The organism is Flexivirga sp. YIM B11880, from assembly GCF_058148645.1.
The window spans coordinates 281,306-336,953 of record NZ_JBMAMH010000001.1; the positions used below are offsets into that span (position 1 = coordinate 281,306).

The 55,648-nt window shown below is 67.3% G+C and carries 54 protein-coding genes, 3 tRNA genes, 1 pseudogene and 1 riboswitch (1 of these 59 only partly in view); of the genes and pseudogenes, 22 read left to right on the plus strand and 36 right to left on the minus strand.

Going from position 1 to position 55,648, the window contains the following annotated elements:
• Positions 1 to 86: 86 nt before the first annotated feature.
• Entirely contained in the window at positions 87 to 758 is a 672-nt protein-coding gene (locus tag ACN8HC_RS01345) for a class I SAM-dependent DNA methyltransferase (protein WP_490073067.1), read from the plus strand.
• Positions 759 to 774: 16 nt separating this feature from the next.
• On the opposite strand, the gene ACN8HC_RS01350 is transcribed toward ACN8HC_RS01345, so the two are convergent.
• On the minus strand, positions 775 to 1,260 hold the full coding sequence (locus tag ACN8HC_RS01350) for a nucleoside deaminase (RefSeq protein WP_490073068.1): 486 nt from the start codon (positions 1,258 to 1,260) through the stop codon (positions 775 to 777).
• A 16-nt stretch (positions 1,261 to 1,276) separates the two neighbouring features.
• Between ACN8HC_RS01350 and upp the strand changes: the two genes are divergently transcribed.
• Positions 1,277 to 1,915 (plus strand): uracil phosphoribosyltransferase, encoded by a 639-nt coding sequence (gene upp, locus ACN8HC_RS01355; RefSeq protein ID WP_490073069.1) that lies wholly within the window; start codon positions 1,277 to 1,279, stop codon positions 1,913 to 1,915.
• Here the strand turns inward: upp and ACN8HC_RS01360 are convergent.
• The 3 genes from ACN8HC_RS01360 to ACN8HC_RS01370 form a co-directional block, all read right to left on the minus strand.
• Positions 1,900 to 3,150, minus strand: coding sequence for an MFS transporter (locus ACN8HC_RS01360; RefSeq protein ID WP_490073070.1), 1,251 nt, complete (start codon positions 3,148 to 3,150; stop codon positions 1,900 to 1,902). The genes upp and ACN8HC_RS01360 overlap by 16 nt on opposite strands.
• Complete coding sequence (locus tag ACN8HC_RS01365) at positions 3,147 to 3,704, minus strand: ArsR/SmtB family transcription factor (RefSeq protein ID WP_490073071.1); 558 nt, start codon at positions 3,702 to 3,704, stop codon at positions 3,147 to 3,149. Before ACN8HC_RS01365 ends, ACN8HC_RS01360 begins: the two co-directional genes overlap by 4 nt.
• 72 nt (positions 3,705 to 3,776) lie before the next feature.
• Complete coding sequence (locus tag ACN8HC_RS01370) at positions 3,777 to 4,754, minus strand: small ribosomal subunit Rsm22 family protein (protein ID WP_490073072.1); 978 nt, start codon at positions 4,752 to 4,754, stop codon at positions 3,777 to 3,779.
• 222 nt (positions 4,755 to 4,976) lie between these two features.
• Between ACN8HC_RS01370 and ACN8HC_RS01375 the strand changes: the two genes are divergently transcribed.
• From ACN8HC_RS01375 to ACN8HC_RS01400, 6 genes are all read left to right on the plus strand, one after another.
• Positions 4,977 to 5,150: a hypothetical protein gene (locus ACN8HC_RS01375; RefSeq protein WP_490073073.1), complete on the plus strand. Its 174-nt coding sequence runs from the start codon at positions 4,977 to 4,979 to the stop codon at positions 5,148 to 5,150.
• Positions 5,151 to 5,161: 11 nt separating this feature from the next.
• Entirely contained in the window at positions 5,162 to 5,971 is an 810-nt protein-coding gene (locus ACN8HC_RS01380) for a PH domain-containing protein (RefSeq protein ID WP_490073074.1), read from the plus strand.
• Positions 5,972 to 6,053: 82 nt separating this feature from the next.
• Entirely contained in the window at positions 6,054 to 6,629 is a 576-nt protein-coding gene (gene def / locus ACN8HC_RS01385; RefSeq protein ID WP_490073075.1) for a peptide deformylase, read from the plus strand.
• Positions 6,630 to 6,643: 14 nt separating this feature from the next.
• Positions 6,644 to 7,513: an SMP-30/gluconolactonase/LRE family protein gene (locus ACN8HC_RS01390; protein WP_490073076.1), complete on the plus strand. Its 870-nt coding sequence runs from the start codon at positions 6,644 to 6,646 to the stop codon at positions 7,511 to 7,513.
• A gap of 75 nt (positions 7,514 to 7,588) precedes the next feature.
• Positions 7,589 to 7,661 (plus strand) — tRNA-Arg (locus ACN8HC_RS01395).
• Positions 7,662 to 7,735: 74 nt separating this feature from the next.
• Complete coding sequence (locus tag ACN8HC_RS01400) at positions 7,736 to 8,131, plus strand: (deoxy)nucleoside triphosphate pyrophosphohydrolase (protein WP_490073077.1); 396 nt, start codon at positions 7,736 to 7,738, stop codon at positions 8,129 to 8,131.
• Here the strand turns inward: ACN8HC_RS01400 and ACN8HC_RS01405 are convergent.
• The 5 genes from ACN8HC_RS01405 to ACN8HC_RS01425 form a co-directional block, all read right to left on the minus strand.
• Positions 8,124 to 8,846: a GntR family transcriptional regulator gene (locus ACN8HC_RS01405; RefSeq protein WP_490073078.1), complete on the minus strand. Its 723-nt coding sequence runs from the start codon at positions 8,844 to 8,846 to the stop codon at positions 8,124 to 8,126. The genes ACN8HC_RS01400 and ACN8HC_RS01405 overlap by 8 nt on opposite strands.
• 75 nt (positions 8,847 to 8,921) lie before the next feature.
• Positions 8,922 to 10,061: an alpha-hydroxy acid oxidase gene (locus ACN8HC_RS01410; protein ID WP_490073079.1), complete on the minus strand. Its 1,140-nt coding sequence runs from the start codon at positions 10,059 to 10,061 to the stop codon at positions 8,922 to 8,924.
• A gap of 50 nt (positions 10,062 to 10,111) precedes the next feature.
• Entirely contained in the window at positions 10,112 to 10,885 is a 774-nt protein-coding gene (locus ACN8HC_RS01415) for an amino acid ABC transporter ATP-binding protein (protein ID WP_490073080.1), read from the minus strand.
• Entirely contained in the window at positions 10,882 to 11,793 is a 912-nt protein-coding gene (locus ACN8HC_RS01420) for an amino acid ABC transporter permease (protein ID WP_490073081.1), read from the minus strand. Before ACN8HC_RS01420 ends, ACN8HC_RS01415 begins: the two co-directional genes overlap by 4 nt.
• A gap of 4 nt (positions 11,794 to 11,797) precedes the next feature.
• The gene (locus ACN8HC_RS01425; RefSeq protein ID WP_490073082.1) at positions 11,798 to 12,499 is read right to left on the minus strand and encodes an ABC transporter substrate-binding protein; all 702 of its coding nucleotides are present in this window, start codon (positions 12,497 to 12,499) and stop codon (positions 11,798 to 11,800) included.
• Between the two features lie 375 nt (positions 12,500 to 12,874).
• Here ACN8HC_RS01425 and ACN8HC_RS01430 point away from each other — a divergent pair, with 375 nt between their 5' ends.
• Complete coding sequence (locus tag ACN8HC_RS01430) at positions 12,875 to 13,798, plus strand: glutaminase (protein WP_490073083.1); 924 nt, start codon at positions 12,875 to 12,877, stop codon at positions 13,796 to 13,798.
• Between the two features lie 94 nt (positions 13,799 to 13,892).
• Here ACN8HC_RS01430 and ACN8HC_RS01435 read toward each other — a convergent pair.
• Positions 13,893 to 13,979: transfer RNA gene (locus ACN8HC_RS01435), tRNA-Ser, on the minus strand.
• A gap of 210 nt (positions 13,980 to 14,189) precedes the next feature.
• Between ACN8HC_RS01435 and ACN8HC_RS01440 the strand changes: the two genes are divergently transcribed.
• Both ACN8HC_RS01440 and ACN8HC_RS01445 read left to right on the plus strand, forming a co-directional pair.
• The gene (locus tag ACN8HC_RS01440; protein WP_490073084.1) at positions 14,190 to 14,564 is read left to right on the plus strand and encodes a hypothetical protein; all 375 of its coding nucleotides are present in this window, start codon (positions 14,190 to 14,192) and stop codon (positions 14,562 to 14,564) included.
• Between the two features lie 201 nt (positions 14,565 to 14,765).
• Positions 14,766 to 15,044, plus strand: coding sequence for an HU family DNA-binding protein (locus ACN8HC_RS01445; RefSeq protein ID WP_123269553.1), 279 nt, complete (start codon positions 14,766 to 14,768; stop codon positions 15,042 to 15,044).
• A gap of 74 nt (positions 15,045 to 15,118) precedes the next feature.
• Here the strand turns inward: ACN8HC_RS01445 and ACN8HC_RS01450 are convergent, their stop codons facing one another.
• The 4 genes from ACN8HC_RS01450 to cysK all read right to left on the minus strand — a co-directional run bounded on the left by ACN8HC_RS01450 (position 15,119) and on the right by cysK (position 18,027).
• A complete protein-coding gene (locus ACN8HC_RS01450) occupies positions 15,119 to 15,562 on the minus strand; it encodes an SPW repeat protein (protein WP_490073085.1) in 444 nt (147 codons plus the stop codon).
• A gap of 111 nt (positions 15,563 to 15,673) precedes the next feature.
• Positions 15,674 to 16,432 (minus strand): SDR family oxidoreductase, encoded by a 759-nt coding sequence (locus ACN8HC_RS01455; protein WP_490073086.1) that lies wholly within the window; start codon positions 16,430 to 16,432, stop codon positions 15,674 to 15,676.
• A gap of 22 nt (positions 16,433 to 16,454) precedes the next feature.
• Complete coding sequence (gene epsC, locus ACN8HC_RS01460) at positions 16,455 to 17,090, minus strand: serine O-acetyltransferase EpsC (protein WP_490073087.1); 636 nt, start codon at positions 17,088 to 17,090, stop codon at positions 16,455 to 16,457.
• A gap of 4 nt (positions 17,091 to 17,094) precedes the next feature.
• Positions 17,095 to 18,027, minus strand: coding sequence for a cysteine synthase A (gene cysK / locus ACN8HC_RS01465; protein WP_490073088.1), 933 nt, complete (start codon positions 18,025 to 18,027; stop codon positions 17,095 to 17,097).
• A gap of 178 nt (positions 18,028 to 18,205) precedes the next feature.
• Between cysK and ACN8HC_RS01470 the strand changes: the two genes are divergently transcribed.
• A complete protein-coding gene (locus ACN8HC_RS01470) occupies positions 18,206 to 20,500 on the plus strand; it encodes a (Fe-S)-binding protein (RefSeq protein ID WP_490073089.1) in 2,295 nt (764 codons plus the stop codon).
• Positions 20,501 to 20,514: 14 nt separating this feature from the next.
• Here ACN8HC_RS01470 and ACN8HC_RS01475 read toward each other — a convergent pair whose 3' ends face one another.
• From ACN8HC_RS01475 to ACN8HC_RS01490, 4 genes are all read right to left on the minus strand, one after another.
• A complete protein-coding gene (locus ACN8HC_RS01475; protein WP_490073090.1) occupies positions 20,515 to 21,258 on the minus strand; it encodes an amino acid ABC transporter ATP-binding protein in 744 nt (247 codons plus the stop codon).
• Between the two features lie 3 nt (positions 21,259 to 21,261).
• A complete protein-coding gene (locus ACN8HC_RS01480) occupies positions 21,262 to 22,365 on the minus strand; it encodes an amino acid ABC transporter permease (protein ID WP_490073091.1) in 1,104 nt (367 codons plus the stop codon).
• Between the two features lie 28 nt (positions 22,366 to 22,393).
• A complete protein-coding gene (locus ACN8HC_RS01485; protein WP_490073092.1) occupies positions 22,394 to 23,278 on the minus strand; it encodes an ABC transporter substrate-binding protein in 885 nt (294 codons plus the stop codon).
• 170 nt (positions 23,279 to 23,448) lie between these two features.
• Entirely contained in the window at positions 23,449 to 24,486 is a 1,038-nt protein-coding gene (locus ACN8HC_RS01490; protein ID WP_490073093.1) for a tellurite resistance/C4-dicarboxylate transporter family protein, read from the minus strand.
• A gap of 126 nt (positions 24,487 to 24,612) precedes the next feature.
• Between ACN8HC_RS01490 and ACN8HC_RS01495 the strand changes: the two genes are divergently transcribed.
• From ACN8HC_RS01495 to ACN8HC_RS01505, 3 genes are read left to right on the plus strand one after another with little or no spacing between them, the layout of a single operon-like run.
• Complete coding sequence (locus ACN8HC_RS01495) at positions 24,613 to 24,921, plus strand: hypothetical protein (RefSeq protein ID WP_490073094.1); 309 nt, start codon at positions 24,613 to 24,615, stop codon at positions 24,919 to 24,921.
• Positions 24,918 to 25,568 (plus strand): hypothetical protein, encoded by a 651-nt coding sequence (locus tag ACN8HC_RS01500; protein ID WP_490073095.1) that lies wholly within the window; start codon positions 24,918 to 24,920, stop codon positions 25,566 to 25,568. Before ACN8HC_RS01495 ends, ACN8HC_RS01500 begins: the two co-directional genes overlap by 4 nt.
• Positions 25,561 to 26,994 carry a PGAP1-like alpha/beta domain-containing protein gene (locus ACN8HC_RS01505; protein ID WP_490073096.1) on the plus strand — a complete coding sequence of 478 codons (1,434 nt, stop codon included), beginning with the start codon at positions 25,561 to 25,563 and terminating at the stop codon, positions 26,992 to 26,994. The genes ACN8HC_RS01500 and ACN8HC_RS01505 overlap by 8 nt, the downstream gene beginning before the upstream one ends.
• 29 nt (positions 26,995 to 27,023) lie before the next feature.
• Here ACN8HC_RS01505 and ACN8HC_RS01510 read toward each other — a convergent pair whose 3' ends face one another.
• From ACN8HC_RS01510 to dcd, 9 genes are all read right to left on the minus strand, one after another.
• On the minus strand, positions 27,024 to 29,030 hold the full coding sequence (locus ACN8HC_RS01510; RefSeq protein WP_490073097.1) for an ABC transporter ATP-binding protein: 2,007 nt from the start codon (positions 29,028 to 29,030) through the stop codon (positions 27,024 to 27,026).
• The gene (locus ACN8HC_RS01515) at positions 29,030 to 30,766 is read right to left on the minus strand and encodes an ABC transporter ATP-binding protein (RefSeq protein WP_490073098.1); all 1,737 of its coding nucleotides are present in this window, start codon (positions 30,764 to 30,766) and stop codon (positions 29,030 to 29,032) included. The genes ACN8HC_RS01510 and ACN8HC_RS01515 overlap by 1 nt, the downstream gene beginning before the upstream one ends.
• 24 nt (positions 30,767 to 30,790) lie before the next feature.
• A complete protein-coding gene (locus ACN8HC_RS01520) occupies positions 30,791 to 31,402 on the minus strand; it encodes a TetR/AcrR family transcriptional regulator (RefSeq protein WP_490073099.1) in 612 nt (203 codons plus the stop codon).
• A 111-nt stretch (positions 31,403 to 31,513) separates the two neighbouring features.
• Positions 31,514 to 32,446 (minus strand): ABC transporter substrate-binding protein, encoded by a 933-nt coding sequence (locus tag ACN8HC_RS01525; RefSeq protein WP_490073100.1) that lies wholly within the window; start codon positions 32,444 to 32,446, stop codon positions 31,514 to 31,516.
• Positions 32,447 to 32,480: 34 nt separating this feature from the next.
• The gene (locus ACN8HC_RS01530) at positions 32,481 to 33,218 is read right to left on the minus strand and encodes an ABC transporter permease (protein WP_490073101.1); all 738 of its coding nucleotides are present in this window, start codon (positions 33,216 to 33,218) and stop codon (positions 32,481 to 32,483) included.
• Positions 33,215 to 33,856: an ABC transporter permease gene (locus ACN8HC_RS01535; RefSeq protein ID WP_490073102.1), complete on the minus strand. Its 642-nt coding sequence runs from the start codon at positions 33,854 to 33,856 to the stop codon at positions 33,215 to 33,217. Before ACN8HC_RS01535 ends, ACN8HC_RS01530 begins: the two co-directional genes overlap by 4 nt.
• Positions 33,857 to 33,863: 7 nt before the next feature.
• A complete protein-coding gene (locus ACN8HC_RS01540; protein ID WP_490073103.1) occupies positions 33,864 to 35,006 on the minus strand; it encodes an ABC transporter ATP-binding protein in 1,143 nt (380 codons plus the stop codon).
• A 61-nt stretch (positions 35,007 to 35,067) separates the two neighbouring features.
• Positions 35,068 to 35,718, minus strand: a complete 651-nt coding sequence (locus ACN8HC_RS01545) for an alpha/beta hydrolase family protein (RefSeq protein ID WP_490073104.1) — start codon at positions 35,716 to 35,718, stop codon at positions 35,068 to 35,070.
• Positions 35,718 to 36,293 carry a dCTP deaminase gene (dcd, locus tag ACN8HC_RS01550; RefSeq protein WP_490073105.1) on the minus strand — a complete coding sequence of 192 codons (576 nt, stop codon included), beginning with the start codon at positions 36,291 to 36,293 and terminating at the stop codon, positions 35,718 to 35,720. Before dcd ends, ACN8HC_RS01545 begins: the two co-directional genes overlap by 1 nt.
• Before the next feature lie 99 nt (positions 36,294 to 36,392).
• Between dcd and ACN8HC_RS01555 the strand changes: the two genes are divergently transcribed.
• From ACN8HC_RS01555 to ACN8HC_RS01570, 4 genes are all read left to right on the plus strand, one after another.
• Positions 36,393 to 36,463, plus strand: a tRNA-Gly gene (locus ACN8HC_RS01555).
• A 275-nt stretch (positions 36,464 to 36,738) separates the two neighbouring features.
• Positions 36,739 to 36,968: riboswitch (cobalamin riboswitch) on the plus strand.
• A 133-nt stretch (positions 36,969 to 37,101) separates the two neighbouring features.
• Positions 37,102 to 39,693, plus strand: coding sequence for a ribonucleoside-diphosphate reductase subunit alpha (locus ACN8HC_RS01560; protein WP_490073106.1), 2,592 nt, complete (start codon positions 37,102 to 37,104; stop codon positions 39,691 to 39,693).
• Entirely contained in the window at positions 39,690 to 40,700 is a 1,011-nt protein-coding gene (locus ACN8HC_RS01565; RefSeq protein WP_490073107.1) for a ribonucleotide-diphosphate reductase subunit beta, read from the plus strand. Before ACN8HC_RS01560 ends, ACN8HC_RS01565 begins: the two co-directional genes overlap by 4 nt.
• Positions 40,701 to 40,741: 41 nt before the next feature.
• Positions 40,742 to 41,356 (plus strand): TetR/AcrR family transcriptional regulator, encoded by a 615-nt coding sequence (locus ACN8HC_RS01570; RefSeq protein WP_490073108.1) that lies wholly within the window; start codon positions 40,742 to 40,744, stop codon positions 41,354 to 41,356.
• A 6-nt stretch (positions 41,357 to 41,362) separates the two neighbouring features.
• On the opposite strand, the gene ACN8HC_RS01575 is transcribed toward ACN8HC_RS01570, so the two are convergent.
• Positions 41,363 to 42,268: a LysR substrate-binding domain-containing protein gene (locus ACN8HC_RS01575; protein WP_490073109.1), complete on the minus strand. Its 906-nt coding sequence runs from the start codon at positions 42,266 to 42,268 to the stop codon at positions 41,363 to 41,365.
• A gap of 112 nt (positions 42,269 to 42,380) precedes the next feature.
• Here ACN8HC_RS01575 and ACN8HC_RS01580 point away from each other — a divergent pair, with 112 nt between their 5' ends.
• Positions 42,381 to 45,800: a bifunctional proline dehydrogenase/L-glutamate gamma-semialdehyde dehydrogenase gene (locus ACN8HC_RS01580; protein ID WP_490073110.1), complete on the plus strand. Its 3,420-nt coding sequence runs from the start codon at positions 42,381 to 42,383 to the stop codon at positions 45,798 to 45,800.
• Positions 45,801 to 45,812: 12 nt separating this feature from the next.
• On the opposite strand, the gene ACN8HC_RS01585 is transcribed toward ACN8HC_RS01580, so the two are convergent.
• The 6 genes and pseudogenes from ACN8HC_RS01585 to paaA all read right to left on the minus strand — a co-directional run.
• On the minus strand, positions 45,813 to 46,544 hold the full coding sequence (locus ACN8HC_RS01585) for an enoyl-CoA hydratase/isomerase family protein (protein WP_490073111.1): 732 nt from the start codon (positions 46,542 to 46,544) through the stop codon (positions 45,813 to 45,815).
• 84 nt (positions 46,545 to 46,628) lie between these two features.
• A complete protein-coding gene (gene paaE / locus ACN8HC_RS01590; RefSeq protein WP_490073112.1) occupies positions 46,629 to 47,720 on the minus strand; it encodes a 1,2-phenylacetyl-CoA epoxidase subunit PaaE in 1,092 nt (363 codons plus the stop codon).
• Positions 47,721 to 48,215, minus strand: a complete 495-nt coding sequence (paaD, locus tag ACN8HC_RS01595) for a 1,2-phenylacetyl-CoA epoxidase subunit PaaD (RefSeq protein ID WP_490073113.1) — start codon at positions 48,213 to 48,215, stop codon at positions 47,721 to 47,723.
• A gap of 88 nt (positions 48,216 to 48,303) precedes the next feature.
• Positions 48,304 to 49,230, minus strand: coding sequence for a 1,2-phenylacetyl-CoA epoxidase subunit PaaC (gene paaC / locus ACN8HC_RS01600; RefSeq protein ID WP_490073114.1), 927 nt, complete (start codon positions 49,228 to 49,230; stop codon positions 48,304 to 48,306).
• A gap of 8 nt (positions 49,231 to 49,238) precedes the next feature.
• Positions 49,239 to 49,532, minus strand: a complete 294-nt coding sequence (gene paaB / locus ACN8HC_RS01605) for a 1,2-phenylacetyl-CoA epoxidase subunit PaaB (RefSeq protein ID WP_490073115.1) — start codon at positions 49,530 to 49,532, stop codon at positions 49,239 to 49,241.
• Between the two features lie 178 nt (positions 49,533 to 49,710).
• Positions 49,711 to 50,682, minus strand: a pseudogene (gene paaA, locus ACN8HC_RS01610) (1,2-phenylacetyl-CoA epoxidase subunit PaaA); the annotation flags it as partial.
• A 43-nt stretch (positions 50,683 to 50,725) separates the two neighbouring features.
• Between paaA and paaZ the strand changes: the two are divergent.
• Positions 50,726 to 52,783 carry a phenylacetic acid degradation bifunctional protein PaaZ gene (paaZ, locus tag ACN8HC_RS01615; protein ID WP_490073116.1) on the plus strand — a complete coding sequence of 686 codons (2,058 nt, stop codon included), beginning with the start codon at positions 50,726 to 50,728 and terminating at the stop codon, positions 52,781 to 52,783.
• Between the two features lie 41 nt (positions 52,784 to 52,824).
• On the opposite strand, the gene ACN8HC_RS01620 is transcribed toward paaZ, so the two are convergent.
• Positions 52,825 to 53,292 (minus strand): Fur family transcriptional regulator, encoded by a 468-nt coding sequence (locus ACN8HC_RS01620; protein ID WP_490073117.1) that lies wholly within the window; start codon positions 53,290 to 53,292, stop codon positions 52,825 to 52,827.
• Between the two features lie 27 nt (positions 53,293 to 53,319).
• Entirely contained in the window at positions 53,320 to 53,943 is a 624-nt protein-coding gene (locus ACN8HC_RS01625) for a CYTH domain-containing protein (protein ID WP_490073118.1), read from the minus strand.
• A gap of 135 nt (positions 53,944 to 54,078) precedes the next feature.
• Between ACN8HC_RS01625 and ACN8HC_RS01630 the strand changes: the two genes are divergently transcribed.
• Positions 54,079 to 55,648, plus strand: the 5' portion of a protein-coding gene (locus ACN8HC_RS01630) for an acyl-CoA dehydrogenase (RefSeq protein WP_490073119.1). It continues 290 nt past the right edge of the window; 1,570 of the gene's 1,860 nt are visible here — the first part of the coding sequence; its start codon is at positions 54,079 to 54,081; its stop codon lies beyond the right edge, outside the window.

The following is a 55,648-nucleotide window of genomic DNA, read 5'->3' on the forward strand; positions in this document are numbered from 1 at the left end:
CGGCGCGCTCGGTGGGGGTTCGCGAGCGGTCGACTCACGCGCCGCGTCGCGTCGCCTCTGCGGGTTCCACCGCTTAGGTTGTGAGTATGACGAGCGAGCGCCCCTCCGACCATCAGGTCGCGGCGGCATACGACGCGGTGGCCACGGAGTATGCCGAAACCCTGCGCGACGAACTGAGCGGCAAGCCGCTGGACCGCGCGCTCCTCCGGGCGCTGGTGGAGATGTCGCACGACAGCCGCATCGCCGACGTCGGCTGCGGACCCGGGCACGTCACCCGCTATCTCGCAAGCCTCGGGGCGAAACCGATCGGCATCGACATCTCAGCGGCGATGATCGAGATCGCGCGGGCCGAGAACCCGGACCTGGAGTTCAAGGTCGAGACGATGACGGATCTGACCGAGCCGGACCAGAGCCTCTCGGCCGCGGTCCTGCTCTACTCGATCATCAACCTCAGCAAGACCGAGCGCGAGCGCACCTTCGCGCAGATCTTCCGGACCCTGCGCAGCGGCGGCATCGCGTTGGTGTCCTTCCACATTCGCAGCGAGGAGTTCTCCGCCGGCCAGGTCCAGCACCTCGACACGTGGTTCGGCCACAGCGTCGACATCAACGGTCACTTCCTGGAGCCGGACCAGGTGATCGACGAGATCGCGGAGGCCGGCTTCGACATCGTCTCGGTCACCACCCGGCTGCCGCACCCCGGCGTCGAGATCCCCACCGAGCGCGCCTACGTCCTGGCGCAGCGGCCCGTGCCCGACTGAGCGGCCGGACCTCCCGTCAGCCGGAAGCGCTGAGGTTCTTGCGGCGAGCTCGGAAGAACTCGCCGAGCAGCTGCGCGCACTCCTGCTGCCGGACCCCGCCGACGGCGTCCAGCCGGTGCGGGCTCGGGTTGTCCGCGACGACATTCCAGGCACTGCCGCACGCGCCCGCCTTGGGGTCCCAGGCGCCGAAGACGAGGTGCGAGATGCGCGACTGCATGATTGCGCCGGCACACATCAGACACGGCTCCAGGGTGACCACCATCGTGCACCCGTCCAGCCGATAGTGGCCGAACTGCGTTGCGGCAGAACGAATGGCGACGATCTCCGCGTGCGCCAGCGGGTCACCGTCCGCGACTCTCCGGTTGGGCCCGAAGCCGACCGGTGCACCTTCCGCGTCGAGCAGCACCGCACCGACCGGCACGTCGTCCGTCGTGCTGGCAAGCCGGGCCTGCTCGAGCGCCAGGCTCATCCACTCGTCGTAGGCGGGATCGGGCGCGGACACCACTAGAGTTTGCGGCATGCGTGTCGAGCTGGCCAAGCACCCCCTCATCGCCCACAAGCTGACCTATCTGCGGGACAAGCGCACCGACAGCCCGACCTTCCGGCGGCTGGCGGAGGAGCTGGTGACACTGCTGGCCTACGAGGCGACGCGCGAGGTGCGGGTCGAGCCGTTCGAGATCGAGACCCCGATCGCGCCGACCACCGGCATCAAGCTCTCCACCCCCAAACCGCTCGTGGTGCCCATCCTGCGGGCCGGTCTCGGCATGCTCGAGGGCATGGTGCGGCTGCTGCCGAGCGCTGAAGTCGGCTTCCTCGGCATGCAGCGCAACGAAGAGACGCTCGAAGCGATCACCTACGCCAACCGGCTGCCCGACGACCTCTCCGGTCGGCAGTGCTACGTGCTCGACCCGATGCTCGCGACCGGCGGCACGCTGGCGATGGCCATCCGCTACCTCGCCGAGCGCGGCGCCGATGACATCACCGCCGTGACGCTGCTGTCCGCGCCGGAGGGCATCGCGGCGGTGGAGGAACAGCTGTCCGACCTCGCCATACCGATCACCCTGGTCACCGGCGCGATCGACGAACGGCTCAACGATGTCGGCTACATCGTGCCCGGGCTGGGTGACGCCGGAGACCGGCTCTACGGCGTCGTCTGAAGCGCCGACTCCTCGGGCAGCCGGGTCAGCTGCCGCACGGACGGCACCAGCAGGGTCGCGAGCGCGATCGCCGCATAACAGCACGCCGCGGTGATGATGAGCGGCTGTATGTCGACGTGGCTGGCCAGCCAGCCGAACGTCATGGTCCCGATCGGTATGGCGACGAACGACCCCAGCATGTCGTAGCTGGACACCCGCGACAGCACCGCGCCGGGGATCTGCTCCATCATCGCCACCGTCCACGCCGTGCTGAACACCTGTGAGCCTGCGCCGCCGATCAGCGCGACCGCAGCCAGCAACACGGTGTGCGGATGAATCCCCAGCAACAGCAACGGAACCGATATCAGGGCGATGCCAGCCATACCGTCGAGCAGCAGTCGGTGGATGTGCACGCGCAGCAACACGACCGACGTCAGCAGCATGCCGACCGCCTCCGCCCCCAGCACCACGCCCCAGCCGCTGATGCCCAACGCTGGATTGTTCTTGGCGACCACCGGCCCGACGACCACCCAGACACCCATCTGGATCGCGTTGAGCACCCCGAAGGCCAGCACGATCACCCACAGCCACGTCCGGGATACGAACTCGCTCCAGCCCTCTCGCAGTTGGCTCAGCGTCGAGGTGGCCTGCCGGGCTGCCGCCGGCAGCACGACCCGGGCGAGCAGCGTGGCCGCCACGAGGAAGGAGAGTCCGTCGACGGCGAGCGCCAGCTCCGGCCCGATCGACGCCACCAGCAGCGTGCCGAGGATCGGCCCGACGAACGTCGCACCGTTGCGCACGAACGACATCAGCGAATCGGCCTGCTGCAGGTGGCTACGGGAGACCAGCTGCGGGATCAGCCCCTGCTGGGCGGGCATCGAGAACGCCGACACGCCGCCCGCGATCGCACCCAGCACCGTCATCGTCGCCACGGTCGCCCAGCCGCTGAGCAACGAGACGCACATCGTCACCTGCACGGCCGCCATCACCAGGTAACACGTCTGCATCACCGCTCGCCGCGGCAACCGGTCGGCGATCACACCACCGAAGAGCAGGCACAGCACGTTGACGCCCATCTCGGCCGTCAGCACGACTCCGAGTGCGCTCGCCGAGTTGTCGATCTTCAGCACCGCGAAGGCGATCGTGACGGGCGTCATCATGCCGCCGACGGTGTTGATCGACCGGGACAGGAAGAACCACCGGAAGTTCTTCTCGTGCAGCACCGGCAGCGCGGACGCGAGCTTGCTCTCGCTCATTCGCCGGACTCCACGTCGCGCTCTTCGTGCATCCGGAAGAGTTCCGCCTGGAAGTTGACGTGCTCCGACCCCGCGGTGTGCGGTGCGAGCGCCTCGTCGTGCACGAGCCGGGACGCCTCCTGGACCAGTTCCCTTGCCCGACGCCAGGTTTCCGACGTCAGCCAGACTTCTGCGTCGATGCTCAGCGACCGGCCCTCGACCCGGTGCTCGGAGCGGCGCACCAGCTCGCGGTGCAGGACGTGCAGGTATTGCTGCCACGCGGCCGCCGACATACCCGGAGGTCGCGGGGCATTCGGGCTCACTCGCTCGCGGGGGTAGCGGTAGCGATACTTCTTCGCCTGACCACCCCGCACGGATTCGGTCGCGGCTACCTCGACCTGGCCCGCCTTGGCGAGCATCCGCAGGTGATAGCTGGCGTTCGCCTGGGTGATACCCAACTCCCGGGCCAGCTCGGCGGCGCTGAGCGGTGCACCGGTGAGCAGCGACAGCATCCGGAGCCGGACCGGGTGCGCCGACGCCCGCAGCTCGGTGATCGCCTCATCCTCCAAAGACATGTTGGAGAGCTTGGCGCTTCGCTTCGCCCACTGTCAAACACTTATTTGGGACCTCGATCGCCGCCGACCGCATCAAGAAAGCCAGGCGTCGCCCCAGCGCGCGTCCCGCGCCTGTTTGTATGCCGCCCCCTGCCGCTTGCTCACCACTTCCCGGCTCGCGGTGCCATCCGGACGACACAGTTGCAGCTCGACCAGTCCCTTGCGCTTCACCGGATGCCGCAGAATCCGCGCCGACGAATCATCAAGCACTGCACTGTCGTTCCGCACTGCCACGACGTAGGAGAATTTCTCGTCCTCGTGCCCGAGCTCACCGCCTTTCAGCTGCCGGTGCAGTGCGGACCGCTCGACGCGAGCGCTGAAGTGACACCAGTCCCGGCCGCGCAGCGGACAGGTGAGCTGGTGCGGACACGGCGCGACCACCCGCCAACCCGTCGCCAGGAGCAGCTCCCGGGCCGCGAGGATCCGCTGATAGCCGCTTGGCGTACCCGGCTCGACGATCGCCACCGCCCGGCGTGCGGCCCCTGCGGCCGACGCCACGAGGGACCGTTGCGCGTCGGCCGTCAGCTCGGACAGGACGTAGGACACCGTCACCAGATCGGCAGAGGGCACCGCCGCACCGGCCCGCCAGGACGCGAAGTCGACCGCTCCGGCCTCGCCCGCGCGCAGCTGCCGCCCCAACGCCAGCGCCTCCTGGACCTGGTCCAGCACGGTCACCCGCACCTCCGGCCACTGCGCGATCGCTGCCCACGCGGCTGCACCGGTCCCGCCACCGATATCAACCACCGACGAGATCTCCGGCAGCCGGAAGGCGCTGTTCTGCACCATGTTGCGGCAGGCGGCGAGCGTGGCGGGCATCCGGTAGAGCGCGTAGGCCAGGACATCGACACCGCTGGAGAGGATCGGCGTCGCCGCAGCTCCACCCGCCCGGTATCGCTCGATCAGCCACTCCACCGAGCCGGCGAGCGCCGCGCGCGGGACACCGGCCGCCACGTCCTCGAGGGCCTCGCGCAGCCGCAACTCGACCGAGCGCTGCGAGGTTTCGTGCGGCATGGGCGGGTCCTTCGAGGCCGGCGGAGCAACGGGCGCGCACGCGACGGCGCGGCACCGATGGTAGCCAGCACCAACCGGGGCGCCGTCATGTCGCGAGCCGGTGTGCGGCATACGACACTCCACGTCAGCCTCGTTGTCGAGTCCCAACCGCCACATCTGTCACAATGAAGCTCAGGCCCGTGCGCCCACTGCACGGCGCCAACCACGCAAGCCGGAGGAATGATGGCGCTCGACAAGGTCCGCAAGGTCGTGATCTGGCTGCTCGTCGCCTTCGTCGCCTACGCGATCTTCAAGTCGCCCGATCAGTCGGCGAGCATCGTGCACAACATCTGGTCGATCCTGTCCAACGGCATCCACCAGATCGGCACGTTCTTCGACAAGATCCTCAACAGCTAGGCGAGTCTCGCATGGATCACGTCGATCCAGCCGCCGAGTCGGCGATGGCGCGGTTCCTCCTCGATGACGAGACACTCGTCGTCGCACAACGCCAGCATTGGGTCGCCGTCGCCCAACCCGTCGGGATGGCTGTCACCGGCTTCTTCCTCACGCTGATCGCCGGCTTCTCCGCGCCCGCGAGGTACGGCGTACTCACGGACCTGGCCTGGAAACTGTGGTTCATCCTGCTGGCGTATGCCGCCGTCCGGCTGCTCATGTGGCGGTTCGACTGGTTCGTCGCCACCGACAAGCGCCTGCTGATGACGTATGGCGTGCTCAAGCGGCGGGTCGCGATGATGCCGCTGGCCAAGGTGACCGACATGTCTTTCAACCGCAGCCTGCTCGGGCAGTTCCTCGGCTACGGACAGTTCATCCTGGAGAGTGCCGGTCAGCAGCAGGCGCTGCGGCAGATCGACTTCATCCGGGACGCCAAGGAGACCTACCTGGCCATCGTCGGCGAGATCTTCGGCGAGGACGAAGAGCCGACCGAGGTGTTCGAGGACGCTGATCCGGACGACACCGACCCCTACCTCGCGCGTCAGCTGGCCACGGCACGTGCGGCAGGCGGCCAGCAGCACGACCCGACCGACGTGCCGATCCGGCCGATCGGCTCCTACCTCCCGCGCCCCGAACGCCCCCGCCGCAGCGGCTTACGGGAGCGAATCCTGCGGCGTGCCAACGGCGAGCAGCCTCCGGCATTCGGGCACGAGAACGACGTCGGCTGGTCCCGACCGGCCGAGCCGCCGCCACACCGGAAGCCTCGCGACCTGCACGACGACTGACGCACCCCGCCGCGCCGCGGGCGTCGCCGGATAACCTTCGTGGTCGAGTGCGTCACGTCGCCTGCGACAGGAGTTGAGGTTCATGGCAGTCCGTCCGATTACCGTCATCGGGCACAAGGCGTTGCACCAGCCGACCAAGAAGGTCAAGGAGATCACCCCTGAGGTCCGCACGCTGGTGCAGGACATGTTCGACACTCTCGACGCGGCGCACGGCGCCGGTCTCGCGGCGAACCAGGTCGGCGTCCGGTTGCGGATCTTCGTCTACGACTGCGCCGACGAGTCCGAGGTCGAACAACGGGGCGTCGTCATCAACCCGGTGCTGGAGAAGGGCACCGTGCCACCGGGCGACCCCTCGCCGGAGGACGGCGCGGAGGGCTGCCTGTCCGTGCCGGGTGAGTGGTTCCCGACCGCGCGGGCGCACTGGGCAAAGGTCACCGGCACGGACCTGGACGGCAACGAGGTCGTCGTCGAGGCCACCGGTGGAACGCTGGCGCGCTGCCTGCAGCACGAGACCGATCACCTCGACGGCAAGCTGTATGTCGAGCGGCTCACCCCGACATACCGCAGCAAGGCCCGGCACGCGATGAAGGCCCGCGGCTGGGAGGCCAGGCACATCACCAAGTGGGACCCGCAGACCCAGGAAGCCGAAAAGGTGTGAAATAGGCTGGCCCCATGCGCGCCGAACCGATCGCCAAGCCCCACGCCTTCCACGCCGAAGGGCCGGTCTGGTGGCCCGAGTGGTCCCTCGAAGGCCCCGGTGAGTTGCGGTATGTCGACATGATGGCCGGCGACGTGCTGATCGCCCGCGGCGAGGACGTGCAGCGCATCCACGTGGGCAAGGTCGCGGCCGCGATGCGGCCCCGCGGGGCGGGCGGTGCGTTGATCGCCCTGGAGCGCGAGTTCGCGCTCGCGACCAAGAACGACCTGTCGGATCTGCAAGTGATGCAACCGATCTGGGACGACCCGTCGGTGCGGTTCAACGACGGCGGCTGCGACCCGATGGGCAACTTCTACTGCGGCACGATGGCCTACGACCAGCACCAGGGCGGCGGCTCGCTCTACCTGCTCACCACCGAGGGAATGGCCTCACCCGTCCTGCACGACCTCACCATCGCCAACGGCATCGGCTGGTCCCCGGACGGCACCACGACATACTTCAACGACACCCCGACGCGCACCATCTGGGCGTTCGACTGGGCGCCGGAAACCGGTCTCACCGAACGCCGTCCATGGGTCGAACTGCCGGACGACGTGCAGGGCAAGCCGGACGGCCTCTGGGTCGACCAGGAAGGCGGCGTCTGGGTGGCGCTGTATGGCGGCTCGGCCGTCCATCGCTACCTCGACCGCAAGCTCAGCCAGGTGGTCGAGGTGCCCGGCGTCACCAACGTCACAGCGTGCACCTTCGGCGGCGATGCGCTGCAGACGCTCTACATCACCACCACTCGGGAGAACGTGCCGAAGGGCGAACAACCGCTCGCCGGCGCCGTTTTCGCTGTCGACCCGGGTGTCGGCGGCATGCCTGTGCTGCCCTTCGGCGCCTGACGCCTACCGCGATTTCACCACTCCCCGGGTCCTCGGGTAGAGTGTCTCGACGTTGCACGGGACACCGGGCAGCACGCACCCGTAGCTCAACGGATAGAGCATCTGACTACGGATCAGAAGGTTTGGGGTTCGAATCCCTACGGGTGCACTCACTGTGTTGAGACAGTGCACAGCCCTGGCAGCGGAGACGCTCGCCAGGGCTTTCTCATGGAGGGACCGCCGATGACCCAGCTGATCGATGTCGTCGGGGCGGTGCTGGTACGCGACCGCGCAGTCCTCGCCGCACAGCGTGGGCCCGGTATGGCGCTGGCCGGCCACTGGGAGTTCCCCGGCGGCAAGATCGAGCCCGGCGAGTCACCCCAGCGGGCGCTCGTGCGTGAGCTGCGCGAGGAGCTCGACTGCGACATCGCCGTCGGCGATCGCGTCGAAACCACCACACACCGCTACGAATTCGGCATGATCCGGTTGACCACGTTCTTCGCCACGTTGGAGTACGGCGAACCGCGAGCACACGAGCACGCCGCCCTGCGTTGGATCCCGGTCGCCGAGCTGCACAGCGTCGAGTGGGCGCCGGCCGACATACCGGCCGTCGAGCGCCTGCAGTTGATGCTCAGGTGACGTCGTCGCCCGACCCGTCCGGTCCCGAAAACATCGGAAGCTCGAGTGCCCGCCTGGTGATGCCCTCGATGTGTCGCAGCATCGCGTCGCGAGCGTCCCGCGACGAGCCTTTCCGGGCGGCCTCGACGATCTCCCGGTGCTCTGCGACGGTGTGTTCGCCACTCATCTGGTTGTGCACCATGAGCCGGAACCGCTGGGTGTAACCCTCGGTGGAGAGGTACATACGAAGCATGGCGTCGTTGCCCACGGCTTCGGCGATCCTCCGGTGGAATGCCTCGTCCGCGGTCCAGTACGGCCGCCAGTCCGCAAAGGCGTCGCCGCCCGCCTGTGCCCGGTCCAGGTCGTCGCTGATCCGCTCCAGATCGGCAACCAGGGACGGCGCTCCGCGCAGGACCGCACGTGCCGCGAGTTCCGGCTCCAACATGCGGCGTGCCTCCAACAGGTCGCGCACCTCCGCGGGGCTCGGAGCCGGCGCGACCGTGTAACCGCGCAGCGCCTCTCGGCGCACCATTCCGGTTGTCTCCAACCGAGCGAGTGCTTCGCGCACCGGAGTGATGGACACGCCGAAGTCACGGGCCAGGCGATCGATGGTCAGGCTGGAGCCGGGCGGCACCTCGTTGTCCAACAGCTGCGCGAGAATCGCCTCGAACACCTGATCCGTCAGCACCTGCCGTCCCTTGAGCCGGACGCGGGCTCCGTTTCGTTCATCGGTCATGGTCGTCACTTCCTGAAGGCTCCGACCGGAGACTGGCCGCCACACATCGTGACACGGGATGACCCAATCGTCCGGCTACTTGCGCAGCACCGATCGGTCGATCTGCGAGACCCGCGTCGTACCGACGAACCCCATGGCTCCCGCCAGCTCCTCGGCGAAGATCGAAAAGGCGTGTTCGACACCGGCCTGGCCACGAGCCGCCAATGCGTAGGCGAATGGACGGCCGGCCAGGACGCCGTCCGCGCCGAGGGCCACGGCCTTCACGATGTCGTGCCCGCGTCGGACGCCCCCGTCGAGGAAGACCTGTGCCTTGCCGTCCACCGCGTCAACCACCTCCGGCAGCACATCGATCGTCGCGGGCTGCGCGTCGAACTGGCGACCACCATGGTTGGACACGAAGACTGCGTCGACGCCTTCGGCCACGGCCCTTTTGGCGTCCGCACCGTTCATGATCCCCTTGACGACGACCTTTCCAGACCAACGCCGCCGGATGTCCCCGATGTCCGACCAGGTGACCGCCTTGTTCTTGTTGTCGGCCATCCACTTGTTCATCTCCGACATCTTCATCGGCCGGCCTTCGACGCTGTAGTTGCCGTAGGTCATCGGACGGCCGGTCCGCCAACCCCACACCCACTGCGGTCTCGTGGCCGTGCGCAGGTAGTCCACCACCGGCGGCCGCGGCGGCATCGACAGACCGTGGTGCAGGTCACGCTCACGTTTGCTCGACGAGCTGACATCCCCTGCGACGACAAGGGTTTCAATACCCAGGGCCTTCAGCCGATCCAGATACGCGGAGACTTCCTGGGCGTCCTTCCAGATGCCGACCTGCGCCCACACCGTCGCCGACGTGCTCTCGACGACCTCTTCAATGGAACAACCAGCCCACGCACTGTGCACGAAGATGCTTCCCGCGGTGGCCGCGGCACGGGCGACGGCCACGTCGGACCCGGGGTGGAAGATCGTCAGCATCCCCATCGGCGACACGAGCAGGGGCAACTGCACATCGCTGCCGAGCAGCGTGGTGCGCGTCTCGAGCTCGGTCAGATCCACGAAGTTGCGCTGTCGGAGCAGCAACCCGTCAAGGCTCGCCCGGTTGGCACGCACCGTCGACTCGTCGAGCGCGCCCCCCTCCAGGTAGTCATAAATCATCTTCGGCAGCTTGCGTTTTGCCACTCGGCGGTAGTCGTCGATGCTGACAATCCACTTGGCGTTCAAGGCTTTCCTTCTCTTCTGTATGTCGCTGTCGGGTTGCGGAACGCGGACGGTCATTCCAGGACCCGCCGCAGGAACTTGCGTGTCCGGTCGTGCTGCGGATTGCCGATGACTTCGCGCGGGGCACCGTGCTCCACGATGACGCCGCCATCCATGAACACGAGATCGTCGGCGACTTCGCGGACGAACCCGATCTCGTGGGTGACCACGACCATCGTCATGCCGTCATCGGCCAGCTTGCGCATGACGTCGAGCACGTCTCCCACGAGTTCTGGGTCCAGAGCCGAGGTCGGTTCGTCGAAGAGCATCAGACTGGGCCGCATGGCCAACGCGCGAGCGATCGCGATGCGCTGCTGCTGTCCACCGGACAACTGGTTCGGATAGGAGTCGGCGCGGTCCCCGAGCCCGACCCAGTCCAGCAGTTCCCGAGCGTGCTCGACCGCATCCGCACGGCGCTGCTTCTTCACCCGCACCGGCGCCAGGATGATGTTCTCGAGCACGCTCATGTGCGGAAACAGGTTGAACGACTGGAACACCATCCCGACGTTCTCCCGCGCCTTCGCCAGCTGGGCATCGGTCGCCTCGACCGGCCGCCCGTTGTGCACCGTCACGCCCATCGGCTCGCCGTTGATGAGTATGTAGCCGCCGTCGATCGCCTCCAGCCGGTTCATGCACCGCAGGAAGGTCGTCTTGCCGGACCCCGAGGGGCCGATGATGCCGGTGACACCGCCGCGGGGCACCGAGAGGTCGACACCCTTGAGAACGTCGGCGGAGCCGAAGGACTTGTGCACCTGGCACGCCTGCACCACGAGCTCTGCTGAGGTCATGAACGCCTCCTCCGCCGTGCGATGCCGGCCATCAGCCCGGGCCTGCTTGTCGACGCGCGGCGGTCGCCGCGTCCGTAGTGCCGCTCGATCAACAGCTGCCCGAGACTCAGGACGCTCGTCACGATGAGATACCACGTGCTCGCCGCGATGAGGAGCGGAATCGTCTGGTAGTTCTGGCTGTAGACGACCTGAGCCGAGTAGAGCAACTCGGGGAACGCGAGGACGCTGACCAATGACGTGGTCTTCAGCATCGAGATCGTCTGGTTGCCGGTCGGCGGCACGATGAACCGCATCGCCTGCGGAAGAATGACACGTCGGAAGGTCGCGAATCGTCGCAGACCCAGTGACCGAGCCGCCTCGGCCTGGCCGGTGGGAACGCTCAGCAATCCGGCTCGCACGATCTCCGACATGTATGCCGATTCGTTCAGCCCGAGCCCGAGAATGGCGGCGGTGAACGGGCTGATGAGCTGATTGGCACTCCACGGCCCGATGTGTGGATACAACGCGGCGACAAAGCCCCAGAACAGCAACTGCACGAAGACCGGCACACCGCGGAAGAACCACACGAACACGCTGGCCGCGCCGTTCAGCATGCGATTGGACGCGGTCCTCGCCAGCGCCAGGGCGATGCCGAGCACGATGCCGATCGCCATGGAAATCGCGGTCAGTTCGAACGTCCGCAACAGTCCCGTGATCAGCCGGTGCGAGAACAACCACTCGAAGGCGATGTTCCAACCGAACCTGTCGTTGGTCGCGACCAACACCACGATCGCCACGCCGAGCAAGGTGATCGCGGCATTGATGATCCAGTCGCCGACGACACGCTGCTGGGGCTTGCGCATCAGGATGTCGTGGTCCGGGTGCCGGCGGGGCGGCACCTTCTCGACGGTCAGCGCGTGATCGGTCATCGGCTCACTGCGCCTTGTCGAAGGCGAAGTCCGTGATCGCCCCGTCCGACTGGCCCCATTTGGCGAGCACCGAACGGTAGACACCCTGCTCCGTGAGGGCCTTCAGACCACTCTGGATCGCTTTGTGCAGCCCGCCGCCCTTCTTGTAGCCGATGCTGACGGGCGACACGTCGGTATAACCGAGGGCTTGGACCTGCGCACCTTGCTTGATGGCATAGCCGAGCACTCCGCCATCGACATACACCGCGTCGATGCGACCCGCTGCCAGCGCGAGAAGCGGCGCCTGCATGTCGGGATAGGTGAGTTCCTGGATCTTCGGCTTCCCAGCTCCGACGCACTTCTTGTCCATGTCGGGGACGTGAGTGGTGTTCTGATAGGAGCCCTTCAGGTCACCCACCTTGAAGCCGCAGAGCGCGCTCGTGACCTTCTTCGGGTTGCCCTTGGCCACCCCGATGCCGCTCCCGGACTTGAAGTAGTCGACGAAGTCGAGCACCTGCAGGCGATCCTTCGACGGACTCATCTGCGATACCGCGATGTCGTACTTACCCGCCTGGAGTCCGGGGATGATGGCATCGAAGCTGGTACCGACCACCTTCACCTTGAGGCCCAGTGCTTGCCCGAGCGCGCGGGCCAGATCCGGGTCGAGCCCCGTCACCTGGTTGGTCGTGGTGTCGACGTAGTGAAGCGGAGCGGAGCTTTCACTCATCACAGCCACGATCGTGCCCTTGTCCCGGATCGATGCCGGGAGCGCTGCGCGAGCCTTTTTGTCAACGGCGACCGGGGGCAGGGCGGAGCTGGTTGAGGCACCAGGTGTGTGCGAACCGGTGGTGCTTCCCGCCTCGGTGCTGTTTGCGGTGCTCGGGTCGGAACAGGCTGTCATCGCCAGGGCGAGTGCAGCAACGCCAAGTGGTCCGGCCAGGTAGCGAGCTTTCACGACATCTCCTCGGTTGGGTTGCGCGGCCGACCTGCCGGCCGACCGCGACGCAAGACCCCCTGCCGTTGGATCATGCATGATGCCTGATGCATGGTCAATAGACCGAGGAGTAGGAGTTTGTCGATCGGGCCTGCGGCGTCTGCCAGGATGCGCGATGTGGACCTGGACAAACTGCTCGCACAGATCACCCGCGAGATCGAGCCGCAGATCGGCACCGGAGCGGTGGCCGACTACATCCCGGCCCTTGCGCAGGTCGACCCGGACCAGTTCGGCATCGCGGTCGCGTTGCCCGACGGCTCTGTGCACGGCGCCGGCGATTGGGCGAAACCCTTTTCGCTGCAGAGCATCTCGAAGCTGTTCACACTCGCCCTCGCGCTTGCGAAGAACGAGGGCAGCAGCATCTGGACCCGCGTGGGGCGCGAGCCGTCCGGCAACGCCTTCAACTCGCTGGTACAGCTGGAGTACGAGAACGGCATCCCGCGCAACCCGTTCATCAACGCGGGCGCGCTGGTAGTGACCGACCATCTGGCGGCCGTGGTGGGCGACGCGGCCGACGCGGTGCTGGATTTTCTGCGCACCGAGGCCGGCAATCCGGCGATCGACTGCGACGCCGAGGTCGCCGCATCGGAGGCCGCACATGCCGATCGGAACCTCGCCCTGGCGCACTTCCTCGCGTCATACGGCAACATCCGCGGCGACGTCCGGCAGGTCGTCGATCAATACGTCCGGCAGTGCGCGATCGCGATCAGCTGCCGTGACCTGGCCCTCGCCGGACTCTTCCTCGCGCGGCACGGCACCCGCCGCGACGGCTCGCGGATGCTCTCGCCCGGGCACACCAAGCGCATCAATGCCGTCATGCTCACCTGCGGAACGTATGACGCTGCCGGCGAATTCGCCTACCGCGTGGGACTTCCGGGCAAGAGTGGCGTCGGCGGCGGCATCCTCGCCGTCGTGCCCGGCCGCTGCTCGGCAGCGGTCTGGGGTCCAGGCCTCGATCGGCGCGGCAACTCGGTCGCCGGCGTCGCCGCACTCGACCGCTTCACCACGCTCACCGACTGGTCGGTCTTCTGAACTTGGCCCGTCACCAGGGCCAGAACCGAGTCAGGTCCAGTAGAACGTGCGCTGGAGCGCACCTTCTACTGGACCGGAGTGGTGTTCCGACGAGCGGAGGGCGTGGGATTCGAACCCACGATGGGCGTAAACCCATAGCGGTTTTCAAGACCGCCGCACTAGGCCACTATGCGAGCCCTCCTTGCCCGACGACGACAGCGCCGCACGAGCGCGCACCATCCTAAGGGTGCCGCGTGCACACCGGAGGATCTCCCCGCCGTCGAGGGCCCCGCGAGCGCCATACAAAGGCAGGTAGGGTCGGACACACGCGACGAAAGGAACCGCGAGTCATGAGCGAGCGGCGGAACGAGCACAGGGTGAATGACGCCTCCCGACGCGGGAGGGAGTCCTCATGAGCAAGCTGACCTTCGTTGTCGGGATCGCGGCCGGTTACGTGCTCGGCGCCCGTGCGGGCCGGGGTCGTTACGAGCAGATCAAGCAGCTCAGCGGGCGCGCTTGGAACCACCCGGCAGTGGTCGAGCAGCGCCACAAGACCACCGAGCAGGTCAAGCAGCGGGGCCCCGAGGTCGCCGCGGCAGCCGGCCAGGCCGCCATCAAAGGCATGGGGCAGGCAGCGAAAAGCGCTGCCACTGCAGGATTTCAGGCTGCGGTCGGCCGACGGCCGGGTCCGGTCGTGCCCGGTGCCATCGAGGATTCGAGCGCGTCCAGGATGACATCGGCCGACACACCGAGCACGACTCCTCACCCGATCGACGCGACGCGCTGAAACGCGCCGACGGCGGGGTGTCGTGGACCTTGTCGCAGTGTGCGTCTACCGTGGAGCGCGGGTCACACCCTTGCAATGGCGCGGAATATCGCGCGTCGTCGGCATAGGGTGGCCCAGGACCGCCGGCAACACGGCGGCCACCGCCACGATCGACGGATCGGTGTTTGCACCGGTCCCCGAGACAAGGAACAGGACCCATTCATGAACCGCACTGACCTTGCCAGCACCATCGCCCAGCGCACCGGTGTGAGCGTCAAGGACGCCAACGCCGTCATCGGCGGCCTCAACGACGTCATCCTCGAGGCGATCGGCCGCGGCGAGAAGGTCCAGCTGCCTGGCCTGCTCACCATCGAGCGCGTCGACCGCGCGGCCCGCACCGGCCGCAACCCCCGCACCCGCGAGGAGATCCAGATCCCGGCGTCCAAGGCCGCCAAGGTCACCGTGGGCTCCAAGCTGAAGGCCGCCGCCAAGGGCGAGTGACCCGAGTCATCCAGCGAGGGGCTCGGCGACCGACCGGTTGCCGAGCCCCTCGATGTATGACGGCACCGGACCGATCAGGTCTCGCTAAACCTCGTCGAGGTCATGCCCAGGACGCCGGCACCGAGCACCAGGACGCAGGCACCGGCGACGATGTTGCTGATCATCGTGCCGGTGGAGGGGTTGATGCCGTTCATGACCCAGTTGGCGACGATGAGCCACGCGCCCATCACGGGCGCGACGAAGGTCATGCCGTACATGCGGCCTCCAGAATCCGCACAAACCAGCGTCATCACCATGATCGCCACGCCGACGATCAGGTCGTTGATCGCCAACGGCCGCGTGCTGCTGCTGAAGCCGATGACCCATGGTGAGATCGCTGCGTACCCACCGGCGAGGACCATCAGGCCCTCGGCCACCTGAGCACGTGGAGTCCCCGCCGCCCGGTCGTAGCGGTCCCGCAGGGCCACGATGTCCGGGTGGTGTGCCATCGACGTGTTGAAACTGTGTTGCGTTGCCATGACCCACCTCCTGTGTGGGGGATAGTTTTACCTCTCCATTGTGCGCCCAACCGGGCGAAATGACGCCGGCGCAGTGGGCCGCCGCGACACCGGGGTCGCACCCAGGGTCGGTCAGCCGCGGCCGACGAACGGCATGTCGGGGGCCGCGATCGTCAGGTCGAAGATCGCCGCGTCGTCCGGCATCGTCGCCATGAGCACGACTGCCCGGACCACCGACTCCACGTGCATGGTCGGCTCGGGACGCACCGACCCGTCGGCCTGGAGCATGCCGGTCGCCATCCGGGCGGTCATCGCCGAGGCGGCATTGCCGATGTCGATCTGACCGCACCGCACCCGATGCGGCCGCCCGTCCAGCGCGATCTGCTTGGTCAGCCCGGTGATCGCGTGCTTGGTGACCGTGTATGGCGCGGCGTGCGGCCGCGGCACGTGCGCTGAGATCGACCCGTTGTTGATGATCGTGCCGCCGGCGGGTTGCTGAGATCGCATGTGGCGGAACGCTTCTCGCGCGCAGAGGAACATCCCGGTCAGGTTGACGTCCACCACGGTGCGCCAGGTGTCGAGGGCGATGTCATCGAACGGCGCAGCGAAAGACGAGACACCGGCGTTGTTGAACAGCACGTCGACCCTGCCGAAGCGGTCCACCGTCCGCTCGAAAAGCGTTGCCACTGCTGCTTCTTCGGTGACGTCGGTCGGGATCGCCATACCGGAGTCGGCGCCGAGCAGCGATGCCGTCTCGGCGAGCGCGTCCGGGCGCCGGCCGGCCAGTGCGACGGCGAAACCGGCGCGTGCGAGGCCGACGGCGACCGCCCGTCCGATGCCGCTGCCCGCGCCCGTCACGACGGCGACCTGTCGGATGTCCCGCTCAGTCATGAACCGAGCGTAGAGCGACGGGTCAGATGAACAACGCGGGGTCGGCGTAGGGGTCGGGCTGCGCCGCGACGGGGCGCGAGGAGCGCACCGTCGCCGGAACGCCCACCGCGACGCTGCAGGCGGGGACGTCGCCCACGACCACAGCGTTCGCACCGACCTGCGCCTCGTCCCCGATGGTCACCGGCCCGAGCACACGCGCCCCGGCACCGATGGTGACCTTGTTACCGACGGTGGGATGCCGTTTGACGCGGTCGAGCGACCGGCCGCCGAGGGTGACGCCGTGGTAGAGCATCACGTCGTCGCCGACCTCGGCGGTCTCGCCGATCACCACACCCATGCCGTGATCGATGAAGAAGCGCCGCCCGATCGTGGCACCGGGATGGATCTCGACACCCGTCGCAGTGCGTGCTGCCTGCGCGACCAGCCGCGCCGGCAGCCGCCACCGGCCACCACGCCGCCACATGCGGTGGGTGAAGCGGTGCACCCAGATCGCGTGCAGGCCCGGCGACGCCAGTGCCATCTCCAGGCGCGACGTCGTCGCCGGGTCACGCTCGAGTGCTGCGTCCAGGTCCTCGCGGATCGACCGGACCGCAGCACGCACCGACTGGGTCACCGGTTTGCGCCGCTGGCCAGTCACGAAGAGGGTGCTGTGTGCCATGACGTCAGTCGACCAGACCCTCGAAGAGCGCCGTCGACAGGTAACGCTCACCGAAGCTCGGGATGACCACGACGATGGTCTTGCCGGCCGACTCCGGGCGAGCGGCGACCTGCGCAGCAGCAGCGAGCGCCGCCCCCGAGGAGATGCCGACGAGCAGGCCCTCCTGGGTGGCCGCCCTGCGGGCCCACTCCAGGGCCTGCTCGAAGTCGATGTCGATGACCTCGTCGTAGACCTTCGTGTCCAGGATCTCCGGCACGAAGTTGGCGCCGAGGCCCTGGATCTTGTGCGGTCCGGGCTTGCCCCCGTTGAGGATCGGCGACTCGGCCGGCTCCACTGCGATGACCTTGACCTCGGGCTTGCGCTCCTTCAGCACCTGGCCGACACCGGTGATCGTCCCGCCCGTGCCGATGCCCGAGACGAGGATGTCGACCTGGCCGTCGGTGTCCCGCCATACCTCTTCGGCGGTGGTCTCGCGGTGCACGCGCGCGTTGGCCTCGTTGGCGAACTGCCGGGCGAGGACTCCCCCGCGGTCCTTGGCGATCTCCTCGGCCTTCTCCACGGCACCCTTCATGCCGCCGGCCGGGTCGGTGAGCACCAGCTCGGCGCCGAACGCGCGCAGCAGTGCCCGGCGCTCCTTGCTGGCGCTCTCCGGCATCGCGAGGACGACGTTGTAACCCTTGGCGGCGCCCACCATCGCGAGGGCGATGCCGGTGTTGCCGCTGGTCGCCTCGACGATCGTGCCGCCCGGCTTCAGCTCGCCCGCGTCTTCGGCGGCCTTGATGATCGAAGCGCCGATGCGGTCCTTCACCGAACCGCCCGGGTTGTTGAACTCCAGCTTCGCGGCGACTGTCGTCCCTTCGGCGGCGTCGATGATGCGGTTGATGCGCACGAGCGGTGTGTTGCCGATCGCCTGCGTGACGTCGTCGAAAATGGGCACGTCGTTGCCTTTCCTCTGCACGGTTGCACCGGGTGCGATCACCCGGCCCTTCACGGTCCAACTCCGAGACCGGTTATGCATATTCCAACAGGTCGTTATCAAGTCGCGCAATCGGCCCCCGGGTCGGCCGGCGGACACGGGAAGTTACCGAGGGGTAGTCATCGTTAGACTTGCGCCCATGTCAGCCCTGCAGATCGTCGCCGTGGTGATCACTCTCGGCATCACCGCCATCGGCATCGCGCTCGCGATCCCGGCCGTCCGGGACATCGTCCGGACGTTCACCCTCGGCCGGCCGGAGGATCGGGGTGACCACAAGGGGCGCCGGGTGGCGACGATGCTGCGGGAGATCTTCGGCCACACGCGGATGTCGCGGCTGCCGGTCGTGGCGCTCGCGCACTGGGTGACGATGCTGTCGTTCATCATCCTGTCGTTGGCGGTGCTGGCGTCGTACTTCCAGGTGTGGGATCCCACGTTCACACTGCCGATCATCGGCGATTTCGTAGTCTTCGACTGGGTCGTGGAGGTGTTGGGCTGGACGGGCCTGGTCGGCATCTGCTGGCTGATCTGGAACCGCCGGGACAAGCACCCGGCTCGCTCGCCGGGCCTGGACGGGCGCCGGTCACGGTTCTTCGGCTCGACGTTCTGGCAGGCCTACTTTGTCGAACTGGTCATCCTCATCGAGATCATCTGCGTGCTGTCGCTGCGCGGACTGGAATACGCGCTCGGCACCTACGAGGGCGAGGGCGCGGCGAACCTGCTGCACTTCCCGCTGACCGCCTGGTACGGCGGGTGGCTGCACCACCTGTCGCTGACCGACGTCAAGGCGCTGATCGTGGTGATCTCCACGATCAAGATCATCACCGCGATGACCTGGCTGATCGTGCTGGCACGCAACATCACCATGGGCGTGGCGTGGCACCGCTTTCTGGCGTTCTTCAACATCTTCTTCAAGCGGCACGCCGACGGCGCGACCTCGCTGGGCGCGCTGCAGCCGATGTCGGTCGACGGCGAGCCGGTCACGCTGGAGTCACTGGAGGAGCTGGACGAGGACGCCACGTTCGGTGTCGGCAAGGTGGAGGAGTTCACCTGGAAGGGGCTGCTGGACTTCTCCACCTGCACCGAGTGCGGCCGCTGCCAGTCGCAGTGCCCGGCGTGGAACACCGACAAGCCGCTCTCGCCCAAGCTGCTGATCATGACCCTGCGGGAGCACGCGCACGCGAAGGCGCCATACCTGACGGCGGCGGAGGCGGCCGCGGGCACCGGGCCGGCCACGCCGGACAACCCGATCACGGCGATCCCGTTGGTCGGGGCCACCGGGTATGACCAGGTCGCGCCGCTGGCGGCATACAACCCGCTTGGCGAGGCCGACGCGATCATCGACTCCGACGTGCTGTGGTCGTGCACCACCTGCGGGGCGTGCGTCGAGCAGTGCCCGGTGGACATCGAGCACGTCGATCACATCGTCGACATGCGCCGCTACCAGACGCTGATCGAGTCGGCGTTCCCCTCGGAGCTGGGCGGCCTGTTCAAGAACCTGGAAGGCAAACAGAACCCCTGGGGTATGGCGGCCCGTGCTCGCCTGGACTGGGCCAAGGGCCTGCCCTTCGACGTCAAGGTCTTCGGCGATCCAAGTAGCGGCGTGGAGTCCTTGTCGGACGTCGACTACCTGTTCTGGGTGGGCTGCGCCGGCGCGTACGAGGACCGGGCGAAGAAGACGACCCGGGCGGTCGCGGAACTGCTGGACACTGCAGGCGTTTCGTTCGCCGTGCTCGGTGACGGCGAGGCGTGCACCGGCGACCCGGCGCGGCGGGCCGGCAACGAGATGCTCTTCCAGGCGCTCGCGGCGCAGAACGTCGAGACCCTCAACGAGGCCGGCGCCACCAAGATCGTGGTGACGTGTGCGCACTGCTTCAACACGTTGAAGAACGAATACCCCCAAGTGGGTGGCAATTACGAGGTGCTGCACCACACGCAGCTGCTCAACAAGCTGGTCCGCGACAAGCGCCTGGTGCCGGTCGCCCGACCCGAGCAGGCCGCGATCACCTCCAGCGCTGCGTCGACCGGCCCGTCCGTGACCTACCACGACCCGTGCTACCTCGGCCGGCACAACGGCGTCTACGCACCGCCGCGGGAACTGCTCGGCGCACTACCCGGCGTCGAATACCGCGAGATGGAACGCTCCGGGGAGAAGTCCTTCTGCTGCGGCGCCGGCGGCGCGCGCATGTGGATGGAAGAGAAGCTCGGCACCCGCATCAACCTCAATCGCACCAAGGAGGCCGTCGCCACCGGCGCCGACCGCATCGCGATCGGCTGCCCCTTCTGCCGCGTCATGCTCACCGACGGCCTCACCGCCGAGCAGTCCGACGGCAACGCGCGCGACGACGTCGAGGTCGTCGACGTCGCCAACATGCTGCTCGCCGCCGTCCGCCGCGGCAAGGACCAGGAGCCCGCACAGACCGCGGCGGCTGAGTAGCAGGGCCGGCGTGTCTACAGGCGGCCGGACTTCACGACTCGGCTGAGGAACTGCTGGGTGCGTTCCTCGCGCGGGTTCTCGAAAATCTGCTGCGGTGGACCCATCTCCAGGATCGAGCCCTGCTCCAGGAAGCACACTTTGCTCGCGACTTCTTTGGCGAAGCCCATCTCGTGCGTCGCGAGCAACATGGTCAGGCCCTCCTCGGCGAGCTCGCGCACGATCTCCAGGACGTCGCCGACGAGTTCGGGGTCGAGCGCCGCGGTGATCTCGTCCAGCAGCATGATGCGCGGCTCCATGGCGAGCGCGCGCACGATCGCCACCCGCTGCTGCTGGCCGCCGGACAGCATGTCGGGGTAGGCGCTCGCCTTCTCCGCCATACCGACCGACTCCAGCAGCGTCATGGCCTTCTGCCGAGCCACTTTGCTGTTCACGCCGGCCACCATCGTGGGCGCGAGCATGACGTTCTTCAGCACCGACATGTGCGGAAACAGGTTGTAACTCTGGAAGACGATGCCGACGTCACGGCGCAGCCGGTTCAGGTCGACGCCGGCGCCCGTGACGGTGTCGCCGTCGATGGTGATCTCACCGCTGTTGATCTGTTCGAGCTGGTTGACGCAGCGCAGCAGAGTCGACTTGCCCGATCCCGACGCACCGATCAGGCAGATCACCTCGTGCCGCTCGACACTGATCGAGACGCCCTTGAGGACTTCGTTGTGGCCGTACGACTTGTGGACGTCGTTGATCTCCAGGAACGCCATTGCTCAACCACCCGCCCGCTTCGCTGCATCCCGGTTGATCAGGTAGTCGACGAAGCGCGCCTGCGGGATGGTGATGATGATGAAGAAGACCGCCGCAAGGGTGACCGGAGCGAGCGTGAAGAGCTTGGATTCCCACAACTTGGTGACGGTGAGGACTTCCGGGATAGCTGCGATGGACAGCAACGCCGTGTCCTTCTGCAGGCTGATGAAGTCGTTCAGCAACGGCGGGATCATCCGGCGCACCGCCTGCGGCACCAGCACCGCTCGGAGTGTCTGCGCATAACTGAGTCCCAGTGACCGTGCCGCCGCGCTCTGGCTTGGGTGGATCGATGCGAGACCGGCCCGGTAGACCTCGGCGACATACGCCGAGTAGGTGAGCGTGAGCGCGATGATGCCCAGGTAGGCGGAGTTCCAGGTTTGGGTGAAGGTGAATGCCAACGGAATACCGAACACCACGAGCAGCACAGTGACGATCGCCGGGATCGCCCGGAACACGTCGCAGTAGACCGTCGCGATGAGTCGCAACGGTGCGCCCGCGCGCCCGGGCAGCATCCGCATGACGGCGAGCGCCAAGCCGAAGATGAGCACCAGCACGAACGAGATGACCGCCACCCAGATGTTGATCCAGAACGCCTGGATCGCCTGCGGGAACGACTGCCGCCAGGCGTCCACCCGGAAGAACGTGTCGGCGACCGCTCCCGAGTTGGTCATCGCCAGCAGCAGGAGGCCTGCGACGATGATGGCGGCGGCCCCGTAGCCGATGCCGATCGTGGCGTCCTCGCGGCCGCGCGCCGACGCTCGCCGCGCCGCGACCAGCTTCTTGTCAGCGAGCAGCCGCCTGCGTTTACCCGCTCCGGCGAATCCCTGGATGGTCGGCCACAGCGGGTACAGCGACGCCAGCACCAGAATCACCGCGACGACGGTGGCCCCTGCACTGCCGTGGTTGTAGTCGCGCAGCAGCTTGGCGGCATACAGCATCGCTCCGATGCCGATCAGGTCGACGACCAACCCGATGACCGCCACGCCGGCGACCGGCTTGGGCTGGCTCGGCTCCGGCGGTGGCTGGATCTCGCTGGTGATCAGCGCCGGTGAGCTCATCGGTTCCATCCCGCACCTCGCAGGTATGCGGAAGCGGTCACTTCAGCGACCACACCGGCACGGCCGACGGGTCGCCGCCGAACGCCGGTCCCAGGTAGTCCTTGGACAGCGTCTTCAGCGTGCCGTTGCTCTGCAGCGTGGTGATGCCCTTGTCGAACGCCGTCTCGTTCGGTGAGCCCTTCGGGTAAATCGCGCCGTATTTCTCGCCCGTCTTGAACTGGCCCGGCACCTCGAGTTTGTTGCCGGTCTGCTTCGCCTCGGCGAGCACGATAGCCGTGTCCAGCAGCGCCACGTCGACCTGGCCGGAGAGCACACCCTGGTAGAGCGTCTGACTGTCGGGGTAGACCTTCTGCGTCTTGCACTGCAGCTTGTTCTTGAGGAAGTCCACCGAGGTGGTGCCTGAGTATGCCGCGCAGCGCTTGCTCTTGATGTTTGCGGCGGTCACGCCGGCGCCCTTCTTGGTGAGCACGCCGATGTTGGAGTCGAAGTAGGGCTTGGAGAAGTCCACGACCTTGGCGCGCTCGGGCGTGATCGAGATCTCCGCGAGCGCGATGTCGAAGTTGTTCGTGTGCCCGGCGACCAGCTGGTCGAACGAGACGTTCTTGATGACCAGCTTCTTGAGGCCGGCCATGTTGGCCAACTCGGCCGCCATGCAGTATTCGTAGCCGTCCTTGATCGAGTCGGCGGTGGTGCCGTTCCACCAGCCCTGGGCGGGCAGCGTGGTCTCGACCGTCAGCTGCCCGGCGACGGCCGGCTTGACCTTGATGGAGTTGGCCTTGCTGGTGATCTTGCAGTTGCCGTACTTGGCGGCGCCAGATCCCCCGCTTCCAGAGCCTCCGGAGCTGGAGCCGGAGCTGCAGGCCGCGAGGGATGCGGCGATGGCCATCGCGCTGGCGATGCTGAGGGTGCGTGTGAATGCCATGACGTGGAAGTCCTTCCGGCAGCTGCGGAAACCTAGCGGAGTGCAGAGAATCGGTGTCCCGGTCCTGTGGGCCACCACGATATGGCGGAAGTGCTGATTCTGGGGGACTTCCGCTGAATGTCGCAGGTTCGCAACGATTGACGCCGACCGGCCGCCGGACACCAGGCCGACTACGGGAGCGCTCTGTCCCGCAAGAGGATCCGGCATACGTGCCGGACGAAGCCGGCGAAGACGAAGCACCACACGGCGAAGGCGAGCCACAGCTCCACCCGGCCGGTCCGCTCCACCCAGGGCAACTTCTCCACCTGCCCGAGCCGCACGGACGCCACGGCATACATGCCCAGGGGGAAGACCATGCTCCAATGGCTGACGTCGTACGCGAACGGCACCCGGCGCCAGAGGTGCCGCCAGCAGAAAGCGATCACCAGCATCGGCAGCAACCAGCTCGCGAACGACCAGAACATCACCGTCGCGGCGTCGATGATGGGCGAGACGTTGGCCACGATCGTCGACCCAGGGGTCTGCAGGATGTCCGCGCCGGCCAGGACCGTGATCGACGCGGCGCCCATGCAGACCCAGTACGACGGCGCGAAATCCGCCTCGTAGAGCATCTCGCGCAGCGCGATGAGCATGCTCTCCGCGCCATAGAGGAACACACCCACGGACCACGCCGTCACCGCCAGCATCGCGAACATGTGCTGAGCTGCGTTGAGTTGGCGTTCGAGGATGGCGGCGAGAGTTGCCACCGACTGGCTGGAGACCACCCACAGGAACCACGAGCCGTTCACGCCCCGCACGGTCGGGTGGTGCGACCGGTCGAGCATCGTCGCCCACGGGACTGCGTAACCGAGCACCAGCCAGCAGCTGAAGCCGACGACGAAGAGCGCCAGCGCGAGCCAGGTCCGGCCGTGTGACGCCAGTCCGCTCGCAAGCACCGCGGCGGCCGCAACCACCGTGAAGTAGCCGAACGACTTCTGCGGATCGAAGAAGTCCGCGACCGCGTCCTTCCGAAAAGCCGCCAGCCGCCAGAGGTTGAGCACGATGAGGACGACGAACGAAATCGCCGCGATGGTCAGCAGTATGTCGGACAGCCAGCCGGCACCGTCGAGCCGCAGGCCGGCCGCGACGATGCCGGTCGCCATCACGAGCGCGAAGTAGCCCGGCGACAAGCTCCTGACGGATGCTCGAAGGCGATCGACCGCGGCCACGCGCCGACGTTACCGCTCACCGCATCGGCGTTCACCTGTCCACATCGCCCAGCGCCTCGCCCCCTCGTCCACAGCTCCGCATCACGCGGAGGCCCGATGGTCGACGAAATTCCTACTGTCATCCGCATGTCCGACGATCCAGAGCAGATTCGCGCACAGGCGCGCCGTACCTCCCGGCTTGCCGCCGACGCCCGGCGCGCCGCGACCGTCGTCGCGAGCAACAGCTCCGTCCACTGGTACAGCAAGGGCGCCGACCGCTACCGCCAGAAGCTGATCGATCGTGCCGCCGATTTCCGACAGCGCGCCGACGACTTCGACCAGCTCAGCCGGTTGCTCTACAGCCACGCGCGCCATGTGGAGGACCACGAGCGCGCGATCGGCAAGGCCTTCGACGCGGTGAAGAAGTCGGTCGATCCCTTGGGGTTGCTGTCATGAGGACCTCGCCGATCGGGGCCGACGTCGAGCACCGCGTGCTCGATGCCCGCGAGTTGCGGCCGGCTATGGAGGGTATGGCGAGCGGCACCTACGCCACCATCTGCGCCGCGACCCGCACCCGGCGAAGCTCGACGCTGCTGTCGGTCGAGGGGCAGGAGTTCCGCGCGCTTCGCGAACTGGAGAACGGCTGGGTGCTCGCCACCGGTCCCGCCGAGCGGCTCGCCGGCGAGGTGGTCGGCATACCGGGCGACCTCGAAACTCTCACCGGCACCCGGACCACGAACGAGCCTCCTCCAGCAGAGCGTCCGTTGCCGCCGCTCGGCCCGGGCGAGGTCCTCGCCCTCGCCCAGGTGGTGCGCGGTGGTGATGCGACGCGGATCCGGTCGGCTTGTGCCGACCTGGAGCTGGCCGGCCTCCCTTGGTGGATTGCGCAATTCGCGTGGGGCGCGGAGGCCGTCCTGTCACTGGTGCTGACGGTGAACGACCGCCCACAGCTTGCGTCGATGCTGCACCTGCTGCCATCCGGATGGGGTTGCCTGCACGCGGACGCGGACGACGACCTGAGCTTCCGGCCGATGTCGCCGCTCGAGGTGCAAGCACGGCTCAGCGCATTCACGGCTCTCCTCCTCGAGTGCGTTCATGTCTGACCAGTGCACGGTCTCCGGAGGAAACGAGTCGACCGAAGCGCGATACACCGACATGCGCACCGCCGCCACACGGCTCGACGGCTCCGGCAACGAGGCCGGCGACCTGTGCAAGGCGGCGTTCGGCATCGCAACGTCACTCCCGGCGAAGAGTGCGATCCTGTCCCCGGGCTCAGCGGTGAGCATCGCCGAGCAGATCACCGGCCTGACCGCGGGTCTCGGCGGCCTCACGCTGCGGATGGAGTTCGTCGCCCGCACGCTGCGGTGGAGCGCGAGCGCTTACGAGCTGACCGACGAGACGCAACGTCAACTGCTGGCCGCCATCAACATCGCGACCACCCCGTCACGGCTCACGACCGACATTGCCAAGGACCTGCTCATCGCCACGCTCGAGCATCCGACACCACCGCTGCGGTCGGTGTACACCTACCCGGGCGAACTCCTCTACAACGGTGCGGCGTGGTCCAGAACGTTCGCGAGCGAAGTGGACAAGGATCTTCGCGCGGAACCCAGCCTGGTCGACGGGACGGTCGCGTGGAGCCGCGAACTGCTGGACGCGTTCGGTCCGATGATCGCGCCACGCTTCCACTTGACCCCACCGCCCCAAGACTTCGAGGGCCAGATCGCCTGGATCCTTGCGGCGGGCCGGTCCTACGGCGCCTTCAATGACACGAGACCGCTTACCGTCAAGGAGACTTCGGAGCGCAAGCGCCCTACGACCAAGCGGCAGTTGGCCGACGTCGTGGCAGCGGCTGCCGACGTCGAGCACCGCTCCGACACGTCGAAGTCGGTGCTGCTGGTGCGCCGCGTCGTCGGGAAGGACGGCAAGGGTGCCTGGGTGGTCGTCATCCCGGGCACCACTCACTGGTCGGCGACTACCGACCACGGCCCGTCGGACGCGACCGCCAACCTCGCCACCATGGCGGGCGTGCCCTCGTCGCTCTATCCGGCCATCGACCAGGCGCTGGCAGCGGCCATGAAGGAGTCCGGCGTGCGGCCAGGCAGCGAACCCGTCATGGTCGCCGGCCACAGCCAGGGCGGCATCGTCGCCGCCCGCCTGGCGGTCGACGACGGCTTCCGGACGAAGTACGACGTGCGCGAAGTGGTCACGGACGGGTCGCCGATCGACCGGATGAGGATGCCGCCGGACGTCAACGTGTTGTCGATCGAGAACAACCACGACGTCGTGCCCCACGCTGACGGGGTCCCGACACCCGACGCGATCAACCGGGTGGACGTCAGCTGCGAGGCGCCGAAGGGCGAGCAGCTGCACAGCGTGCTCGACGCGCATGACGCGTCGCGCTACGCCCGCAGCGCTCGGGAGCTGACCGCCGACAGCGGCGATCAGCTGGCGCAGTGGTACGCCCGCAACGACAAGTTCCTGGACGGTCAGGGGACCGACTACGAGTTCTGGCTTCGTCGTGACTGAGCGGCACCGATCTGGCCGGCCCCGCGTCGTCAACGAGCAGCAGGCAGAGCGTTCGGGTCGGTCTCGGTCATGGCGCCCTCGAACTGCGACATGTAGAGCCGGTAGTACGCACCATGGGCAGCGAGCAATTCGTCGTGATCACCCTGCTCGACGATGTGGCCGTCCTCCATGACCAGGATCGTGTCGGCATCCCGGATCGTTGACAGCCGGTGTGCGATGACGAAACTGGTCCGGTCCGACCGCAGCGCGGCCATTGCTTCCTGCAGCAGCACTTCGGTGCGGGTGTCGACCGAGGACGTCGCCTCGTCGAGGATGAGCATCGCCGGGTCCGCCAGGAACGCGCGCGCGATCGTGATCAGCTGGCGCTCACCGACCGACACTCCCGACCCTTCTTCGTCGATCACGGTGTCGTAGCCGTCCGGCAGCGAGCGGACGAAGCGATCGACGAAGGTCGCCCGTGCCGCCGCGAGGATGTCGTCCTCGGTCGCGTTCAGCCGGCCGTAGGCGATGTTCTCCCGGATGGTTCCGTGGAAGAGCCAGGCGTCTTGCAGCACCATGCCGATCCGCGAACGCAGGTCCTGCCGGCTGATGGTCGTGATGTCCTGACCGTCGATCAGGATTCGGCCGGAGGCCAGCTCGTAGAAGCGCATGATCAGGTTGACCAGCGTGGTCTTCCCCGCGCCGGTCGGTCCGACGATGGCGACCGTCTGGCCCGGCTCGACACGCAGCGACAGGTCCTCGATGAGCGGTTGCTCCGGCGTGTATCCGAAGTGGACGTCGTCGAATTCCACTGCCCCGCGGGTCGGCGGCATCACCGCGTGTTCGTCGGGCCGCTCCTCAGGCGCGTCGAGGACCTCGAACACACGCTCCGCACTGGCGACACCGGACTGCATGAGGTTCACCATCGAGGCCAACTGGGTGAGCGGCTGGGTGAACTGCCGCGAATACTGGACGAAGGCAGTGACGTTGCCAAGGCTCATCGAGCCGCCCGCGACCTGCAGACCGCCCAGGACACAGACGACGACATACTGCAGGTTCCCGACGAACATCATCACCGGCATCACCAGCCCACTGACGAACTGCGCGCGCCAGCTCACCGTCGTCAGCTCGTCGTTGGTGCCGTCGAACGACGCATCGACCTCCCGCTGCCGACCGAACACCTTCACCAGGTCGTGACCGGTGAAGGTCTCCTCGATCTGCGCGTTGAGGGCGCCGGTGTGCCGCCATTGATCGATGAACAGCTTCTGCGAGCGTTTCATCACCTGACTGGTCACGAGCATGACCACCGGTATGGCGATCATCGCGACAAGGGTCAGCCACCAGGAGATGGTCAGCATCATCACGATGACGCCGATCACGGTGAGCCCGTTGACCAGCAATTGGCTCATCGACTGCTGCATCGACTGACCGATGTTGTCGATGTCGTTGGTGACCCGGGAGAGTAGTTCACCGCGCGGCTGACCGTCCAGGTAGCTCAGCGGCACCGTGTTGATCTTGCGCTCGACGTCCTTGCGCAGGGTGTTCATCGTGTCCTGCACGACGCGGTTGAGCAGGCGCGCCTGGATCAGCTGGAAGGTCCCGGCCAGCAGGTAGAGGCATAGCACGATGAGCAGGATCCGGCCCAGTCCGCCGAAGTCGATGCCGACGCCGGGGACCAGATCCATCTTGCCGACCATGTCGGCAAACGTGCCGTGGCCGTGCGCCCGCAGAGACTGCACGACCTGCTGCTTGCTCGGGCCCAGCGGGAGTCGCGCGCCCACCGCGCCCGAGTAGATCTTGTCGACTGCCTTGCCCAGCACCTTGGGGCCGACCACGTTGAGCCCCACGGAGGCGACGGTCAGCAGGATGATGCCGATCAGTGTCGGCCGGTGTGGCGTCAGCCGCCCCAGCAGGCGTTTGGCGGAGCCGGTGAAGTCCTTGGACTTCTCCGCCATACCGACGCCCATGGCCGGCCCGTGACCGCGAACCGGCCTGGCCGACCGTGGTGCCGGTGCCGGTGCCGGCGACTGGTTCGCCGTGCCGATCTTCTTCGCCATCAGGCGGCCTCCTCTCCGGTGCCGCCCTGGGAGGCGACGATCTCGCGATAGGCGGCACAGTCGTCCAGCAACTCGTCGTGCGTGCCCATGCCGACCACGTCACCGTCGTCGAGCACGACGATCACGTCGGCGCTGCGGATCGTCGAAACACGCTGGGCGACAATGAAAACCGTCGCATCGCGCACGTGCGGCGCGAGCGCCTCCCGCAACCGGCGGTCGGTCGCCAGATCCAGCGCCGAAAACGAATCATCGAAGAGATAGATGCGAGGCTGCGCGACGAGGGCTCGCGCGATGCACAGTCGCTGGCGCTGGCCGCCCGAGACGTTGGTGCCGCCCTGGGCGATCGCGGCGGCAAGTCCGCCATCCATTCGCTCGACGAAGTCACGGGCCTGTGCGATCTCCAGCGCCTGCCACAGCTGCTCGTCGGTGGCGTCGGGATTGCCGTAGCGCAGATTGGAGGCGACGGTCCCGGAGAAGAGGTAGGCCTTCTGCGGCACGATGCCGACGTGCCCCCAGAGCAACTGCGGCTCGAGCTCGCGCACGTCGACGCCGTCGACCAGCACCTGTCCGCCCGTGGTGTCGAACAGCCGCGCGATGAGGGAGAGCAGCGTCGACTTGCCCGATCCGGTCGAGCCGATGATCGCGACCGTCTGACCCGGCTCGGCACGGAGGTTCACGTCACGCAGCACCGGGTCGTCCGCTCCCGGGTATCGCATTGTCGCACGGCGCAATTCGACGACACCTCGCACGCGATCCGGGGTGACAGGATGCTCGGGTGCGTGCACGGAGGAATCGGTGCGGACCACCTCCGTGATCCGCTCCGCTGCAACGGCGGCTCGCGGAATCATCATGAACATGAAGGTCGCCATCATGACCGAGATCAGGATCTGGATCAGATAGGTCATGTATGCCGACAAGGATCCGATCTCGACGTCACCGCCCGCGATCTGGTGGGCTCCGAACCACCACACACCCACCGTCGACAGGTTCATCACCGAGAAGACCAGCGGGAACATGGTCATCATCAGGCTGCCGACCTTGGTGGAGATCTCGGTGAGCGCATCGGTCGCAGCGTCGAACCGGCGCTCCTCGTAGTCCTCCCGCGTGAATGCCCGGATCACCCGCACACCGGTGAGGTGCTCACGCATGACCCGGTTGACGGTGTCGATACGGCGCTGCACGAGGCGGAAACCGGGCACCATTTTGCGGACCACGGACCCGACCGCGACGCCGAGGACGACAACCGCGAGCAACACCAGCCAGGAGAGCCCGAAGTCCTGGCGAAGCGCCATGATGACGCCGCCGACCATCATGATCGGCGCGCCGACCATCAGCGTGCAGCTCATCAGCACCAGCGTCTGCACCTGCTGAACGTCGTTGGTGCTGCGGGTGATCAACGATGGCGCGCCGAACTGGTTCACCTCCCGCGACGAGAAGCGGCCGACCGCACGGAAGATGGCAGCGCGGGTGTCCCGCCCGAAGAACATCGCGATCCGTGCCCCGAAGAATGCGGCGCCGATGGACCCGCACACCTGCAGCAGCGACATGGCGAGCATGAATCCGCCCGTGTGCCAGATGTATCCCGTGTCGCCCTTCGTCACCCCGTTGTCGATGATGTCGGCGTTGAGGGTGGGCAGGTAGAGGTTCGCACCCACGTTCAGCAGCTGCAACAGCACGAGCCCGATCAGCAGCGCGCGGTATGGCGCGAGCCGCTCCCGGATGAGCTGGAAGAGCATCGGTCTGCCTCGAATCTTTCTGGGTCAGTGGTTTTCGCGTGCGGTGACGCCGTAGAGCACCGCCTGGACGATCTCCTCGGGCCGTAAGACACGACCGTCGTTGATGTGCCGGTGGCTACCGCTGAAGGTCAGCAACCGGACCAACTGGATGACCTCCCCCACCGGCAGGCGCAGCCGGTCGGCATACGGCTCGATGAGGTCTCCGAGCAATGCACGGATTTCCCGCTCCTGCCGACGTTGGACCTTCGGGTCGCGGAAGCGCTCCGGCGGACCCATCAGACTGAAGGCGCCCATGACGTCGAAGACCTCCAGGAACCGCGCCTGCAGCAGCCGCACGATCTCGATCATGACCGGCTCCAGCCCACCGGCGCCATCGACTTTCCCGAGCGCCTCGAGGAGAGGTCGCGCCTCGAAAGTGCGCTCCAGCACCGCGTCGAAGAGTTCGCCCTTGGTGGCGAAGACCCGGAAGATCGTGCCCTCGGCGACGCCGGCCGCTTCGGCGATCTGCCGAGTCGTCGGCAGTTCATGGCGCTCGCGGATCAGCCCTAGCGTCGCGTCGAGCAACGCCTCACGCCGCTCCCCCGGCGGCAGACGGCGTGCCCTGGTGCTCGTCCGGTCCGTGGTGTTGCCGCCCATGACAGGCACCGTAACACAACTGAGTGAGTGCTCACTCAGTATTTGCCGTCGGACACCAACGACGGCTACTCCGAAGCAGGAGCAGCCGTCGTCCTCGTGGAACGAGGTGAGTCAGCCGAGCCCGTTGGTGGAGATGAACTGCTTGGCGACCGTCGACACGTCCTGGTGGTCGACCTGGACCTGCTTGTCCATTGCGGCCAGGTTGATGGTCGTCAGTTTCGCCTGCACGGCGTTGAGGATGGTCTGCACCTGCTTGGTGGCCTTCGACTTGTTGATCAACGGGATGACGTTGTCACTGCCGAAGACGTGCTTCGGGTCCTGGAGCACCACGAAGCCGTCCGCCTTGATGGACGGATCGGTGGTGAAGATGTTCGCCGCCTGTGCCTGGTCGTTCTTCAACGCCTGCACGATCGCCGTGCCCTGCAGGGCGCGGAAGCTCTTCGGCACGAGGTTGTATTTCTTCTTCAGGCCCTTCAGACCCTGCTCGCGGGTCTGGAACTCCGCCGGGGCCGCAAAGGTCACCTCACTGGAGTGCTTGGCCAGGTCGCCGATCGTCTTGAGGTGCCACTTGTCCGCGGTGTGCTTGCTGACCGTCACCGTGTTGGAGTCCTCGGCCGCCGCGGCATCCAGGATGATCTCGCCGGCGGGCAGCTTCTTGACGAGCGCGCTGCGGACCGCATCCGGAGCGGTCTGCGTCGCGGACGGGTCGTAGAAGGTGAGCAGCGAGTATGCGTATTCGGGCACCAGGTCGATCGAGCCCTGCTGCAGCGCCTTCAGGTAGACCTCCCGCGCGCCGATCGGGTCACCGGTCGTCGCCTTGATGCCCTTGGCGTTGAGCGCCTGCGCGTAGATCGCCGCGATCAGCTCGGACTCGGGGAAGTTCGCCGCACCGACGCGAATGGTGCCGGCTGCGGCGCTGCCCTTCGGGACGTTGCTCGTCGTGCCCGAACCCGTGCTGAGCGGATTGCTGCTGCCTCCGCCGCAGGCGGCGAGCGCGAGGGTGGCCGCGACGCCCAGGGCGGTCACGGAGAGTGTGCGCTTCATGATGGTTTCCTCATCTCGGTGTGGGATCGGAAGCTCAGGCGGCGTGTGCCGACTGCGCCGTGGCGACCGCGGCGCGACGCGTGCGGCGGGACGAACGTTCCGAGCGCAGTCCGCCCGGCACGAGGAGTTGTTGCAACGCGGAGAGCACGCCGTCGACGACGAGCGCCAGCGCGGCGACCAGGATCGCTCCCCCGGCCATTTGCGCATAGTCGCTGGCCGCCAGACCGTCGATCAGGTAACGACCCAGACCGCCCACGCTGATGGCGGCCGCGATGGTCGCCGTCGCGATCACCTGCAGCGCGGCGCTGCGCAGTCCGGAGAAGATCAGCGGCAGCGCGCACGGCAGCTCGACACGAGCCAGCACTTGCCGCCCGGTCATTCCCATGCCGAACGCCGCGTCACGCGCGGCGGGGTCCACCTCACTGACGCCGCTGTAGGCGCCGGCGAGTAGCGGGGGTATGGCGAGAATGATCAGCACGATGACGGTCGGCACGACGTATGCCGAGTCACCGGTGAGCCGCGAGACGAAGTACATCGCGACGACGAACAGCAGGCCGAGGCTGGGGATCGCTCGAAAAGCGTTGGCCAGGGCAATGATCCACTTCGCCCTGCCCGAGTGGCCGATGACGGCGCCGATCGGCAGTGCGATGAGCGCTGCGATGAGCACGCTCTCTCCGGAGTATTCCAGGTGCTCCAGCAGCCGCTGGGTGATCCCGGTGCCGCCCTGCCAGTGGGCGGGGTCGGTCAGCCAGCGCCATACATTTCCGATCATGCCGCTCCTCGTTGCCAGGGGGTGAGCACTCGCGTGATGAGCTGGATGACCACGTCGAAGATCAGGGCCAGCACGAGACAGGCGACGATGCCGGTCCACACCTCGGCCCAGTAGTTGGTCTGGTAACCGTCGGTCAGGTAGTAGCCGAGCTGCCGGATGCCGAGCAGCGCCGCGACGCTGACGATCGCGACATTGCTGACGGCGGCGACCCGCAGGCCGGCCGAGATGACCGGCACAGCGAGCGGCAACTCGACACCGAAGAAACGCCGGATCGACGTGTAGCCCATGGCTACTGCCGCCTGCGCGGTCTCCTCGGAGACAGCACCGAGCGCGTCGGCGACGGTGCGCACGAGCAGCGCGATGGTGTAGATCGTCATCGCGATGATGACGTTGATCGGATCGACGATGTTGGTCTTGACCACCAGTGGCATGAGCACGAAGAGGGCGAGCGACGGGATCGTGTAGAGGAGGCTCGAACCCCCGACGAGGATCACCCGCAGCCAGGACGCGCGGCGCGCCAGCCAACCGAGCGGCAGCGAGATCACCAGTCCGATGAGCAGCGGGAGGCCAGCCAGCCAGGCGTGCTGGATCGCCCGGCTGAGGATGTCCGACCAGTGGTCGTGGACGAAGGAGAACACCGGACGGCTACTTGTCCAGGGAGAAGTCGGCGTGCTCCGGCGCGATGTCCGCCTCGTCGACCGGCGGCCGCTCGGTGGCTTCGATCACCTGCAACACCTGGTGGGCACGGACGGTCCCGAGCAAGCGGCCGTCGTCGCCGGCGATGACACCCCGCCGGCTCGGGGAGGACAACGCCGCGTCGAGCGCCGAGCGCAACGGCCCGGACGCGCGCGCCACCGTGCCGCCGCGGTGCAGCATGGCGGGCTCGATGGGAGCAGTGATCCGTCCCGGCTGGACCCAGCCGACCGGTCGCCCGTCGTCGACGACCAGCAGCCACTCGTCGCGGGTCGCCGCCCGAGCCTCCGCCGGTGTGGAGCCGAGCGGCACCGTCGGCTCGGTTGCCAGCGGTAGCGGCGGGGTCTCGGCAAAGGTGAGCGCCCGGTAGCCCCGATCACGGCCGATGAAGTCGGCGACGAAGTCGTCGATCGGGTGTGCCAGCAGGTATGCCGGATCGGCACACTGCGCGAGCTTGCCGCCGACCCGCATGACCACGATCTGGTCACCGAGCTTCAGCGCCTCGTCGATGTCGTGGGTGACGAAGACGATCGTCTTGCCGAGATCGCGCTGCAGCCGCAGGAACTCATCCTGCAGTTGCTCCCGCACCACGGGGTCAACCGCGCTGAACGGCTCGTCCATCAGCATCACCGGCGGGTCTGCCGCAAGCGCCCGGGCCACGCCGACGCGCTGTTGCTGCCCGCCGGAGAGCTGGGACGGCCATCGATCAGCGAAATCGCCCGGCAGGCCCACGAGTTCGAGCACCTCCTTGGCTCGCTGACGTGCCTGCTGTTTCGGCGTGCCGAGCAAGATCGGGACCGTGGCGACGTTGTCGACCACTCGCTTGTTGGGGAACAGGCCGGCGTGCTGGATGACGTAGCCGATGCCGCGACGCAAGCGTGCAGCATTGACCGACTGGACGTCCTGGTCGTCGATGAAGATGTGCCCGCTCGTGGGCTCGATCATCCGGTTGATCATCCGCAACGACGTCGTCTTGCCGCAGCCCGACGGCCCGACCAGCACGGTGATCTGGCCGGTCGGTGCCTCGAAGGAGAGATCGTCGACAGCCGTCTCTCCGCCGGCATAGGTCTTGACCACCTGCTCGAAGCGGATCATGGTCACCCAACGTAACAAGGACCACCGACATGTTCACACCGAAAACGCCCAGGTGGCGAGGTCAATGGTCCAGCAGAGTCTCGGCCAGGAAGTCGGTGGTATGGCGATGCCAGGCGGGCGCCCGCAACAGCATGGCGTGCCAGTCGGTCAGCTGCACGCTGCGGGCGTCACCGCCGGCATCGCCGATTCGCCGCACGAGCGCGGCACTCTTCCGTGGGTCGGTGACGGTGTCCTTGCTGCCGTGCAGAAGCAAAGTATGCCGGGTGACGAACGGCGCGACGTCATACTCCCGCGGGATCCAGGGGGCCAGGCCGACGATGGCGACGACGCCGTCGGTGCCGGCCACTTCGAGCGAGACCCGGCCACCCATCGAGTGACCGACCAGCGCGAGTGGAGCCTGCGGGTAGAGATCGCGCAGCCGCCGGAGAGCCCATTGCGCGTCGACGACAGGCGAACGTCGCTCGTCGTTGTAGCCGCGCACCGCGTCCCGGAGCGTGGCGACGGCGACCCGGCCGCGCAGGCCCCGCTCGATGCTGCGGCCGACCGCGAGCATCCGCAGGATCGGCGGGGCGTACTTGCTGGTCCGCTCCAGTCCGTGCTCGGCGCCGCCGTGCAGTAGCAGCGCCACCGCTTCCGGCCGGCGCCGGCCGTCGGGCAGGGTCAGGAACGGGTGCGCCCCCTCGTGCGACGGGCCGGCCTCGAAGCGATCCATCACACCTGGCTGCGGTGGAAGTTCACGTATGAGCGGCTCGCGGTGGGACCTCGCTGACCCTGATAGTGGGACCCGTATTTAGCACTGCCGTATGGACTTTCCGAAGGACTGCTGAGCTGGAAGAAGCACAGCTGACCGATCTTCATGCCCGGCCACAACTTGATCGGCAGCGTTGCGACGTTGGACAACTCCAGCGTCACGTGACCGGAGAACCCGGGGTCGACGAAGCCGGCCGTGGCGTGAGTCAGCAGACCGAGCCGGCCCAGGCTCGACTTCCCCTCGACCCGCGCGGCGACGTCGTCGGGCAGCGTCACCTGTTCGTAGGTCGAGCCGAGCACGAACTCCCCCGGATGCAGCACGAACGGCTCGCCGGCCTCGGTCTCGATGAGCCGGGTCAGCTCGTCCTGTTCGGCGGAGGGGTCGATGAAGGGGTACTTGTGGTTGTCGAAGAGCCGGAAGTATCGGTCGAGCCGGATGTCGATGCTCGACGGCTGGATCATCGCCTCGTCATAGGGGTCGAGGCGGACACGTCCGGCGTCGATCTGGGCGCGGATGTCGCGGTCGGAGAGCAGCACGGTGGTCACGCTACCGGGCGGGCAGTTGCGTTGTGGCGAGCCTTCGTGGGTTAGACTCCTGCCGGTCCGAGCGAGCGCCTTGGCGATCATTCGGGACACGCGAGTGTAGTTCAATGGTAGAACATCAGCTTCCCAAGCTGAATACGCGAGTTCGATTCTCGTCACTCGCTCTTCGGAGTTTTCTTCTCGTTCACACCCCGGCAGCCGCCCCTCCCCACGTGCCTTCTCCTGGCACCACGCCGCGCGCTCTCGCCGAGCCGACAACATCCGCACCGAGAGACATCCCAGGGTTGTCTCTCGGCGGCCGCGACACGCCCCTTGAGCCACCACGCCTGGCTGCCTCGCCATTTCTGCTCCGCGCCGTTCCGCGGATTTGACATCGCCGTAATTACGGGCATGCAACTACATCATGTTGGGCCTTGGCAAACTGGCTACCACTAGATAGTGTGTCTCTCGCAGCTGGTTCGACTCACGCGGCCGCCGTTTTGCGGCATACCGAGTGATTCGAGGCAAGAGGGAAGCCGGTGAGAGTCCGGCACTGCCCCCGCAGCGGTGAGTGAGGACGAAAGTCGTCAACAGCACTGGGTTGGACACCTGGGAAGCGACGACCGGTAGGTGTGCGCGGCCGCGCACGGAGTCACGAGTCCGAAGACCTGCCACTGCCCCGACCGCGCACCCGCGGCCGGGACCGACCGCAGCCCGCGCGGGAAGGGCTGACGAACGAGCGGCAGCGAGCCTCAGCGCGTCTGCTGCCCGCTCGCCGTCTTCCTCGCCGGGCCACAGTGAGGGAGAACGGGAGACACCGCACGTGGCCATACATGTCACCAAGCGCGACGGTTCACGCGAGCCGTATGACGCAGACCGCATCAACCGGGCGATCGAGCGAGCCGCAGACGGCCTGCCGAACGCCATGGCGATGACCATGCAGATCGCCTCGGAACTGGCGATCACACTCTTCGACGGCATCACCACCGAACAACTCGACGAGGCCGCGATCTCGGTGGCCGTGCAGAACGTCAAGGACGACCCGGACTTCGACGTCATCGCGTCCCGGCTGCTGCTGAAGACCATCTACAAGAAGGTGCTCGGCGACTTCGAGACCCGGTCCGAGCTCGCTCTGCTGCACCAGGCGCGGTTCCCCGGCTACGTCCGCGAGGCGGTCGAGGACGGGCTCTTCGACCCGCGGCTGGCGTCCGCCTTCAACCTCGAGCAGCTCGCCGCGGCACTCGACCACCACCTGGACGACGGACTGCGGTACATCGGCATCGTCACCCTCAAGAACCGTTACATGGCAACGGATTCCGACCGCCGGCCGCTGGAGGTGCCGGCCTACTTCTGGATGCGCGTGGCCATGGGTATGTCGGTCAACGAGAAGGACCCCACCCAGGCGGCGATCCGCTTCTACCGGAAGATGGCGTCCCTCGACTATCTGGCAGCCGGCTCCACGCTGGTCAATGCCGGCACCACCACGCCGCAGCTGTCCAACTGCTTCGTGATGCAGATGGACGACGACATCGAGCACATCGCCAAGTCGATGCGGGACGTCATGTGGTTGACCAAAGGAACCGGCGGCATCGGCCTTTCGGTGTCGAAGCTGCGCTCAGAAGGCAGTCCGATCCGCAGCAACCACACCTCCTCGACCGGTCCGATTCCGTTCATGCACACCATCGACTCGATCCTGCGGGCCGTGTCGCGGGGCGGGAAGAAGTTCGGAGCGCTGTGCTTCTACATGGAGAACTGGCACCTGGACTTCCCGCAGTTCATCGACCTGCGGCAGAACGCCGGCGACCCCTACCGGCGCACGCGTACGGCGAACACCGCCGTGTGGTTGTCCGACGAGTTCATGAAGCGGGTCGTCGCGGATGACGAGTGGTATCTCTTCGACCCGCTCGAAACGCCGGACCTGGTGGAGCTGGTCGGCGACGACTTCTCCCGCCGCTACCGGGAGTATGCCGCCCTCGCCGAGGCTGGAAAGCTGCGCTCCTTCAAGAAGATCCGCGCTCGTGCGCAGTGGAAGTCGATCCTCGTCTCGCTGCAGACCACCTCGCACCCATGGCTCACCTGGAAGGACACGATCAACCAGCGGGCGCTCAACGACAACACCGGCACCATTCACCTGTCCAACCTGTGCACCGAGATCACCCTCCCGCAGGACCGGGACAACGTTTCCGTCTGCAATCTGGCCTCGATCAATCTCTCTCGGCATCTGGCGCCCACCCCACGAAGTTCGACTCCCCCGCTGCGCTCCTCCGTCGATACTTCGCGGGGACCCCGGGCTGTCGAGGATGAGTGTGGCCAAGAGTGGGACTGGGATTGGGACCGGCTCGCCGAGTCGACCCGGCTGGCCGTGCGGCAGCTGGACAACCTCATCGACATCACCCGCTCGTCGGTGCCGGAGTCGGAGCACTCCAATGATCGGAATCGCGCAATCGGGCTGGGCTTCATGGGCTTCACCGACGTGGTGGAGAGGCTCGGACTGTCGTACGCGTCCGATGAAGCGGCGGACCTCATCGACCGGTTGGCCGAGTTCATCAGCTGGCACGCGATCGACGAGTCGTGCGATCTGGCTCAGGAACGTGGCGCGTACCCCAACTTCGAGGGATCCGGCTGGTCCCGTGGGCTCGTCCCGATCGACACCCTCGAGGTGCTGGAGCAGCGCCGCGGGGTTCAGGTCGATGTCCCGCGCACCAGCCGGATGGACTGGGACGCACTGCGCGCGCGCGTCACGGCCGGGGTGCGCAATGCGACCCTCATGGCGATCGCCCCGACCGCATCCATCGGTCTTGTCGCAGGTACCACACCGGGCCTGGATCCGCAGTTCTCTCAACTGTTCTCGCGCACGACGTCATCAGGGAAATTCCTGGAGGTCAACCGCAACCTGGTAGCTGCGCTGCAGGAGCGCGGCATCTGGGACACGGTGCGCGAGGACCTGCTGCGCTCGCGTGGTGACCTGTCGGTCGTGCCCGGTGTGCCGGAAGACCTGCTGGAGGTGTTCCAGACCTCCTTCCAGCTGCCGCCGGCGGCATACCTGACCGTTGCCTCGCGGGCGCAGAAGTGGATCGACCAGGCCATCAGCCGCAACATCTACCTGGAGTCACGCGACATCGGCGGCATGAGCGACCTGTATGTCGATGCCTGGCGCAAGGGCGTCAAGACGACCTACTACCTGCACATGAAGCCGCGCCACCGAGCCGAACAGTCGACGGTCAAGGTGAACAAGGCGGTCGAGAGCGGCCGAGCCGGAAGTGGATTCGGGTTTGCGCGCAAACCCGCCCCAGCGCCGGTCGAAGCACCTGCCGTGCAGCCGTCGCCAACCGCCGACCCGGAAGTCGTCTTCGCCGAAGGCTTCACTTGCCCTACCGACCCCCAAGAACTGCTGAACTGCGAGGCTTGCCAATGACATCGACCACATCAGCCACCCAGACATCCATCCTCGGCACCGGGATCCAGGACGGGCTGCTGCTCAAGCCGATCCGCTACCAGTGGGCTTACGACCTCTACAACCAGGCCGTGGCAAACACCTGGTTCCCGCACGAGATCCAGCTGGGCGAAGACCTCGCTGACTTCGAGCGGATGACGGACGAGGAACGCCACGCGGTCACCTTCCTGATGAGTTACTTCAATCCGAACGAGTTGCTGGTCAACAAGGCGCTCGCCTTCGGCGTCTACCCGTATGTCGGCGCACCCGAGGCACACCTCTACCTCGCCAAGCAGATGTGGGAGGAGGCCAACCACTGCATGGCGTTCGAGTACGTGCTGGAGACCTTCCCGATCGACCGCGACGAGGCGTATGCCGCCCACGTCGACATCCCGTCGATGGCGGCCAAGGAGGAGTTCGAGGTCCGCTACATCCAGCGGATGGCGGAGCAGACACTCGACATCACCACGACGGAGGGCAAGCGCGACTTCGTCCGCAACCTGGTCGCGTACAACGTTGTGCTGGAAGGCATTTGGTTCTACAGCGGCTTCATGGTGGCGCTCAGCTTCCGCCAACGAAACCTGTTGCGCAACTTCGGTTCGCTGATCGACTGGATCGTGCGTGACGAGTCGTTGCACCTGAAGTTCGGGATGAACCTCATCCTCACCGTCCTCGAGGAGAACCCCGACCTGCAGACGCAGGAGTTCGCCGACGAGATCCAGCAGATGATCTTCGACGCGGTCGAGATGGAGGAGCAGTACAACCGCGATCTGCTTCCGCGCGGAATTCTCGGCCTCAACGCCGACTACATCAACACCTATGTACGCTACCTGGCCGATCGTCGGCTCGAGGAGCTCGGCTTCGAACCGCACTGGGGCGTCAGCAATCCCGCGAAATGGATGGCAACAGCCAACGACACGCTGGAGCTGGTCAACTTCTTCGAGTCGATCAACACCAGCTACGAGGTGGACGCCCAAGCCGGTTCCTGACCGGTCGGCACCTCGGCTGCGATGTGTGAAAGTCTCAGGGCATGAGATCCGCAGCCGAGGAGCCGACGCCGCGCCGCCGCGGGCGGCCGGGCAAGGACCAGGCGACCGTGCTGCGGGAGGCCATCGAGCTGTTCAACCTGCAGGGGTATGACGCCACCAGCATGGGCGATCTCGCTGCACGCCTCGGCTTCACCAAATCGGCTCTCTACCATCATGTTCCGAGCAAGGAGCACCTGCTCCAGCAGGCGTTGGACGAGGCACTGGACAGCCTTGCGGAGGTGGTCGACGCAGCACGCTCCGACAGCACCTCCTCGGCGCTGGAGCGCCTTCGGCTGGCCGTCCGCCGCAGCGTCGATGTCCTCATCGAGCACCTGCCCGCGGTGACGTTGCTGCTGCGGGTCCGCGGCAACAGCCCCGCGGAGGTCGCCGCCCTGAAACGCCGCCGCGAGCTGGACGCCCAGCTCGCCGAGCTCGTCGCCCAGGCTGCGCGGGAGGGCGGCATACGCACCGACATACCGCCCGACGTGATCAGCCGGCTGCTCTTCGGGATGGTCAACTCACTGGCCGAATGGGTGAGGCCGAGCGGTCGCACCAGCCCCGACACCATCGCGGACGCGCTCACGGCCATCGCGTTCGAGGGGCTGCTCGCGCACTGATCGGCGTCAGGCCAGCTCGACCGTCCCGGGGAACACTTCTGCGAGCACCGATCGGCAGGCGTGCACGCCCGGCGTGCTGGTGCTCGACTTGCGGACCGAGGTGAAGACCGACCGGCGGGGCCGGCCGGGGAGGTCGACCAATCGCGCGTCGGGCCGGCGCGGCACAAGCATCAGGTCCGGCAGCACCGCGACGGCGTTGCCCGACTCGATCAGGGCGACGTGAGCCTGCAGGTCATCGGTTTCGAAGCGCACATCCGGTTCGAAACCGGCCTGCCGACATAGCTGTTCGGCCCAGTGCCGGGACGCGGCACCGGGGGGCTCCATCACCCACGGCAGGTCGGCAGCGTCCGCGATGGAGACCACACCCCGCCACTTGTCGCTCGCCGGCACGGCGAGCCGCAGCGCGTCCGTCGTCAGCGGCACCCGGTCCAGCGACGGATGCCGTGGCGCGGCGTGATTGGGGTATTGCTCGGCGATGACCAGGTCGAACTCGTGCCCGGCCGTCTCGCGCAGGCCCTCCTCGGGCTCGCGCTGCGACATCGTGACGCGCAGCCGAGGGTGCGCCGCGGCCAGTTCGGCGAGCAGCCGCGGCATGAAGGCGACAGCAGCGGACTGGAAGACGGCGATCCGCAGCGTTCCCGACGCCTCCCCCGACACCCCGACGGCTGCGCTCTCCGCTTCCTCCAGCTCGCTGAGAATGCGCTCGGTGTGCTCGACCAGCACCTCCGCCGACGGGGTGAGCTGCAGCCGGCGCCCGGACTTGCGCAGCAGCGGGACCCCGACCTCGCGCTCCAACTGGCTGAGTTGCTGGGAGACGGACGAGGGGCTCAGGTGGAGCGCGTCAGCGACCTCCGCGATGGTGCCGCGGCTGCTGAGCTCGCGCAGCAGCCGCAGTCTTCGAACCTCGAGCATGCTTCAGGTTATCCGAAGTCAAACCGTCGGAAAACGTCGCTTTACCCAAAGGGATGTTCCGCTCGATACTCGGAATGACGCACTCCGCCCGAAACCTTCCAGAGGTGATCCAGTGACCAGCACCACCGTGGACCCGCAACTCGTCGCCGACGTCGAGACGCAGGTCAAGGCATGGCTCGACACCGCGGCCGCCAAACCGGTCCACGCATCGGCCAAGCGACTCGCCGAGGTGCTCAAGGACCCGCACGGCCTCGACTTCACCGTCGGCTTCGTCGACCGGGTGATCCGCCCCGAGGATCTCTCGGTCGCCGCGGAGGCGCTGCGCGAGATCGTCGCCGAGACACCGCAATTCCTGCCGTGGTACCAGCGCGCCGCACTCCGTACGGGCGCCTCGGTGTCGAGCGCTGCGCCCGGCGTCGTGATCCCGATCGCACGGAAAGTGCTGCGGCACATGGTGGGCCACCTGCTCATCGACGCGACCGACTCCAAGCTCGGCGGCCAGATCGCCCGCATCAAGCAGCGCGGCGTGAAGCTGAACATCAACCTCCTCGGTGAGGCCGTCCTCGGCGAGGAAGAGGCCAACCGCCGCCTGGAGGGCACCCGCCGGCTGCTGGAGCGCCCGGACGTCGACTACGTCTCGATCAAGGCGTCGGCCTGCGTGGCGCCGCACTCGCCGTGGTCCCACGAGGAGAACGTCGCCGACGTCGTCGAGCGGCTGCTGCCGCTCTATCAGTATGCCGCGGCCGAATCCGCCTATGGTTCAGCAAAATTCATCAATCTGGACATGGAGGAATACCACGACCTCGACGTCACGATCGACGTCTTCACCCGGATCCTGGACCGGCCCGAACTGCTCGACCTCGAGGCCGGCATCGTGCTGCAGGCCTATCTGCCCGATGCTCTCTCGGCCATGATGCGGTTGCAGGAGTGGTCCGCCGCGCGGCGGGCGCGGGGCGGCGCACCGATCAAGGTCCGCCTGGTCAAGGGTGCGAATCTACCGATGGAGCGAGTGCAGAGCTCGCTGTTCGGCTGGCCGCTGGCGACCTGGGGGAGCAAGCAGGAGACGGACACGTCATACCTCAACGTGCTGCGCTATGCGTTCCAGCCGGAGCACATCGCCAATGTGCGCATCGGCGTCGCCGGTCACAACCTCTTCGACGTCGCCTACGCGTGGATTCTGGCCGGCCGCAATGGTGTTCGCGACGGTGTCGAGTTCGAGATGCTGCTCGGTATGGCGGAGGGCCAGGCCGAGGCCGTCCGGGAGACCGTCGGCGACCTGCTGCTCTACGTGCCGGTGGTGCACCCGAAGGACTTCGACGTCGCGATCTCGTATCTGGTGCGGCGGCTCGAGGAGGGCGCCAGCCAGGAGAACTTCATGTCGGCCGTGTTCGACATCCACGACAACTCCGCGCTCTACCAGCGGGAGAAGGATCGGTTCGTGGCGTCCCTCGAAGCGATGAGCGACGAGGTGCCCGCACCCAACCGCACGCAGGACCGGCGGCAGCCGGTCACTGCGGCGCCGCTCACCCACTTCGACAACACCCCGGACACCGACCCGTCGCTGCCCGGCAACCGCGAGTGGGGTGCCGAGATCATCGAGCGGATCGCGACCTCCAGCCTGGGCGACGACCTGGTGGCGGCGCACTCGGTGGCCGACGTCGCGGCGATCGACGCGATCATCGACGACACACAGTCGGCCGGCGCCGCCTGGGGTGCCCAGTCAGCCGCGACCCGGGCCGGGATCCTGCGTGCCGCCGCCGTCGAGTTCGAGAAGCGACGGGCCGAGCTGCTGGAGGTCGCGGGCTCCGAGTGCGGCAAGACGCTCGACCAGGCCGACCCTGAAGTCTCGGAGGCCATCGACTTCCTCAACTACTACGCCGAGCTCGCCGAGGGGCTGGAGGCGGTAGATGGTGCCAGCCCTCAGCCGGTACGGCTCACGCTGGTCGTGCCGCCGTGGAACTTCCCCATCGCCATACCGACCGGCGGCGTCGCTGCCGCGCTCGCCGCCGGCTCGGCGGTGATTATCAAGCCGGCGCCACAGGCGGCTCGGTGCGGTTCGGTGCTCGTCGAAACGCTTTGGGGGGCAGGCGTTCCCAAGGATGTGTTGCGGCTGGTGCACGTCCCGGAGAACGAGGTCGGCCAGGCGCTCGTCTCCTCCCCGAAGATCGACCGCCTCATCCTCACGGGTGCCTTCGACACGGCCGCCCTCTTCCGGACGTTCAGGGCCGACCTGCCGCTGCTGGCGGAGACCTCGGGCAAGAACTCGATCATCGTCACCCCGAATGCCGACCTGGACCTGGCCGTCAAGGACCTGGTCAACTCGGCGTTCGGTCACGCCGGGCAGAAGTGCTCGGCGGCCTCGCTCGGCATCCTCGTCGGTTCGGTGGCCACGTCCGACCGCTTCCGCAACCAGCTGGTCGATGCGGTCAAGTCGCTCAAGGTCGGCTTCCCGAGCGACCCCAGCACACAGATGGGCCCGATCATCGAGCCGGCGAGCGGCAAGCTGAAGAAGGCCCTCACGACGCTGGACCCCGGCGAGTCGTGGCTGGTCGAGCCGCGGCAGCTGGACGATGAGGGACGCCTCTGGTCGCCCGGTGTCAAGACCGGCGTCAAGCGCGGCTCCGAATACCACCTCACCGAATACTTCGGTCCGGTGCTCGGGCTCATCGAAGCGTCCGACCTGGACGAGGCGATCGCCATACAGAACGAAACCGAATACGGCCTCACCGCCGGATTGCACTCACTGGAGCGCGCCGAGGTGGAGACCTGGATCGACCGGGTCGAAGCCGGCAACGCCTACATCAACCGCACCACGGTCGGCGCGATCGTCCGGCGCCAGCCGTTCGGCGGCTGGAAGAAGTCGGCTGTCGGTGCCGGCACCAAGGCCGGCGGACCCAACTACCTGGTCGCACTGACCGACTGGTCGACCCGGATGGCAACCCGGTCCGCTCCGATCGCCGACAAGGTGCAGCGACTGCTCGATGCATCCGGTATGACGGGCGCCGACGCCGACTACCTGCACCGCGCTGCCGGCTCGGACGCCCTGGCCTGGCAGGACGAGTTCGGCGCTGCCAAGGACGTTTCCGCACTCCTCGCCGAGAAGAACGTGTTCCGCTATCTGCCGGTCCCGGTGACCGTGCGTCTCGAGGCGGACGAACCGGTGCAGCTCGTCCGGATCGTCGCGGCCGGGCTCGTCGCGGGTGCGCCCGTGACCGTCTCGCTCGGCGTCGAACTGGACTCGCGCGTCACCACCGCTCTGTCGGCGGCCGGTGTCGAGGTCGTCGAGGAGGACGCGGCGGCGTGGGCGAGCCGGCTCCAGGGTGACGACGCGCCGCACCGGGTCCGGCTGGTCGGTGGCACGCGTGAGGAGTTTGCGACGGTCAGCAACGGCCGGGCCGACGTCGCCCTCTACGCCCAGCCGGTCGTGGAGGCCGGTCGCATTGAGTTGCTGCCCTTCCTGCATGAGCAGGCCGTTGCGGTCACGGCCCACCGGTTCGGGTCGCCGACGCCGCTCGCCGAGGACCTCTTCTGAGCAGGTCTGGCCTTACTTCTTGCGCTCCAAGAAGGCCGTCATCCGGTCGTACTTGTCCTCGGTCTCGAAAAGCACCGCCTGGGCGATGTCGTCGATCAGTGGGTGCGCCTCGCGCGGCGCGTGGAACGCCGACTTGGTGAGCCGCACGGCCAGCGGCGCCTGCCGCGCGATGCGGTCCGCAAGTGCCCCGCCGGCGGCTTCGAGCTCGTCCGGCTGGACGACGTCGTTGAGCAGCCGGCAGGCGAGCGCCTCGTCCGCAGTCAGCACGCGGCCGGCGAGCAGGATCTCCTTGGCAAGCGGCTCCCCGACCAGCTCGGCCAGCCGCCACGAGGCGCCGGCAGCGGCGAGGATGCCGAGGCCGGGCTCGGGGTTGCCGATCTTCACCGAGGGTGTGCCGATGCGGAAGTCGCAGGCATACGCCAGCTCGGCGCCGCCGCCGAGGGCGTAGCCGTCGATGAGGGCGATCACCGGCATCGGCAGCTTGCGGATCCGGTCGAAGATGCCGGAGTTGATACCCCGCAGCGCATCATCACGGCGCCGCTCGCGCAGCTGGCGGATGTCGGCACCCGCGGCGAAAACGCCTCCGCTGCCGACGATCAGCGCGATGCGCGGCTGCTGCTCCAACAACGCACACGCCTCGTGCAGGGCCGCGACCGTCTCGGCGTCGATGGCGTTGCGGACCTCCGGTCGGTTCAGTCGTATGACGACCCGGTCGTCGCGTTCCTCGATCTCTACCGCGCTCACATCAATTCCTTCCAGTCCGGCCACGGATCGGGGTCCCCGCGAAGTATCGGAGGAGCGGATCGGGGGAGAACTTCGTGGGGTGACTCATGCGTCGTAGTCGATGGTGACTTCGTCGCTGATCGGGAAACTCTGACAGGTGAGGACGAAGCCCTGCTCGACCTCGGCCTCCTCCAGCGCGTAGTTGCGGGCCATCTCGACCTCACCGCAGGTGACCTTCGCACGGCAGGTGCCGCACACGCCGCCCTTGCAGGCGAACGGCAGATCCGGTCGCTTCTGCTGCGCCGAGTCGAGCACCGTCACGGTCTTCGGGACTGCGGTGGTCGTGCTCCGACCGTCGAGCACGACTGTCAGATGAGCGGTTTCGCCCTCGACGACCGCTTCCGCGTGACGCAGTTGAGGTGGCGGCGCATCGACGTAGAACAGCTCGTAGTGGATGCGGTCCTTGGCCACGCCCAGCTCCTCCAGGACCGAGCGGCACTCCTGCAGCATGTCCATCGGCCCGCACAACCACACGTGATCGATCGCGTCCAGCGGCACCAGCTCACGGAGGATGGTGCGCAGCCGGTCCCCCTCGAGACGGCCGGAGAAGAGTTCGACGTCGCGCGGTTCGCGGGACAGGACGTGGATGAGGTCGAAACGCTGATGATGCGCGTTCTTCAGGTCGGCCAGTTCCTCGGCGAACATCACCGTGTTGGTGGCGCGGTTGCCGTAGAGCATCGTCACGGTCGACTCCGGGTGGGTCACCACCGAGGACGCGATCGACAGCATCGGCGTGATGCCGGACCCGGCCGCGATGCACAGATGGCGGGCCGGCTCATCGGGGTTCGCGCGGAAGCTGCCGCTGGGGCGTTGCACCTCGATCACGTCGCCGGGACGCACCTCGTGCACGAGCCATTTGGAGAACAGTCCGTCGGGGATCTCGCGTACGCCGATCCGCGGCAGGCTGCCGACAGGTGAGCTGATCGAGTAGGTCCGTCGGTGTTCGACTCCGTCCACGATCCGCCGCAAGGTCAGGGCTTGGCCTGCGGCGAAAGCGAATTCGTCGGTCAGCTCGTCGGGGATCGCGAAGGTCACCGCGACGGAATCGTCGGTCAGTTGCTCGACGTCATGCACGACCAGCGGGTGAAACGGCGCGGTGCGGGAGTTGATGTTGGCCTCGGGGCTGAGCGTCGTCATCTACAACTCCTTGAAGTGATCGAACGGCTCGCCGCATGCCCGGCAGCGGTAGAGCGCCTTGCACGCCGTGCTGCCGAACTCACTGGTCACCTCGGTGGCGCCGGACCCGCACTGCGGGCACTGTATGGCGCGCCGCGTGGGCGCCAGTTTCAGCAGGACCGGACCGCGCGGCGCGGCACCGGGGGGCGAGACGCCGTTGTCGGCCAATGCTTTCCGGCCTTCCTCACTGATCCAGTCGCTCGTCCACGGTGGGCTCAGCTGGACCTTGACTCGCACCGCGTCGAAACCGGCCTCGGTCAGCCGGTGCATGAGGTCGTCACGCATCGTCGCCATCGCCGGGCAGCCCGAGTAGGTCGGTGTGATGGACACGGCGACCGTGCCGTCCTCCTCGATCTCGACGTCGCGCAGCACACCGAGATCGGACAGGGTCAGCATCGGCAGCTCGGGGTCCGTGACCTGGGACGCGATGCTTCGGGCTCGGTTGGTCTCGTCCATGGCGGGTCTCGATACACCTCCTCCGCTTCGCTCCCCCGGCACTCGACCAGCGATGGCCACAGTCCTTTCCAGTGTTGCCATCACGGCCTCACCACCGACCCATCGGATGTGCTCGGGCGACCACCTGCATCTCCGCGAGCATTCGACTCAACGCCTCCGAGTGCATGCCCTGACGCCCGGTCCTCCCCTGCACGCCAGCGAGCGGCGGGGCATCAGGAGGCGTCATACCGGCGACGGCAAGCACCTGATCGAGCACCGCACCGACCTCGCCGGCGAGCGACGACGGGTCGACGCCGACGCTCCGCTCCACTTCGGTGCTCGCCTCGAGTTCCGGCACCAGCGGCCACACTCCCGCCATCGCGTGGCTCAGCCGGCGACGCGACTCCTCCGTGCCGCGAGCGAGCGTCACGAACCAGCGGCCGGCGAAATCGCGATGGTAGGCGAGCTCTTTCACGCCCTTGGCGGCGATCGCGGAGACGACCGAGTCCGGGTGGTCGACGAGCCGCTGGAAGACCGCCAACCGCCAGGTCGACAGCACGAGCAGCCGGGTGACCAGCTCGGCGAAGTCGCCGTTCGGCACCTCCGCGAGCCGCACGTTGCGGAAGTCCCCGGCATCCCGGAAGAAGGCCAGCCGGTCCTCGTCCGGCACCGGGGAACCGTCGGGCAGTGATGGCACCAGCGACGGGTCCGCCGCCGCGGCCCTGGCCAGCAACAGCCGCGCCTGACCGACCAGGTCCAGCGCGATGTTGGCGATCGCAATGTCCTCCTCCAGGTCCGGAGCGCGACTGGTCCACTCCGAGAGGCGCTGTGCGTAGACGAGGGCGTCGTCGCCGAGCATCAAGCAGTACTGCGCCAATCGGGTCGCGTCCAGCCCCTCGGGAATCGTCGTGTCGACGCCGGCCAGCGGGTCCTCGAAGTCGGTGCCGAACGCCCAGTGCGCGTCGTTGCCCAGCAGCCCGGCATACGCGTTGTCGTGCGCGTCCTCGGTGTCCTGCTGAATGTGTATGTCGCTCATGGGTTTCCCTACATGTGAGGGACATCCGCAGGGATGTCATAGAACGTTGGGTGGCGGTAGACCTTGTCGCCACTCGGGGCGAAGAGCGGGTCCTTCTCCAGGGGGCTCGAGGCCGTGATGTCGGCGGACTTCGCGACCCAGATCGAGACGCCCTCGTTGCGCCGGGTGTAGACGTCGCGCGCGTGCCGCAGCGCCATCTCGGCGTCCGGCGCGTGCAGCGACCCGACGTGCACGTGGTTGAGGCCGCGCTTGCTGCGGATGAAGACCTCGTAGAGCGGCCACTCGGCTTGGTTCTCAGACATTTCCCGACTCCTCGTTCACGCCGGTCGAGTAGGGCGAGGCGCTAGCCGAGCCCGTATCGAGACCCGCTTGATCTCGATACACCCTCCCCCGCTCCGTCACCCCACGAAGTTCTCCTCCGCTGCGCTCCCCCGATACTTCGCGGGGACCCCGACTCGCTCCTCCGGGCACTCGATCGGCGTGAGCGGCTACTCGATCAGCGCGAGGTGCCTCGTTCACGGCGGCTGCTGACGCCGCCTCGCGGACCCAGGCACCGTCGTCGTATGCCGCCTTGCGGTGTGCCATCCGCTGCGCATTGCAGGGACCGTTGCCCTTGACGACAGCCCAGAACTCGTCCCAGTCCGGCTCACCGAAGTCGTGTGCGCCGCGCTCCTCGTTCCACTTGAGCTCCGGGTCGGGCAGCGTCACGCCGAGCGCCTTCGCCTGCGGCACCGTCATGTCCACGAACCGTTGCCGCAGCTCGTCATTCGTGTGCCGCTTGATGCCCCACTCCATCGACTGCGCGGTGTTGGGGGAATCGCCGTCCGGCGGGCCGAACATCATCAACGCCGGCCACCAGAAGCGGTTGACCGACTCCTGGACCATTGCGCGCTGCTCATCCGTGCCGCGCATCATCGTCATCAGCAACTCGTAGCCCTGCCGCTGGTGGAACGACTCCTCCTTGCAGATCCGGATCATCGCGCGTCCGTAGGGCCCGTAGGACGTCCGGCACAGCGGCACCTGGTTGCAGATCGCGGCGCCGTCCACCAGCCAGCCGATGGTGCCGACGTCGGCATACGTCAGCGTCGGGTAGTTGAAGATCGACGAGTACTTCTGCTTGCCGGTGATCAGCCGGCGCGTCAGGTCGTCGCGCGAGACGCCGAGCGTCTCGGTCGCGGAGTAGAGGTAGAGCCCGTGGCCGGCCTCATCCTGAACCTTCGCCAGCAGCACGGCCTTTCGGCGCAGCGAGGGAGCCCGACCGATCCAGTTGCCCTCCGGCTGCATGCCGATGATCTCGGAATGCGCGTGCTGAGCAACCTGCCGGATCAGCGTCTGCCGGTATTTCTCGGGCATCCAGTCACGCGGCTCGATCCGGTCGTTGGCGGCGATGGTCGCGTCGAAGGCCTCCTCCAACGGAGCCTGGTCAACCTGCACGGCATCCTCCTGCGGTATTTACAGACCGACTGGTCAGTTATTAGTCTGGCATGCGACCGCCATGCTTGGCAACGATGAGGGAGCAGCTCCAGTGACAGACGCACGCATGCTCGAAAGCTACGCCGCAGGCTCGTGGTTCCGGTCGGACGCCGATGGCGACCCGCTGCTGGACGCCACCACAGGCGAGACCGTCGCCCGGATCAGCAGCCGTGGTCTCGATCTCGGCGCGATGGTGCGCTACGCCAAGCAGGTGGGTGGCCCCGCCATACGACAGCTGACCTTCCACCAGCGCGCGATGCTGCTCAAGGATGTCGCGTTGCTGCTGTCGAAGCCGCAGGTCAAGGACGAGCTGTATGACGTGTCCTTCAAAACCGGTGCCACCAAAAGAGACTCATGGGTGGACATCGACGGTGGCATCGGCACGGTATTCAGCTACTCGAGCAAAGCGCGTCGTGAACTGCCGAACTCGACCATCGCACCCGACGGCCCCATGGAGCCGCTGAGCAAGAGCGGCACCTTCGTCGGCCAGCACGTCTTCACCTCCCGCCCCGGCGTCGCCGTCGAGATCAACGCCTTCAATTTCCCGGTCTGGGGCATGCTGGAGAAGCTCGCGCCGGCATTCATCGCCGGCCTGCCGAGCATCGTGAAGCCGGCCAGCCAGACGGCATACCTCACCGAACTCGCCGTGCGCCGGATCATCGAGGCCGGCATCCTGCCCGAGGGTGCGCTGCAGTTGATCTCCGGCAGCGCCGGCACGCTGCTGGACGAGCTGACCGTGCAGGACTCCGTGGCATTCACCGGGTCGGCGCACACCGCAGGCATCCTGCGGCGGCACGAGTCCGTGCTGCACGACGGCGTTTCCCTTGGAGTGGAAGCGGATTCACTCAACTGCTCGATCCTGGGGGCCGATGTGACGACCGACGACCCGGAGTTCGAGCTCTTCGTCAAGGGCGTCGTCACTGAGATGACCGTCAAGGCCGGCCAGAAGTGCACCGCGATCCGCCGGGTCATCGTCCCGGAGCCGATGATCGACCCGGTCATCGACGCCATCGGCGCGCGCCTCGCGAAGACCACGATCGGCGACCCGCGAGACGAGTCGACCCGGATGGGCCCGCTGGCATCACTCGCGCAGCGCGACGAAGTCCGCAAGGCGATCGAGGCCCTCCGCTCCGCCGCCGACGTCGTGTATGGCGACCCCGACACGCCGGTCGGCGACGAGCGCGGCGCCTTCCTGCAGCCGGTGCTGCTGCGCGCACACGCCGACTCCACCCAGGTGCACGATGTCGAGCCGTTCGGTCCGGTCGCGTCGGTCATCGGTTACGGATCCGCTTCTGACGCCGTGCAATTGGCCGCGCGCGGCAGGGGCAGCCTGGTCGGCTCGGTCGTCACGCACGACCCGGACATCGCCCGCCAGATCGTGACCGGGGTGGCACCCTGGCACGGTCGCATCCTGGTGCTGGACCGGGACGACGCGAAGGAGTCCACCGGCCACGGGTCCCCCCTGCCGATGCTGGTGCACGGCGGCCCCGGCCGCGCCGGCGGCGGCGAAGAGCTCGGCGGCGTGCGAGGCATCCTGCACCACATGCAGCGCACCGCCATCCAGGGCTCGCCGGACATGCTGACGGCGATCACCGGCCGCTGGACGACGGGCTCCGCGCGCAGCGCCGCCGACATACATCCGTTCCGGAAGTCGTTGGCACAGTTGCAGATCGGCGACACCGTCGAGACCGGCAGCCGCACGATCACCCTGGAGGACATCAACGACTTCGCCGCGAGGACGGGCGACACGTTCTACGCGCACACCGACCCGGAGGCTGCCGCGCAGAACCCGATCTTCGGCGGCATCGTCGCGCACGGCTACCTCATCGTGTCCCTCGCCGCCGGGCTCTTCGTCCAGCCCGATCCGGGCCCGGTGCTGGCCAACTTCGGGGTCGACAACCTGCGCTTCCTCACCCCCGTGAAGGCGGGCGACTCGATCAGCGTGCAGCTGACGGCCAAGCAGATCACACCACGGCAGACCGCCGACTACGGCGAGGTGCGCTGGGACTGTCTGGTCACCAACCAGCGTGACGAGCCGGTCGCGACGTATGACGTGCTGACGCTGGTGGCGAAGGAATAGCCGCTGGTTTCGATACGGCCTCCTCCGCTTCGCTCCCCGGCCTACTCAACCGACGGGGCCGAGCGGCAGTCCGCGCAGGTGCCGAGCAGGGCGGCGTGCTGCGCCTCCAGCTCGAAGCCCAGCTCGTCGCGCAACCGGTCGCCGAGCGGCCCCAGCCAGTCGGTCGGTATGTCGAAGAACCGCTCGCACCGCGTGCACTGCAGGTGCGCGTGGCCGGTCGGCGCACCCGGCGAGTGCCGCAGGTGGTAGATGGTCGCGCCGCCCGGCACGTGGGTGTGCGCGACGATCCCGAGCTCGGCCAGCGACTGCAGCGACCGATAGACCGTCGCCCGATGCACCCCCGGCTCCGCATCGTCGACGCGAGTCGCGATGTCCTCGGCACACAGGTGCCCACGGGCGTCGTCCAAGACGTGCAACACGGCACGCCGGGCAGCGGTGACCCGCTCGCCCTTCGCCCGCAGCAGATCGAGCGCCTGGGTCACCGCCGGCGACTCCTCGGCATACCGCACGTCGCACCTCCTTTCGGAGATTGTCCCTCAGTCGCGGGACTCCGGCGGCGTCAGTGCCGTCTTCAGCTTCGACGCGATCGACACCTGCGGTATGCCGAGCCCGAGCAGGTGCTCGGTGACCGCCTCGAGGAAATCGGTGCTGCCGTCGCCGGTGAGTTCCACCTCCAGCTCGCGCCACCGCTGGTGCAGCCGCGAGTCCAACAGGTTCTGAGTGGCGACCCGGTCGTCGCTCAGCTTCGCGATCGGGCCGTCCGGTCCGTCGAGCCGGCGTTCGACCCGGGTGGTGCGCACCCGGCAGATCGGCCGGAGGGCTTTGTCTCCGATGAGGCGCGACACGTGGGCGGCGAACTCCTCGGGCGGGGTGTCCTCCGGCGTGCCGCCCAGCGGCAGGCTGCGTTCCACCCGACCGTCGCCGCTGCCCGGCTCCTTGAGATGCCACCCGTCGTCCGAGCCGCCGGTGCGCCGCCGCAGCGTCACCCCGGCATTCGCCAGGCGCAGGTCCTCGGTGTCGTAGTAGAGCGCGTCGAGCTGGAACTCCTCCGGTTCGGAGGCGGTTTCGACGCCGGGCCAGTCCACCGGGTCGGGTACTCGGTCGTCCGGACCGAGCGCGAACTTGCGCTCGATCTCCAGGTGTTCGTCCGCGTTCGTCATACCTGCATTCTCCTGCACGCCGCGGCACTGCCCAGTTCGGTGACCGGCGAAACGCCATACCGACCCGGCGTTTGCGAGATCCACCGGTGAGTAGCAGAATGAAGTTACTGACGAGTAGGGCCATCTGGAGGAACCGTGTCCCATTACAAGAGCAATGTCCGTGACCTGGAGTTCAACCTCTTCGAGGTCCTCGGCCGCGGCGAGGTCCTCGGCGCCGGCCCGTATGACGAGGTCGACGCGGACACCGCCCGCGAGATGATCAAGGAGCTGGCGCGTCTCGCCGAGCACGACCTTGCCGACAGCCTGCTCGACTCCGACCGCAACCCGCCGGTCTATGACCCGCGGACCAAGAGCACCACGCTGCCGGAGAGCTTCAAGAAGTCCTACCAGGCCTACCTCGACTCCGGATTCACCGCCGTCGACCTGCCCCGGGAGTTCGACGGCACGGTCGTCCCGCCCTCACTGAAGTGGGCGATGAACGAACTCATCCTCGGCGCCAACCCCGCAATCGGGATGTATGCCGCGACGTTCGCCTTCAGCAAGCTGCTCTTCATCCTCGGCAACGACGACCAGAAGAAGCTCGCCAAGTGGATGGCGCAGGGGGCATGGGGCGGCACCATGGTGCTCACCGAGCCGGACGCCGGCTCCGACGTCGGCGCCGGCCGCACCAAGGCGGTGCAGCAGCCCGACGGCACCTGGCACATCACCGGCGTGAAGCGCTTCATCACCTCCGCCGAGCAGGACATGAGCGACAACATCGTGCACTTCGTGCTCGCGCGACCCGAGGGAGCGGGCCCGGGCACCAAGGGCCTGTCGCTGTTCATCGTGCCGAAGTTCCACGTCGACCTGGAGACCGGCGAGCTGGGCGACCGCAACGGCGTCTACGTCACGAACGTCGAGCACAAGATGGGCCTGAAGGTCTCGACCACCTGCGAGCTGACGTTCGGTGACGGCGAGCCGGCCGTCGGCACCCTGCTCGGTGACGTGCACGACGGCATCGCGCAGATGTTCCGGGTGATCGAACACGCCCGGATGCTGGTCGGCACCAAGGCAATTGCCACCCTGTCGACCGGTTACCTCAACGCGCTGGACTACGCCAAGCAGCGGGTGCAGGGCGCGGACATGACGACGCCGGCCAAGGACGCACCGCGCGTCACCATCACCCACCACCCGGACGTGCGCCGCAGCCTGATGCTGCAGAAGGCGTATGCCGAGGGACTTCGCTCCCTGGTGCTCTTCACCGCGTCGCAACAGGACATCGTCGATGCGGAGTTCCTGCGCACCGGCTCCGAGCAGCCCGAGCCGGGCTCTGCCGCCGAGATGGCGGCCCGGCTCAACGACCTGCTGCTACCGATCGTCAAGGGGGTGGGCTCCGAGCGCGCCTGGGTACTGCTGGGCACCGAATCTCTGCAGACGTTCGGCGGATCCGGCTTCCTGCAGGACTACCCCGTCGAGCAGTACGTCCGTGACGCGAAGATCGACACCCTCTACGAGGGCACGACCGCGATCCAGGGCCAGGACTTCTTCTTCCGCAAGATCGTCAAGGACCAGTTCGCGTCGCTGATGCACCTTGCCGGTCTCATCACCGAGACGGTCAAGGGTGGCGACGGCCACGACGGACTGCAGGCCGAGCGGGAGCTGCTGGGCACGGCCCTGGCCGACGTGCAGGGCATCGCCGAATGGCTTGCCACCACTGCGATGTCGG

What these genes read in the sequence shown, in the direction of transcription:
- ACN8HC_RS01345 (WP_490073067.1), top strand. Translation starts at nt 87, where the DNA reads ATGACGAGCGAGCGCCCCTCCGACCATCAGGTCGCGGCGGCATACGAC.
- upp (WP_490073069.1), top strand. Translation starts at nt 1,277, where the DNA reads ATGCGTGTCGAGCTGGCCAAGCACCCCCTCATCGCCCACAAGCTGACC.
- ACN8HC_RS01360 (WP_490073070.1), bottom strand. Translation starts at nt 3,150, where the DNA reads ATGAGCGAGAGCAAGCTCGCGTCCGCGCTGCCGGTGCTGCACGAGAAG.
- ACN8HC_RS01365 (WP_490073071.1), bottom strand. Translation starts at nt 3,704, where the DNA reads ATGTCTTTGGAGGATGAGGCGATCACCGAGCTGCGGGCGTCGGCGCAC.
- ACN8HC_RS01370 (WP_490073072.1), bottom strand. Translation starts at nt 4,754, where the DNA reads ATGCCGCACGAAACCTCGCAGCGCTCGGTCGAGTTGCGGCTGCGCGAG.
- ACN8HC_RS01375 (WP_490073073.1), top strand. Translation starts at nt 4,977, where the DNA reads ATGGCGCTCGACAAGGTCCGCAAGGTCGTGATCTGGCTGCTCGTCGCC.
- ACN8HC_RS01380 (WP_490073074.1), top strand. Translation starts at nt 5,162, where the DNA reads ATGGATCACGTCGATCCAGCCGCCGAGTCGGCGATGGCGCGGTTCCTC.
- def (WP_490073075.1), top strand. Translation starts at nt 6,054, where the DNA reads ATGGCAGTCCGTCCGATTACCGTCATCGGGCACAAGGCGTTGCACCAG.
- ACN8HC_RS01390 (WP_490073076.1), top strand. Translation starts at nt 6,644, where the DNA reads ATGCGCGCCGAACCGATCGCCAAGCCCCACGCCTTCCACGCCGAAGGG.
- ACN8HC_RS01400 (WP_490073077.1), top strand. Translation starts at nt 7,736, where the DNA reads ATGACCCAGCTGATCGATGTCGTCGGGGCGGTGCTGGTACGCGACCGC.
- ACN8HC_RS01405 (WP_490073078.1), bottom strand. Translation starts at nt 8,846, where the DNA reads ATGACCGATGAACGAAACGGAGCCCGCGTCCGGCTCAAGGGACGGCAG.
- ACN8HC_RS01415 (WP_490073080.1), bottom strand. Translation starts at nt 10,885, where the DNA reads ATGACCTCAGCAGAGCTCGTGGTGCAGGCGTGCCAGGTGCACAAGTCC.
- ACN8HC_RS01420 (WP_490073081.1), bottom strand. Translation starts at nt 11,793, where the DNA reads ATGACCGATCACGCGCTGACCGTCGAGAAGGTGCCGCCCCGCCGGCAC.
- ACN8HC_RS01425 (WP_490073082.1), bottom strand. Translation starts at nt 12,499, where the DNA reads ATGAGTGAAAGCTCCGCTCCGCTTCACTACGTCGACACCACGACCAAC.
- ACN8HC_RS01430 (WP_490073083.1), top strand. Translation starts at nt 12,875, where the DNA reads ATGCGCGATGTGGACCTGGACAAACTGCTCGCACAGATCACCCGCGAG.
- ACN8HC_RS01440 (WP_490073084.1), top strand. Translation starts at nt 14,190, where the DNA reads ATGAGCAAGCTGACCTTCGTTGTCGGGATCGCGGCCGGTTACGTGCTC.
- ACN8HC_RS01445 (WP_123269553.1), top strand. Translation starts at nt 14,766, where the DNA reads ATGAACCGCACTGACCTTGCCAGCACCATCGCCCAGCGCACCGGTGTG.
- ACN8HC_RS01450 (WP_490073085.1), bottom strand. Translation starts at nt 15,562, where the DNA reads ATGGCAACGCAACACAGTTTCAACACGTCGATGGCACACCACCCGGAC.
- ACN8HC_RS01455 (WP_490073086.1), bottom strand. Translation starts at nt 16,432, where the DNA reads ATGACTGAGCGGGACATCCGACAGGTCGCCGTCGTGACGGGCGCGGGC.
- epsC (WP_490073087.1), bottom strand. Translation starts at nt 17,090, where the DNA reads ATGGCACACAGCACCCTCTTCGTGACTGGCCAGCGGCGCAAACCGGTG.
- ACN8HC_RS01470 (WP_490073089.1), top strand. Translation starts at nt 18,206, where the DNA reads ATGTCAGCCCTGCAGATCGTCGCCGTGGTGATCACTCTCGGCATCACC.
- ACN8HC_RS01475 (WP_490073090.1), bottom strand. Translation starts at nt 21,258, where the DNA reads ATGGCGTTCCTGGAGATCAACGACGTCCACAAGTCGTACGGCCACAAC.
- ACN8HC_RS01480 (WP_490073091.1), bottom strand. Translation starts at nt 22,365, where the DNA reads ATGGAACCGATGAGCTCACCGGCGCTGATCACCAGCGAGATCCAGCCA.
- ACN8HC_RS01485 (WP_490073092.1), bottom strand. Translation starts at nt 23,278, where the DNA reads ATGGCATTCACACGCACCCTCAGCATCGCCAGCGCGATGGCCATCGCC.
- ACN8HC_RS01495 (WP_490073094.1), top strand. Translation starts at nt 24,613, where the DNA reads ATGTCCGACGATCCAGAGCAGATTCGCGCACAGGCGCGCCGTACCTCC.
- ACN8HC_RS01500 (WP_490073095.1), top strand. Translation starts at nt 24,918, where the DNA reads ATGAGGACCTCGCCGATCGGGGCCGACGTCGAGCACCGCGTGCTCGAT.
- ACN8HC_RS01505 (WP_490073096.1), top strand. Translation starts at nt 25,561, where the DNA reads ATGTCTGACCAGTGCACGGTCTCCGGAGGAAACGAGTCGACCGAAGCG.
- ACN8HC_RS01510 (WP_490073097.1), bottom strand. Translation starts at nt 29,030, where the DNA reads ATGGCGAAGAAGATCGGCACGGCGAACCAGTCGCCGGCACCGGCACCG.
- ACN8HC_RS01515 (WP_490073098.1), bottom strand. Translation starts at nt 30,766, where the DNA reads ATGCTCTTCCAGCTCATCCGGGAGCGGCTCGCGCCATACCGCGCGCTG.
- ACN8HC_RS01520 (WP_490073099.1), bottom strand. Translation starts at nt 31,402, where the DNA reads ATGGGCGGCAACACCACGGACCGGACGAGCACCAGGGCACGCCGTCTG.
- ACN8HC_RS01525 (WP_490073100.1), bottom strand. Translation starts at nt 32,446, where the DNA reads ATGAAGCGCACACTCTCCGTGACCGCCCTGGGCGTCGCGGCCACCCTC.
- ACN8HC_RS01530 (WP_490073101.1), bottom strand. Translation starts at nt 33,218, where the DNA reads ATGATCGGAAATGTATGGCGCTGGCTGACCGACCCCGCCCACTGGCAG.
- ACN8HC_RS01540 (WP_490073103.1), bottom strand. Translation starts at nt 35,006, where the DNA reads ATGATCCGCTTCGAGCAGGTGGTCAAGACCTATGCCGGCGGAGAGACG.
- ACN8HC_RS01545 (WP_490073104.1), bottom strand. Translation starts at nt 35,718, where the DNA reads ATGGATCGCTTCGAGGCCGGCCCGTCGCACGAGGGGGCGCACCCGTTC.
- ACN8HC_RS01565 (WP_490073107.1), top strand. Translation starts at nt 39,690, where the DNA reads ATGACATCGACCACATCAGCCACCCAGACATCCATCCTCGGCACCGGG.
- ACN8HC_RS01570 (WP_490073108.1), top strand. Translation starts at nt 40,742, where the DNA reads ATGAGATCCGCAGCCGAGGAGCCGACGCCGCGCCGCCGCGGGCGGCCG.
- ACN8HC_RS01575 (WP_490073109.1), bottom strand. Translation starts at nt 42,268, where the DNA reads ATGCTCGAGGTTCGAAGACTGCGGCTGCTGCGCGAGCTCAGCAGCCGC.
- paaE (WP_490073112.1), bottom strand. Translation starts at nt 47,720, where the DNA reads ATGACGACGCTCAGCCCCGAGGCCAACATCAACTCCCGCACCGCGCCG.
- paaD (WP_490073113.1), bottom strand. Translation starts at nt 48,215, where the DNA reads ATGGACGAGACCAACCGAGCCCGAAGCATCGCGTCCCAGGTCACGGAC.
- paaC (WP_490073114.1), bottom strand. Translation starts at nt 49,230, where the DNA reads ATGAGCGACATACACATTCAGCAGGACACCGAGGACGCGCACGACAAC.
- paaB (WP_490073115.1), bottom strand. Translation starts at nt 49,532, where the DNA reads ATGTCTGAGAACCAAGCCGAGTGGCCGCTCTACGAGGTCTTCATCCGC.
- paaZ (WP_490073116.1), top strand. Translation starts at nt 50,726, where the DNA reads ATGCTTGGCAACGATGAGGGAGCAGCTCCAGTGACAGACGCACGCATG.
- ACN8HC_RS01625 (WP_490073118.1), bottom strand. Translation starts at nt 53,943, where the DNA reads ATGACGAACGCGGACGAACACCTGGAGATCGAGCGCAAGTTCGCGCTC.